This window comes from Burkholderia sp. AU4i, assembly GCF_000466765.1.
GTDB lineage: Bacteria > Pseudomonadota > Gammaproteobacteria > Burkholderiales > Burkholderiaceae > Burkholderia > Burkholderia cepacia.
The window spans coordinates 1-50,368 of the sequence record NZ_ASSI01000081.1 but is presented as its reverse complement, the minus strand read 5'-3'; the positions used below and the strand labels follow the sequence as shown (position 1 = coordinate 50,368).

The following is a 50,368-nucleotide window of genomic DNA, read 5'->3' as shown; positions in this document are numbered from 1 at the left end:
TAAGCCAGAAACCCCCGCCCGACAAGGCGGGGGTTTTTGCATTGGCGCGGCGGAAATGCGTGAGTGATCGGGATCGGTGGCATGGCCGGAACTTTCACATTACTCCTCCCAGGTGCCCCCAATCGCAATGCCCGGTTTTTCGAAATGACCGGTATCATTCGTGATTCCCCGATCTATTGATCGTATCTCCGATCAAAATCCCAGCTCCCTCCTCTCCGTGTACCGGCTAGCGACGTCGTGCACGTTCTGCCCTCCATCGTCGACAACGCATATCGGACGGGCCATACAAGCCTCCCCCGCAGATGACGCGTGGTGCAACCGAAACTACCCTGGCTTCCTCCAATCGCTTTTTGGTCAGATAACCCAGAATCCGAACGAAATGAACGCTTTATTCGGCGCGTCCACGTAAAATTTGCGAACCCCATCTATGCACTCAAAACGATGAACGCCGCGATTCAGGTAACCCGGGCCGTTTGCCCGCATGATTGTCCGGACACGTGTGCAATGCGCGTGACCGTCGAGAACGGCAAGGCGATCAAGGTCACGGGCGATCCCGATCATCCGCCGACACAAGGCGTGTTGTGCACGAAGGTCAGCCGATACGCCGAGCGTGTTCATCATCCCGATCGCCTCACCGTTCCGCTCAAGCGCATCGGCGCCAAAGGGGAAGGGCATTTCGTACCGATCAGTTGGGACGAGGCGTTCGACGAGATCGGCCGTCGTCTCGGTGAAATTGCGGCGCGCGCCCCGGAAGCGATCGTGCCGTACAGCTATGCGGGGACGATGGGGCTCGTGCAAGGGGAGGGCATCGCCCAGCGGTTCTTCCACAAACTGGGCGCCTCGCGGCTCGAGCGCGCGATCTGCGCGGCGGCCGGTGCTGCGGGGTTACGGTACACATATGGTGGCAGTCTCGGTATGCATCTCGAGCATTTCGAGGAAAGCGAACTGATTCTGATATGGGGGGCGAACCCGATCGCGTCGAGTCTGCACTTCTGGACGCGTGCGCAGGAAGCGAAGCGCCGAGGCGCCCGTCTTGTCGCCATCGATCCGTACCGTTCGCTGACAGCGGAGAAGTGTCATCAGCATATTGCGTTGAAACCGGGCACCGATGGCGCGTTCGCACTCGGCATGATGCACGTGCTGATTACCGAAGACCTGCTCGATCACGACTACATCGCCAGCCATACGCTCGGTTTCGACGCACTCAAGGAACGGGCGATGTCCTATCCGCCGGATCGTGTCGCGCAGATCTGCGGCATCGACGCGTCGGAGTTGATCGATCTTGCGCGTCGTTACGGCGCTACCCGGAAGGCATCGATCCGCCTGAACTACGGCATGCAGCGCGTCCGCGGCGGTGGCAACGCGGTACGCGCGATCGCAAGCCTGCCGGCGCTGACGGGTGCATGGCGCGATCGGGCCGGTGGGCTGTTGCTCTCGTCGTCGGAATCCGCGCCGGTGAACCAGGCTGCGCTGCTGCGCCCGGACTTGATGCCGGGCTGGCCGCACAAGCTTCCGCGCATCATCAACATGAACGCGATCGGCGACGCGCTGTTGCATTCGGGCGATGCCACCTTCGGACCGAAGGTCGAAGCGGTGATCGTGTACAACTCGAATCCGGTGGCGGTCGCGCCTGATTCCTCGAAAGTCGCGGCGGGGTTCGCACGCGACGACCTGTTCACGGTTGTTCTCGAGCATTTCAAGACAGATACCGTCGATTTCGCCGACATTGTGCTGCCGGCAACCACGCAACTCGAGCATCTGGACGTCCACAAATCGTACGGCCACACCTACGTGATGGCGAACCTGCCGTCGATTCCTCCGGTGGGGGACGCGCGGCCGAATACGGAGATCTTCCGCGGGATCGCGCGCAGCATGGGGCTGGACGAGCCCGCGCTCTATCACAGTGACGAAGAGGTCGCGCGTGCGGCCCTCCGCTGGGACGATCCGGCACTCGACAGCGACTGGGACACGCTGAAGCGCGACGGCTGGCTGAAACTCAAGCTGCCGGAGGCGCCGTTCGCGAACGGCGGTTTTCGTACACCATCCGGCAAGTGCGAGTTCTACAGCCCGCGGCTCGAGCAGATGGGTGTTGACCCAGTGCCCGACTACCTGCCGCCGTTCGAATCGGCCGAGGCGGCACCCGAGCTCGCGGCGCGCTATCCGCTCGCGATGATTTCGCCGCCGGCCCGCCACTTCCTGAACAGCACGTTCGTGAACGTCGACAGCCTGCGTCATACCGAAGGCGAGCCGCATCTCGACATTCACCCGTCGGATGCCGATGCACGGGGCATCGCGGAGGGCGATCTCGTTCGCATCTTCAACGACCGCGGATCGATGCAGGCGCTCGCGAGAATTACCGATCGTGCACGTGCAGGGCTCGTCGTCGGGCTGTCGATCTGGTGGAAGAAGCTGTCGCCGGACGGCAGGAACGCGAACGAAGTGACGAGCCAGGCGCTCACCGATCTCGGCAATTCGGCGACGTTTTACGATTGCCTTGTGGAAGTAGAACGCATTTGACCGAATATCACCGTATCATCCGACGAATCTCCACGGAAGTTCGAAGTGGACATCTAACCCTGTTGTATCGGGACGGGCGAGCCGTTACGATGCGTTTTAGCACGATCATTCGAAAATCCGTGAGGAGACGCGCAGTATGAACAAAATTTGGCTGAAATCGTACCCACCCGGCGTTCCAGCCGAAATTGACGCGTCTCCTTATCCCTCCGTTCCAGACCTGCTCGACGAAAGCTTTCGCCAGTACCGCGACCGCACGGCGTTCGTCTGCATGGGCAAGGGCATCACGTACGGCGAACTCGACAAGCTGTCGCGCCAGTTCGGCGCCTGGCTGCAATCGCGCGGTCTAGCACGCGGAGCACGCGTTGCGATCATGATGCCGAACGTGCTGCAGTATCCGGTGGCGATCGCCGCGGTACTGCGTGCGGGCTACACCGTCGTCAACGTCAATCCGCTCTACACGCCACGCGAGCTCGAACATCAGCTGAAGGACAGCGGTGCGGAGGCGATCGTCATCCTCGAGAATTTCGCGTCGACGCTGCAGGCTGTCATCGCGAATACGAGCGTCAAGCACGTCGTCGTCGCGTCGATGGGCGATCTGCTGGGCATCAAGGGATGGCTCGTCAACTACGTCGTGCGCAACGTGAAGAAGATGGTGCCGGCCTGGCAACTGCCGTCGTTCACGCGCTTCAAGGCCGCGCTGTCGGAAGGCGCGCGGCAGGCATTCAAGGCACAGAAGATCGGCCCCGATGACGTCGCGTTCCTGCAATACACGGGCGGGACGACAGGCGTGGCAAAGGGGGCGACGCTGCTGCACCGGAACATCGTGTCGAACGTGCTGCAGGCCGGCGCCTGGCACCATCCGGCTCATGAGAAGTTCCCGGAGGTGAAACAGTTCGTGACCGTTGTCGCGCTGCCGCTGTATCACGTGTTCGCGCTGACCGTCTGCGGTTTCCTGACGATGCGTACCGGGGGCATGGGCATCCTGATCCCGAACCCGCGCGACATCGCCGGCATGATCAAGGAACTGAAGGGTTACCAGATCTCGACGATCCCGGCGGTCAACACGCTGTATAACGCACTGCTGAACCACCCCGAATTCAATCAGCTCGACCTGTCGAAGCTCGTGATCGCCAACGGCGGCGGCATGGCGATCCAGGAAGGCGTCGCGAAACGCTGGTATGAAAAGACCCATACGGCGATCATCGAAGGCTACGGGCTGTCCGAAACGTCGCCGGTCGCGACCTGCAACCCGGTGACGGCGACCGAATACAGCGGGACGATCGGCCTGCCGCTGCCGTCGACCGAAGTGGCGATTCGCGACGATGCCGGCAACGACGTCGCGCTCGGCGAACCCGGCGAGATTTGTATCCGCGGGCCGCAGGTGATGGCCGGCTACTGGAACCGGCCGGACGAGACAGCGAAGGTCATGTTCGCGGACGGCTTCTTCAAGACGGGCGACGTCGGCGTGATGGATGCGCGCGGTTACGTGAAGATCGTCGACCGGAAGAAGGACATGATTCTCGTATCGGGCTTCAACGTGTACCCGAACGAAGTCGAGGACGTGGTGGCGTCGCATCCGGGCGTGTTCGAGGTGGCGGCGGTCGGCGTGCCCGACGAGCATTCCGGCGAAGCCGTGAAGCTGTTCGTCGTGAAGAAGGACCCGGCGCTCACCGACAAGGACATCCTCGCCTACTGCAAGGAGCGCCTCACCGGCTACAAGCGGCCGAAGCTGGTCGAGTTCCGTACGGAGCTGCCGAAAACGAACGTCGGCAAGATCCTGCGGCGCGAATTGCGCGACGGACGCGCGTAACGGCGCGGTCGATCAAAGGAAAAGGCCCGGCACATGCCAGGCCTTTTTGTTTGCAGTGCGGCCCCGAGGAGGTTTGTCTCCTTACGACGCTGTCTCCGGAATGGGCTTGCGGCGGCGGCCGCGCGTTTCGATGGCCGCAAAGGCAGGCGGCATGGCCCCCACGACAAGCGCGCAACGCCCGGTGCGATTCGCCGCACTCCGGCTTTGCCGTTCTGCACCGCAAAAGAAAAAGGCGCCCGGAGGCGCCTTCAATATGCTGCGGCTTGTCAGGCAAGCTGATTAGAACTTGTGACGGATGCCGACGCGTGCCGCGACCTGGTTGCTGGTGCTCGACCCGGCCAGGCCGTTGATCGCTGCCGTTGCCTTCAGGACGTTGCCGTTCGAATCGAGCACGTTGCCCGATGCGTGCTGGTACACGCCGATCACGTAGACGTCGGTGCGCTTCGACAGGAAGTAGTCGACGCCCAGCGAGCCCTGGTGGTACTTGGCTGCCGAGTTGCCGTCGATCTTGCTGCCTTGCGTGTAGTCGTACGCCGCGCCGAGAATCAGCGCCGGGGTCAGCTGATACTTGAAGTTGATTTCGCCGTTGTTGAACGTCGCGGTCTGGTTCACGAACGGGCCTGCCGAGAAGCCCTTGAACTTCGTGTTCGAGTACGTCGCGCCGATCGTTGCTGCGCCGAACGTGTATGCGCCGCCTGCACCGATGACCTGGTACGTGTTCGCGTTGTTCGCGTACGCGCCGTAGATCGGCGACGAGACCGACGAAGACGCGGAACCGTTGTTGAACATGCCACCGAACTGGTTCGGCGTACGTGCGTTCAAGTAACCGACGCCCAAGACCAGCGGGCCGTTGTTGTAGCCTGCGCCGAGCGACCAGACCTGGTTCTTCGAGAACTGGCCTGCCTGACCGCCGAAGCTGTACAGGCCGCCGAACGAGAAGCCGCCGTAGGTCTGGCTCGTGAACTTGACCGCGTTGTTCACGCGATAGGCGTTGTTGAAGTTGTCGAGGTCGCCCGGGTGAGCGGCGATGTAGCCGCCCCACTGGTCGCCTGCCTCGAGCGGGCCGACGAAGTCGACGACGGAGTCGTATTGACGACCCAGCGTGACCGTACCGTACTGGCTCGACAGGCCGACGTAAGCCTGACGACCGAACATCAGGCCGCCCTGACCGAGCTTGCCGCTGTTCACGTCGAAACCGTTTTCGAGGGTGAAGATTGCCTTCAGGCCGCCACCGAGGTCTTCGGTGCCGCGCAGGCCGAAGCGGCTGCCTTGCATCACGCCGCTGGCCATGCTGTACAGGTGCTTGCCGCCCGCATTGTTGTTGAAGAGCAGGCCTTCATCGATGATGCCGTAAAGCGTCACGCTGCTTTGCGCATGGGCAGCGCCAGCGAACGCGCCCAGCGCGACGAGCGCGAGAAGCGACTTTTTCATTAACGGATCTCCAAAAATCACTGAATTTTTCTGGCGGGGCGGATAGTTATGTTCTGTCGACGGGCCCCATCAACTTCGCAAGAAGTCGCACGTAATGTAGCAAAACCGGTTTTTGCCACAAAGCGAAATGCCGCAGCTCAAGGCCGCCATGTTTCCTTTATGCAACAATGGTTAAAATCACGGGTTAACCGCAATTTCCGCTGAATAATCAAGTCGGTTACGCAGCGGACTCGTGCCCTTGCCGCTCGCGGCGGCACATGCAGCCAGGAGAAACAGGATGGTGTTTGATGAACTGATCAGCGAATTCGATCGCGGCCTGCGGTCGCTGACGGGCATTAGCCGGATGAGCCGGCCGGTGCCCGCGCCGGCCGAGGCGCCCGCCGTCGAATTGACGCCCGCGGAGCGTACGCATGCCGCCGGGCTGATGCGCGTGAACCACGTCGGCGAGGTCTGCGCTCAGGCGCTGTACCAGGCGCAGAAGCTCACCGCGCGCACGGCATCCGCGAAGGCGATGTTCGAGGAAGCCGCGCGCGAGGAGGAGGATCACCTCGCGTGGACCGCACACCGCCTGAAAGAGCTCGACTCGCGCCCGAGCCTGTTGAACCCGCTCTGGTATGCGGGTTCGCTCGCGATCGGCGTGGCGGCTGGCGCGCTCGGCGACAAGGTCAGTCTCGGCTTCATGGCCGAGACCGAACGGCAGGTCGAGAGCCATCTCGAAGGCCATATGTCCGAGTTGCCGGCGTCCGATACCGCGTCGCGCGCGATCGTCGACCAGATGCGTATCGACGAGGTGAAGCACGGCAAGGCCGCCGCCGACGCAGGCGGGATCGAACTGCCGCTGCCCGCGCGAATGCTGATGCGCGCCGCGTCGAAAGTCATGACGAGCACTGCGTACTATCTGTGAGATTCGCATCGGGGCGATGCGTGACGTCGCCCCGGTTCCCCGCCGCTGATACCGCCCGTTTATTCCTCGTTTTCCCGCCCCCGAAAGCCCCTTCCGCACACCCGTCTGGCCCGTCTTTCTCACGTATCACCTTCACAAGTTGCACTAGCTCATTCATTTATAACGGTTTTTGGAATGAGGGGGCGCATGAGCATGTGCGCGTAAGTCCTTGTTCTAACTAACAAAATTCGTCAAAAAAGCGGGCCGCTCCCTTGACCGTGCCACACCCTTCCTCTAAAGTGGGAGACAGTGTGAGAAAGTGTATTTTTGTGTGATTTGGCGGGCTATTCCGGCTAAATTCTCAGCATTGAGCGGGTGCTTCGGTGCCCTGAACGGGAGAGCGGAAAGTGTTCCAAGGGGCGTCGGCGCTGACGCTCGATGCGAAAGGGCGGATGTCGGTGCCGGCTCGCTATCGCGAAGCGCTGCAAGGACAGGCAGAAGGACGGGTGACTGTGACCAAGCACCCGGACGGCTGCCTGTTGCTGTTTCCGCGCCCCGAATGGGAAGTATTCCGCGCCAAGATCGCCGCGCTGCCGATGGACGCGCACTGGTGGCGGCGCATTTTTCTCGGCAATGCGATGGACGTCGATCTCGACAGCGCCGGCCGGATTCTTGTATCGCCCGAGCTGCGCATGGCAGCTGGACTGGAAAAGGAAGTCATGTTGTTGGGAATGGGTAGTCACTTCGAGCTGTGGGATTCGCAGACCTACAACGCGAAGGAGCAGGCGGCGATGGCGCAGGGCATGCCCGACGCGCTGAAGAATTTCACGTTCTGATTGCGGTGACGGAGACGCCCGCGATGGGAAACGAATTGCGGCATCGGACGGTGCTGTTGGACGAAGCGGTCGAGTCGCTCGTGACGCGGCCGGACGGCGTTTATGTCGACGGCACGTTCGGGCGCGGCGGTCATAGCCGCGCGGTGCTCGCGCGGCTGGCGACGGCCGGGCGGCTGATTGCGTTCGACAAGGACCCGCGAGCGATCGAGACGGCGCAGGGCATCGAGGATGCGCGCTTCTCGATCGTGCATGACAGCTTTGCATCGATGCGCGACGCGCTTGCGGCGCGCGGCATCGAGAAGGTGTCGGGTGTGTTGCTGGACCTGGGCGTGTCCTCGCCGCAGGTGGACGATCCGGCGCGTGGCTTCAGCTTCCGCGCCGATGGCCCGCTGGACATGCGGATGGATCCGACGCGCGGCGAGTCGGCGGCGGAATGGCTCGCACGGGCTTCGGTGCAGGAATTGACGGAGGTGATACGGGATTATGGGGAAGAACGGTTTGCTTTTCAGATTGCAAAGGCGCTTGTTGCTCGCCGGGCAGAGTCCGACCGTCTTGGGCCTCTCGACACCACGGGCGAGCTTGCCCAAATCGTGGGTCACGTCGTCAAAACCCGTGAGAAGGGCAAGGATCCGGCAACCCGCACCTTTCAGGCTATACGGATTCACGTCAATCAAGAGCTTGCGGACCTGCAAGTCGTACTAGACGCGGCACTGTCGTTGCTGGAGCAAGGGGGGCGGCTGGTGGTCATCAGCTTTCATTCACTCGAGGACCGGATCGTCAAGCGATTCATGCAGGCGCACGCGAGTGCGCCTGCGGTCGATCGTCGCCTGCCGATCCGCGCCGTCGATCTCCCGAGCCCGCCGCTCAAGATCATCAGCCGCCAGTTTCCGAGCGAAGCGGAAGTCGCCGCGAACCCGCGCGCCCGCTCGGCCGTGATGCGCATTGCGGAGCGCGTCACGCCATGAGCCGCTTCAATATCTTCCTGCTGATCATCGTGATGGGCTGCGCGCTGTCGGTCGTCAATTCGACGAACCAGCAGCGCCAGATCTTCATCCAGCTGCAGCGCGCGCAGTCGCAGGAGCGTCAGCTCCAGCAGGACTATGCGCAGCTTCAATATCAGCAGAGCGCGCTGTCGAAGACGTCGCGCATCGAGCAGCTTGCGAACGATTCGCTGAAGATGCAGCCGATCTCGACCGGCCGCACGCAATACCTGACGCTGCCGCCGGGTGCGGCGAAGGCGATCGACGCGCCGATCCCGGCTTCGGCGGACACGGCCGGCAAGGGCAAGGGAGGCGCGCGATGAAGCCGTCCCAGAAGCGCCAGAACGTGAAGTTCTCGTCGAGCCCGGTGCTGGGCGTGCATCTGCCGATGTGGCGCTCGAAGCTGGTCGTGTTCCTGCTGTTCATGGCGTTCGTCGCGCTGGCCGCGCGCGCGTTCTGGATCCAGGGGCCCGGCAACGCGTTCTACCAGAAGCAGGGCGAAAGCCGCTACCAGCGCACGCTCGAGCTGCCGGCGACGCGCGGCAAGATTCTCGACCGTAACGGGCTCGTGCTCGCGACGAGCCTGCCCGTGCGCGCGATCTGGGCGATTCCCGACGCGGTGCCGGACGATCTCGATGCCGACAAGGTCAACCAGCTCGGCAAGCTCCTCGGCATGACGTCGAAGGAACTGCGCGTGAAGCTGTCGGAAGACAAGGGTTTCGTCTACGTTAAGCGCCAGGTGCCGATCGACGTCGCGGACAAGGTCGCCGCGCTCGACATTCCCGGTATCTATCAGCGCAACGAATACAAGCGCTTCTATCCGGAAGGCGAGATCACCGCTCACCTGATCGGCTTCACGAACGTCGAGGACGAAGGGCAGGAGGGCGTCGAGCTCGGCGACCAGAAGATGCTGTCCGGTACGTCGGGCGTGCGTCGCGTGATCAAGGACCGGCTGGGGCACATCGTCGAGGACGTCGCCGAGCAGATCCCGCCGCACAACGGCACCGACGTGGACCTGTCGATCGACAGCAAGATCCAGTACATCGCGTACGCGAACCTGAAGGCCGCCGTCGAGAAGTTCAAGGCAAAGGCCGGCGCGGCCATGGTCGTCGACGTGCGCACCGGCGAGGTGCTCGCGCTCGTCAACTACCCGACGTACAACCCGAACGATCGCTCACGCATGACGGGCGAGCAGTTGCGCAACCGGATCATGACCGACGTGTTCGAGCCGGGCTCGATCATGAAGCCGTTTACGGTGTCGCTCGCGCTCGACCTGCACCGCGTGACGCCGAACACGCTCGTCGAGACGGGCAACGGGCATTTCGTGCTCGACGGCGCACCGATCACCGACGACGCGGGTTTCGGCACGCTGACGGTCGGCGGCGTGATCCAGAAGTCGAGCAACATCGGCGCGACGAAGATCGCGATGACGATGCGGCCCGAGGAAATGTGGAATATGTATACGAGCATCGGCCTCGGCCAGGCGCCGAAGGTCGGGTTCCCGGGCGCGGTGGCCGGCCGCCTGCGTCCGTGGAAGAGCTGGCGTCGCATCGAGCAGGCGACGATGTCGTACGGCTACGGCCTGTCGGTGTCGCTGTTCCAGCTTGCGCGCGCATACACGGCGATCGCGCATGACGGCGAGCTGATGCCCGTGACCATTTTCAAGACCGACCCCAATCAGCCGGTCGTGGGCACGCAGGTATTCAACCCGACCACCGCGCGCGAAGTGCGCGCGATGCTGGAAACGGTGGTGGCGCCGGGCGGCACGTCGCCCGATGCGGCCGTGCCGGGTTATCGCGTCGGCGGCAAGAGCGGCACCGCGTACAAGCATGAGGGGCACGGCTACACGCGCAAGTACCGCGCATCGTTCGTCGGGATGGCGCCGATGCCGAATCCGCGCATTGTCGTCGCGGTGTCGGTCGACGAGCCGACCGCCGGAAGCCACTTCGGCGGCCAGGTGTCCGGCCCCGTCTTCTCGGCGATCGCCGGTGACACGATGCGTGCGCTGAACGTGCCGCCGAACATGCCGATCAAGCAGCTTGTCGTGTCTGACGATTCGCCGGCAGCACCTTCCGCACCGGGGCCGCAAAAGCTGGCCGCGGGTGGCGGCGCGAAGCATATGATCGTGTCCAGCACGACGCGTAATTCACCAGGAGTTGTTCGATGAGCGCCGCTCGCAGTTCCCATCCGGCGCATCAGCAGATCGCAGCCGCGCTTGCGTGGCTGCATCAGCATGTGGCCCCCGCAGCGCAACTGCATGCCGACACGCGCAGCCTCAAGGCCGGCGACGTGTTTTTTGCCTATGCGGTCGACGGGGCCGACAACCGCGCTTTCATTGTCGATGCCGTCGCGCGCGGCGCGGCCGCCGTACTGTATCAGCCGGAAGGGCTGGCCGCGGCGCCGGCGGTGCCCGTTGCGCTGGCCGTGCCGGCGCTCGACCAGCTCGCCGGCGAGATCGCCAGCGGCTGGTACGGCAATCCGAGCGACAGCCTGCTTGCGGTGGGCGTGACCGGCACGAACGGCAAAACTTCGTGTACGCAATGGATCGCCGCCGCGCTGACGGCGCTGCACCAGCCGTGCGCGGTGATCGGCACGCTCGGCACCGGGATGCCCGGCCAGCTCGTGCCGACGGGGTTCACGACGCCCGATGCGCCGCAACTGCAGCGCAGTCTCGCGCAGTTGCGCGACGCGGGCGCGAAGGCCGTGGCGATGGAAGTGTCGTCGCACGCGCTGCACCAGGGGCGCGTGAATGGTACGGGTTTCGACATCGCGGTGTTTACGAACCTCACGCAGGATCACCTCGACTATCACGGCACGTTCGATGCGTACGAGGCCGCGAAGGCGAAGCTGTTCGCGTGGCGCGGCCTGCGCGCGGCAGTCGTCAACCGCGACGATGCAGCCGGTCGGCGCCTGCTCGAGAAGCTCGCCGGCCGCGTGCGCACGATCGCGTACGGGATCGGCGACGCACCGGCGCCTGACGCCGATCGCGAACTGGTCGCGCTCGACGTGCGCGCCACCGCGACCGGCACGGCGTTCCACCTGCGTTCGTCGTGGGGTGAGGCGGACGTCGAGGTCGGCACGCTCGGCACGTTCAACGTCAGCAACCTGCTCGCGGTGCTCGGCTCGCTGCTCGCGGCCGACCTGCCGTTCGACGCGGCGCTCGCCGAGATCGCGCGGCTCGAGTCCGTCAACGGACGGATGCAGCGGCTCGGCGGCCGGCTGCAGAACGACGAACCGCTCGTCGTGATCGACTATGCACACACGCCCGACGCGCTCGAAAAGACGCTCGACGCGCTGCGCCCGATCGCCACGGCGCGCGGCGGCCGGCTCGTCTGCATGTTCGGCTGCGGCGGCGATCGCGATGCGACGAAGCGCCCGCTGATGGGCGCGATCGCGGAGCGGCTCGCCGATGAAACCGTCGTCACGAGCGACAACCCGCGCAGCGAGGATCCGCAGCGCATCATCGACCAGATCGTCGCGGGCATGACCGCGGCCGATCACGCACGTCGTATCGAGGATCGCGCGAGCGCGATCCTGCAGGCCGTGCGCGGCGCCGCACGCGAGGATGTCGTCGTGCTGGCCGGCAAGGGCCACGAGGCCACGCAGGAAATCATGGGCAAGAAGCGTACGTTCTCCGACCAGGATCACGCGCGGCTCGCGCTGGCAGCGCGCGCGACACACGGCAAGGGAGGCGCCGAATGACGATGCTCAGTCTCGGCGAAGCCGCTCGCCTGATTCCCGGTGCAACCGTCCATGGCGATGCGGGCGTCACGTTCGACCGCGTGTCGACGGACAGCCGCACCGTCGGCCCCGGCGACCTGTTCGTCGCACTGAAAGGCGAGCGCTTCGACGCGCACGACTTCCTTGGCGATGTCGCTGCGCGCGGTGCGGCTGCTGCGCTCGTCGCGCACGTGCCGGCGGGCGTCACGATGCCGGCGATCGAAGGCGGCGAAACACGTGTCGCGCTCGGCGCACTGGCACATGGCTGGCGCAAACGATTCGCGCTGCCGCTCGTCGCGGTGACGGGCAGCAACGGCAAGACGACCGTCAAGGAAATGATCGCGTCGATCTTCGCGGCGGCGGTCGGCGCCGACGCGCGGCTCGCGACGGCCGGCAACCTGAACAACGACGTCGGCCTGCCGCTGACGCTGCTGCGCCTGTCGTCCACACATCGTCTCGCGGTGATCGAGATCGGGATGAACCATCCGGGCGAGACCGAAGTCCTCGCGCGTCTCACGGCGCCGACGGTCGCGCTCGTCAACAACGCGCAGCGCGAGCACCAGGAGTTCATGGCGACGGTCGAAGCGGTCGCGCTCGAACATGCGGCCGTGATTCACGCGCTCCCGCCGGACGGCGTTGCGGTGTTCCCGGCCGACGACGCGTATGCGGGCATCTGGCGCGTCGCGGCCACCGGCAACCGGATCCTCGATTTCGCGCTGCACGACGCCGAACGGCAGAACGACGCGCAGGTCACGGGCCGTCTTCACGGCGGCGAACTCGTGATCGATACGCCCGCGGGCGCCGTCACGGTGCGGCTGCGCGCGCTCGGCGAGCACAACGCGCGCAACGCGCTGGCCGCCACGGCCGCGGCGCTGGGTGCCGGCGTCGCGCTGTCGGCGATCAAGCAGGGTCTCGAATCGTTCGAGCCGGTCAAGGGCCGGCTGCAGGTGAAGCAGGCAATCGCGGGCAGTCTCGCGGGTGCGACGGTCGTCGACGATACGTACAACGCGAATCCCGATTCGATGCGTGCCGCGATCGACGTGCTCGCCACGCAACCGGCGCCGCGCGTGCTGGTGATCGGCGACATGGGCGAGGTCGGTGACGAAGGGCCGGCTTTTCATCGCGAGGTCGGTGCATACGCGCGCGAGCGCGGGATCAACGCGCTGTTCGCGCTCGGCGACGCATCGCGTGATGCGTGCACGGCGTACGGCGACACGGCACGCCACTTCGACGACGTCGGCGCGCTTGTGGCGGCGCTGCTCGCGGCCGGTTACGGCGCGCAGGCGACGCTGCTCGTGAAGGGCTCGCGGTACATGAAGATGGAGCGCGTGGTCGACGCGCTGACGAACCAACCCGCGGCGGGCACGGCGCCCGCGGCACACTGAGTAGAAGGAAGGAAGCATGCTGCTGGCGCTGGCGCAATGGCTGCAAGGAGACGCAAGCTTTTTGCGCTTGTTCACGTACCTCACGTTCCGGGCGGTGATGGCCACCATCACCGCGCTGGGGATCGGGCTCGTGTGCGGACCGTGGGTGATCCGCAAGCTGACGCAAATGAAGGTCGGTCAGGCCGTGCGCAAGGACGGCCCGCAGACACACCTCGTCAAGTCCGGCACGCCGACGATGGGCGGCGTGCTGATCCTGATCGGCATCGCGGTCGCGACGCTGCTGTGGGGCGACCTGACGAACCGTTTCATCTGGATCGTGATGCTCGTCACGTTCGGTTTCGGCGTGATCGGCTGGGTCGACGATTACCGCAAGGTCGTCCACAAGGACCCGCGCGGGATGTCGTCGCGCGAGAAGTATTTCTGGCAATCGGTGATCGGGCTGTTCGCGGCCGTCTACCTCGCCTTCAGCGTGTCCGAGGCGAACAACGTGCGCGTGTTCGACCTGTTCATGGCGTGGGTGAGGAGCGGCCTGTCGATGGGGCTGCCGGCACGCGCCGACCTGATGCTGCCGTTCCTGAAGTCGATCAGTTATCCGCTCGGCGTGTGGGGCTTCATCGTGCTGACGTACTTCGTGATCGTCGGCGCGAGCAACGCGGTGAACCTGACCGACGGCCTCGACGGCCTCGTGATCATGCCGGTCGTGCTGGTCGGCGCGTCGCTGGGTGTGTTCGCGTACGTGATGGGCAGCGCGGTCTATTCAAAATACCTGTTGTTCCCGCATATCCCGGGCGCGGGCGAACTGCTGATCTTCTGTTCCGCGATGGGCGGGGCAGGGCTCGCGTTCCTCTGGTACAACACGCACCCCGCGCAGGTGTTCATGGGCGACGTCGGCGCGCTGGCGCTCGGCGGCGCGCTCGGGACGGTCGCGGTGATCGTGCGCCAGGAAATCGTGCTGTTCATCATGGGCGGCATCTTCGTCGCGGAAACGCTGTCGGTGATGCTGCAGGTGTCGTGGTTCAAGTACACGAAAAAGCGCTACGGCGAAGGGCGGCGCCTGCTGAAGATGGCGCCGCTGCATCACCATTTCGAATTGTCCGGCTGGAAGGAAACGCAGGTGGTCGTGCGTTTCTGGATCATCACGCTGATGCTGTGCCTGTTCGGTCTGACCACCCTCAAGCTGCGGTAAAGGAAAGGTAACAAGGATGTCTGGCGAGATGTTTGGAGATCGGCAACGGCCGATGGTGCTCGTACTGGGGCTCGGGGAATCGGGTCTCGCGATCGCGCGATGGTGCGCGAGGCACGGGTGCCGGCTGCGCATTGCCGATACCCGCGAGGCGCCGCCGAACCTTGCCGCGCTGCAGGCCGAAGGCATCGATGCGGAATTCGTCGGCGGGGCGTTCACGCCTGCGCTGCTCGACGGCGGCATCGAGCTCGTCGGGCTGAGCCCCGGGCTGTCGCCGCTCGAACCGGCGCTCGCGGCGCTGGTCGCGGCCGCGAACGAGCGCGGCGTCGCGGTGTGGGGCGAGCTGGAATTCTTTGCGCAGGCGCTGCGTGCGCTCGGCACGAGCGGCTATCAGCCGAAGGTGCTCGCGATCACGGGCACCAACGGCAAGACCACGACGACGAGCCTCACGGGCCTGCTGTGCCAGCGCTCGGGCAAGAAGGTCGCTGTCGCGGGCAACATCAGCCCGGCGATGCTCGACCGGCTCGCCGGCGCGATCGACGAAACCGCGCTGCCGGACGTATGGGTGCTCGAACTGTCGAGTTTCCAGCTCGAGACCGCGCGCACGTTCGCGCCCGATGCGGCCGCGATCCTGAACATCACGCAGGACCACCTCGACTGGCACGGCAGCTTCGAAGCGTACGCGCAGGCAAAGGGCCGGATCTTCGGCGCGACGACGACGCGCGTGCTGAACCGCGACGATGCGGCCGTGATGAAGTTCGCGCCGGCAGCCGGCGCGGCCGACGCGCCGCGTACGGTCACGTTCGGCCTGAACGAACCGGTGCAGGACGGCGACTACGGGCTGTCGCGCGACAACGGCATCGCGTGGCTGGTGGAAGCCGTCGATCGCGATGCACCGGACGAAGCGGCGACGACGAGCCGCCGGCGCAAGCGCGATGCCGCGCACACGCCCGACATCGCGCAGAAGCGCCTGATGCCGGCCGACGCACTGCGTATCCGCGGGCTGCACAACGCGGCGAACGCGCTGGCCGCGTTCGCGCTCGCACGCGCGATCGACCTGCCGGCCGCGCCGCTGCTGCACGCGCTGCGCGAGTACCGCGGCGAAGCGCATCGCGTCGAAGTGATCGCGACGATCGACGACGTGGACTACGTCGACGACAGCAAGGGCACGAACGTCGGCGCGACGGTTGCCGCGCTCGACGGGCTCGCCCAGAAGATCGTGCTGATCGCGGGCGGGGACGGCAAGGGCCAGGACTTCGCGCCGCTGGTCGCGCCGGTCGCGCGCTGGTGCCGCGCGGTGATGCTGATCGGCCGTGACGCGCCGGCGATCCGCGACACGCTCGCCGAAACGGGCGTGCCGCTTGCCGACCACGCGACGCTCGAAGGCGCGGTGCACGCGGCGGCCGACCTCGCCGAGCCGGGCGATGCGGTGTTGCTGTCGCCGGCATGCGCGAGCCTCGACATGTTCAGGAACTACGCCCATCGCGCGGATGTGTTCCGCGCGGCGGTCGACGAAATCGCCATCGACAAAGGAGCGACGCCATGAGCTGGTCCGATCGCCTCGTCTCCCGTTTCAACGATAGGCGCGACACCGGCGGCAATGCCGCGGGCGGCCGCGTCGCGTCGGCCACGCGCGCCGCGACCGGCGGCCTCGCGAGCGTCGTCAACGGCGTGCGCCCGAGCCGTTCGCGGATGCTCGACTTCGACTACTCGCTGCTGTGGGTCGCGATCGCGCTGCTCGGGCTCGGTGTCGTGATGGTGTATTCGGCGTCGATCGCGATGCCCGATTCGCCGAAATATGCGGCGTATCACGATTACGCGTTCCTGATGCGCCACTGCGTGTCGCTCGTCGTCGCGTTCATCGCGGCGGTGATCGCGTTCCGGGTGCCCGTGTCGACGTGGGACAAATACGCGCCGCATCTCTTCCTGATCGCGCTGGTCGGCCTCGTGATCGTGCTGATCCCGCACGTCGGCAAGGGCGTGAACGGCGCGCGCCGCTGGATTCCGCTCGGCATCACGAACATGCAGCCGTCGGAAATCATGAAGCTCGCGGTGACGATCTACGCGGCGAACTACACGGTGCGCAAGCAGGAATACATGCAGAGCTTCGCGAAGGGCTTCCTGCCGATGGCGTTCGCGGTCGGCCTGGTCGGTGCGCTGCTGCTGCTCGAGCCGGACATGGGTGCATTCATGGTCGTCGCGGCGATCGCGATGGGCGTGCTGTTCCTCGGCGGCGTGAACGGCAAGCTGTTCGGCGGCCTCGTCGCGACGGCGGTCGGCACCTTCACGATGCTCGTGTGGCTGTCGCCGTGGCGTCGCGAGCGGATCTTCGCGTACCTCGATCCGTGGGACGAGCGCTACGCGCAGGGCAAGGCATACCAGCTCACGCACTCGCTGATCGCGTTCGGACGCGGCGAGTGGTTCGGTGTCGGCCTCGGCGGCAGCGTCGAGAAGCTGAACTACCTGCCGGAAGCGCATACCGACTTCATCCTCGCGGTGATCGGCGAGGAACTCGGTTTCGTCGGCGTGCTGGTCGTGATCCTGCTGTTCTACTGGATCGTGCGCCGCGCGTTCGAGATCGGCCGTCAGGCGCTCGCGCTCGATCGCACGTTCGCGGGCCTGATGGCGAAGGGCATCGGCATCTGGTTCGGCGCGCAGACCTTCATCAACATGGGCGTGAACCTCGGGCTGCTGCCGACCAAGGGCCTGACGCTGCCGCTCGTGAGCTACGGCGGCTCCGGCATTCTGCTGAACTGCGTGGCGCTCGCGGTGCTGCTGCGGGTGGACTACGAGAACCGGGTGCTGATGCGCGGAGGGAAGGTATGACCGCGTCGCAACGCACGCTGATGGTGATGGCAGGCGGCACCGGGGGCCATGTGTTCCCGGGGCTCGCGGTCGCGCACCGGATGGAGGCGGCGGGCTGGCGCGTCGTGTGGCTCGGCAATCCGGCCGGGATGGAAGCGACGCTCGTGCCGAAGCACGGCATTCCGATGGAATACGTGCGGTTCGGCGGGCTGCGCGGCAAGGGCCTGAAGACCAAGCTGACGCTGCCGTTCAACCTGCTGCGCGCATGCGGGCAGAGCCTCGCCGCGCTGCGCCGCGTGCGGCCCGACGTCGTGCTCGGGATGGGCGGCTACATCACGTTCCCGGCGGGTGTGATGACGGCGCTGTCGGGGCGTCCGCTCGTGCTGCATGAACAGAATTCGATCGCGGGCCTGACGAACAAGGTGCTCGCGAAATTCGCGAAACGCGTGCTCGTCGCGTTCCCCGGCGCGCTGCCGCACGCGGAATGGACCGGTAACCCGATTCGCGCGGAACTTGCCGGCACCGAAGCGCCCAAAGCACGCTACGCATCGCGCAGCGGCCCGCTGAACGTGCTGGTCGTCGGCGGCAGCCTTGGTGCGGCCGCGCTGAACGAAGTCGTGCCGCGCGCGCTGGCGATGCTGACGCCGGGTGAACGCCCGCGCATCGTGCATCAGGCCGGCGCGAAGCACATCGACGCGCTGAAGGCGAATTACGAAGCGGCCGGTTTCGCGGCCGGCGAAGACGTGCGGCTCGTGCCGTTCATCGACGACATGGCGGCCGCGTATGCGGCGGCGGATCTCGTGATCTGCCGGTCGGGCGCGATGACGGTGTCGGAGATCGCGGCGGTGGGCGTGGCGGCGCTGTTCGTGCCGTTCCCGTACGCAGTCGACGATCACCAGACGAGCAACGCCGCGTTCCTCGCCGATGCAGGCGCGGCCGTGCTGGTGCAACAACGCGACCTGTCGGCGGAACTGCTCGCCGACTGGCTGCGCGGCCAGTCGCGGGCATCGCTCGCGGACATGGCGGAACGTTCGCGCTCGCTGGCGAAGCCCGAAGCCACCGACGAAGTCGCGCGCGTGTGCGCGAAGGCGGCCGGCGCGAACCTGGAAATATTGCAATGAAACACATCGTCAAACACATTCATTTCGTCGGGATCGGCGGCGCGGGCATGAGCGGCATCGCCGAAGTGCTCGTCAACCTCGGCTACGAGGTCAGCGGCTCGGATCTCTCGCGCAACGCGGTGACCGATCGTCTCCAGGCGCTCGGCGCACGGATCGCGATCGGCCACGACGCGGCGAACATCGAGGGCGCGAACGCGGTCGTCGTATCGACGGCCGTGCGCTCGGACAACCCGGAAGTGCTGGCCGCGCGCGCGAAGCGCGTGCCGATCGTGCAGCGCGCGGTGATGCTGGCGGAATTGATGCGCCTGAAGCAGGGCATCGCGATCGCCGGCACGCACGGCAAGACCACCACGACGAGCCTCGTCGCGAGCGTGCTCGCCGCGGGCGGCCTCGACCCGACTTTCGTGATCGGCGGCCGGCTGATCAGCGCCGGCGCGAACGCGCGGCTCGGCACGGGCGACTTCATCGTCGCCGAGGCCGACGAGTCGGACGCGTCGTTCCTGAACCTGTATCCGGTGATCGAAGTCATCACGAACATCGATGCCGACCACATGGACACCTACGGCCACGATTTCGCGCGGCTCAAGCAGGCGTTCATCGAATTCACGCAGCGCCTGCCGTTCTACGGCAGCGCGGTCGTGTGCGTCGACGATCCGAACGTGCGGCAGATCATCCCGTTCATCTCGAAGCCGGTCGTGCGCTACGGGCTGTCGCCGGACGCGCAGGTGCGCGCGGAAGACATCGACGCGCGCGATGGCCGGATGCACTTCACGGTGATCCGCGAAGGTCGCGCGCCGCTTGCGGTCGTACTGAACATGCCGGGCCTGCACAACGTGCAGAACGCGCTCGCGGCGATCGCGATCGCAACCGACCTCGGCGTGACGGATGACGCGATCCAGCAGGCGCTGGCCGAATTCAACGGCGTCGGCCGGCGTTTCCAGCGCTACGGCGAGGTGCCGACCGCGGACGGCGGCCAGTACACGCTGATCGACGACTACGGCCATCACCCGGTCGAGATGGCCGCGACGATCGCGGCCGCGCGCGGCGCGTTCCCGGGGCGTCGCCTCGTGCTGGCGTTCCAGCCGCACCGCTACACGCGCACGCGCGATTGCTTCGACGATTTCGTCAACGTGCTGTCGACGGTCGATGCGCTGGTGCTGACGGAAGTCTACGCGGCCGGCGAGGCCGCGATCTCGACCGCCAACGGCGAAGCGCTGTCGCGCGCGTTGCGCGGGGCAGGAAAGGTTGACCCGGTGTTCGTCGCGACGGTCGACGACGTGCCGGACGCATTGGCGAAGGTCGCGCAGAACGGCGACGTGGTGATCACGATGGGCGCGGGTTCGATCGGCGGCGTGCCGGCGAAGGTCGCGCAGCACACTCAACAGAAGGCATGACATGAGCGGGATTGATCCGAAACGTTTCGGCAAGGTGGCGGTGTTGTTCGGCGGCGAGTCCTCGGAGCGCGAGGTTTCGCTCACGTCCGGCCAGCTCGTGCTGCAGGGCCTGCGCGACGCAGGCATCGACGCGCACCTGTTCGACCCGGCCGAGCGCCCGCTGGCGGCGCTGAAGGACGAAGGGTTCGTGCGTGCGTTCAACGCGCTGCACGGCGGTTACGGCGAGAACGGCCAGATCCAGGGCGCGCTCGATTTCTACGGGATCCGTTACACGGGCAGCGGTGTGCTCGGGTCGGCGCTCGGCCTCGACAAGTTCCGCACGAAGCTCGTCTGGCAGCAGACGGGCGTGCCGACGCCGCCGTTCGAGACGGTGCTGCGCGGCGACGACCTCGCGGCGCGCGCGACGGACATCGTCGCGAAGCTCGGCCTGCCGCTGTTCGTGAAGCCGGCGAGCGAGGGCTCGAGCGTCGCGGTGCTGAAGGTGAAGACGGCCGATGCGCTGCCGGCTGCGCTCGAGGAAGCCGCGAAGCACGACCCGATCGTGATCGTCGAGAAGAGTATCGAAGGCGGCGGCGAATACACCGCATGCATCGCCGGCGATCTCGACCTGCCGGTGATCAAGATCGTGCCGGCCGGCGAGTTCTACGACTATCACGCGAAGTACATCGCCAACGACACGCAATACCTGATCCCGTGCGGGCTGCCCGCCGACAAGGAAGCGGAGCTCAAGCGCGTCGCGCGCCGTGCGTTCGACGTGCTCGGCTGCACCGACTGGGGCCGCGCGGATTTCATGCTCGACGCCGATGGGAATGCGTACTTCCTGGAAGTGAACACCGCGCCGGGCATGACCGACCACTCGCTGCCGCCGAAGGCCGCGCGCGCGGTCGGCATCAGCTATTCGGAGCTGGTCGTGAAGGTGCTGTCGCTCACGCTCAACGACTGACGCAGGAACGGAACGACGTATGTGGAACAACGTTCGCCAACTCAACCTTGCCGCCAGCGCGCTGTACGCGCTGCTGCTGCTCGTGTTGGCGGCGGCCGGTTGCTACTGGCTGATCCAGCGCCCGACGTTCGCGTTGCGGGAAATCCGGATCGACGGCGACACCGAGCACATCAATTCGCCGACGGTGCGCGCGGGCGTGGTCGGCCGGCTGAAGGGCAATTTCTTCACGGTCGATCTCGACGCCGCGCGCGCCGCGTTCGAGCAGATGCCCTGGGTGCGCCATGCGAGCGTGCGCCGGGTGTGGCCGAATGCGCTGGCTGTCACGCTCGAGGAGTACAAACCGCTCGGGACCTGGGGCAGCGACCAGCTCGTGAGCGTCGACGGCGAGCTGTTCACCGCGAACCAGGGCGAGCTGGATCAGGAACTGCCGGCGTTCGACGGCCCGGAGGGCAGTGCGAAGGAAGTCGTCACGCGGTACCGCGACTTCGGGAAATGGTTTGCGCCGCTGAAGGCGGCGCCGGAAGAAGTGACGCTGTCGGCGCGGTACGCGTGGACGGTGAAGCTGTCGAACGGCATGCAGGTCGAGCTGGGCAAGGAACGCAACAGCGAGTCGCTGCATGACCGGAGCCAGCGTCTGGTCGCCGCCTGGCCGGCGGTCACGGAGCGCTGGGGCAACGACATCGAGTACGCGGACCTGCGTTATCCGAACGGATTCGCGATTCGCGCGGCAGGCATGCGGTTCCTGACCGATACCGACAAGCGCAAGAAGTAACGAGAGATCACACGCAAGAGCACTTTATGAGCAAAGACTACAAGGATCTGCTGGTTTCCCTCGACATCGGCACGTCGAAGGTGGTGGCCATCGTCGCCGAGCTGAAGGGCGAAGGTCACTACGAGGTGATCGGTCTCGGCCAGAGCGAGTCGAAGGGTCTGAAGAAAGGTGTGGTGGTCAACATCGAGGCCACCGTGCAGTCGATCCAGCGCGCGCTCGAGGAAGCCGAGCTGATGGCCGACTGCAAGATCACCAACGTGTTCACGGGGATCGCCGGCAGCCACATCCGCAGCTTCAACTCGAGCGGGATGGTCGCGATCAAGGACAAGGAAGTCACGCAGACCGACGTCGCGCGCGTGATCGAGACCGCGAAGGCGATCAACATCCCGACCGACCAGCAGGTGCTGCACATCCTCACGCAGGAATTCATCATCGACGGCCAGGAGGACGTGCGCGAGCCGATCGGGATGAGCGGCATCCGCCTCGAGGTGAAGGTGCACATCGTGACGGGCGCGGTGAGCGCCGCGCAGAACATCGTCAAGTGCGTGCGCCGCTGCGGGCTGGAAGTGAACGACCTGATCCTGCAGCCGCTCGCGTCGTCGCTGGCGGTGCTGACGGAAGACGAGAAGGATCTCGGCGTGGTGCTGGTCGACATCGGCGGCGGCACGACGGACATCGCGATCTTCGCCGAAGGCGCGATCCGCCACACCGCGGTGATTCCGATCGCCGGCGACCAGATCACGAGCGACATCGCGATGGCGCTGCGCACGCCGACGCCGGATGCGGAAGACATCAAGGTCGGCTACGGGATCGCGAAGCAGGCGCTCGCCGATCCGGACGAAATGGTGGAAGTGCCGGGCCTCGGCGAACGCGGCCCGCGCACGCTGTCGCGCCAGGCGCTCGCGGCCGTGATCGAGCCGCGCGTCGAGGAACTGTTCTCGCTCGTGCAGCAGGTCGTGCGCGAATCCGGTTACGAAGAACTCCTGAGCTCCGGCGTGGTCATTACCGGCGGTGCGTCGATGATGCCCGGCATGGTCGAGCTCGGCGAAGATATTTTCCTGAAACCGGTGCGCATCGGCGCGCCGGAGTATGCAGGCGGCCTCTCCGACGTCGTGCGCAATCCGCGCTACTCGACGGCGATGGGGCTGCTCGTCGAAGGGAGTGCCCAGCGCATGCGCGGCCGCAAGGTCGCCGTGCAGTCCGGCAACGCGGGGCAGGTGTTCTCGCGGATGAAGGAATGGTTCCTGAGCAACTTCTGACAAACCGAATCTCGAAATTCGCGCTGGTGCCGGCGGCTGGCGCGCGACAGGGGGTTGCCCGATCTCCTGCCGAATAACGGCCGATTAGCAGTTTTTCTCTTGACGGAGGCAACATGGAATTCGAAATGCTGGAAACCGAGACCAACGGCACCATCATCAAGGTGGTCGGCGTTGGCGGCGCTGGCGGCAATGCCGTCCAGCACATGATCAACCGCGGCGTGCAGGGCGTCGATTTCATCGTGATGAACACGGACGCGCAGGCGCTGTCGCGTTCGCGCGCATCGTCGGTGATCCAGCTCGGCAACACTGGCCTCGGCGCCGGTGCGAAGCCGGAAATGGGCCGTGCGGCAGCGGAAGAAGCGCGTGAGCGCATCGCCGACGCACTGCGCGGCGCGCACATGGTGTTCATCACGGCCGGCATGGGCGGCGGCACGGGCACGGGCGCGGCACCGGTGGTCGCGCAGATCGCGAAGGAGATGGGCATCCTGACGGTCGGTGTCGTCAGCAAGCCGTTCGAGTTCGAAGGCGGCAAGCGCATGCGCGTCGCTGAAGCAGGTTCGCAGCAACTGGAGGATCACGTCGACTCGCTGATCGTCGTGCTGAACGACAAGCTGTTCGACGTGATGGGCGACGACGCCGAGATGGACAAGTGCTTCCAGTGCGCGGACGACGTGTTGAACAACGCGGTTGCAGGCATCGCTGAAATCATCAACGTCGATGGCCTCGTGAACGTCGACTTCGAAGACGTGAAGACGGTGATGGGCGAGCAGGGCAAGGCGATGATGGGCACGGCGACTGTCGCCGGCGTCGATCGCGCGCGCCTCGCGGCGGAACAGGCCGTGGCGAGCCCGCTGCTCGAAGGCGTCGATCTGTCGGGCGCGCGCGGCGTGCTGGTCAACATCACGTCGAGCCGTTCGCTGCGCCTGTCGGAAACGCGCGAAGTGATGAACACGATCAAGAGCTACGCGGCGGAAGATGCGACGGTGATCTTCGGTGCGGTGTACGACGACGCGATGGGCGATGCGTTGCGCGTGACGGTCGTGGCAACGGGTCTGGGCCGTGCGGCGAAGAAGCAGCAGTCGGCACCGATGACGCTGCTGCGCACCGGTACGGACAACCAGCCGGTCAGCGCGGTGTCGCACGGCTATGCACCGGCGCATCATGTCAGCACGGCCGACTACGGCGCACTCGATACGCCGGCGGTGTGGCGCAATTCGCGTGAAACCGCGGCATCGCACGTGCAGGCGCTGCAGGAGAAGGGTGTCGACACGTACGACATCCCGGCTTTCCTGCGCAAGCAGGCTGACTGACGCAAACACAGGCGAAGCCGCGGCGAAACTGCCGCGGTATCGCCGGCGTGACGGATGCTACGGACCACGACAGGCCGCGTCGGCTGCGACGCCGGGCCGGGAAACGTGCCCTCTCCGCACAAGCGGGGCGGGATGGGCCGTGCTGTCCGCGACACGCTGAAAAACCGTATCGCTATGAGGGACCAGCCATGATTCAAGTGGGCGACGCGCTGCCCGACGCGCAACTGTTCGAGTACATCGACGACGCGCGCGAAGGGTGCACGCTGGGGCCGAACGCCTGCAGCGTGCGCGATCAGGTTGCGGGAAAGCGGGTGGTGATCTTCGGATTGCCGGGCGCTTTCACGCCGACCTGTTCGGCGCAGCATGTGCCGGGCTACGTCGAACACGCCGAGCAACTGCGCGCGGCGGGTATCGACGAGATCTGGTGCGTGTCCGTCAACGACGCATTCGTGATGGGCGCATGGGGACGTGATCTGCACACCGCGGGCAAGGTGCGCATGATGGCGGACGGCAGCGCGGCTTTCACTCATGCGCTGGGGCTGACACAGGATTTGTCCGCGCGTGGCATGGGGATTCGTTCCCTGCGCTACACGATGGTGATTGACGGCGGTGTGGTCAAGACGCTGGCCGTCGAGGCGCCGGGCAAATTCGAAGTGAGCGATGCGGCGAGTGTTCTCGCGACGTTGACGTCCTGATCGCGCGGTGCGCCGTTGCCTGCCGGCAACGCTGCTCACCGGCCTCAGGGCAGTTGTAACACGGGCTGATGACCGGAAACGCCTCCGTTCCGGGCATCGGCCCGTCCCGTATCGGCAGGGGTAAACAGCCGAAACAGATTGATACGCAGTTTCAAACTGCGTTGAATAGGGAATTACGCTATAATCCCTCCTATCGAATATAACTCCTGATTGATATCTTCAATCACGACGAAGAACATCATGCTGAAGCAGCGCACCATCAAATCCATCGTGAAGACCGTGGGTATCGGTGTCCACTCGGGCCGCAAGATCGAGCTGACGCTCCGTCCTGCCGCACCGGGCACGGGCATCGTGTTCTCCCGCGTCGACCTTCCCACGCCCGTCGACATTCCCGCCGCGGCGACGTCGATCGGCGATACGCGGCTCGCGTCGGTGCTGCAGAAGGATGGCGTGCGTGTGTCGACCGTCGAGCACCTGATGTCGGCATGCGCCGGCCTCGGCATCGACAACCTCTATGTCGACGTGACGGCCGAGGAAATCCCGATCATGGACGGCAGCGCGGCGACCTTCGTGTTCCTGATCCAGTCCGCAGGGATCGAGGAACAGAACGCGCCGAAGCGCTTCGTCAAGGTGAAGAAGACGGTCGAAATCCGTGACGGCGACAAGTTCGCGCGTCTCGATCCGTACTTCGGCTTCAAGCTGAAATTCTCGATCGACTTCCGTCACCCGGCCGTCGACAAGACCGGCCAGGAGCTCGAGGTCGATTTCGCGAATACGTCGTATGTGCGCGAGATCGCGCGCGCACGCACGTTCGGTTTCGCGCACGAGGCCGAGATGCTGCGCGAGATGGGCCTCGCCCGCGGCGGCAGCATGGAAAATGCGATCGTGCTCGACGAGTACCGCATCCTGAACAACGACGGGCTGCGCTACGACGACGAGTTCGTGAAGCACAAGATGCTCGACGCGATCGGCGACCTGTACGTGATCGGCCATCCGCTGCTGGCGTCGTACACGGCGTACAAGTCGGGCCATGGGCTGAACAACGCGCTGCTGCGCGAGCTGCTCGCGAACGAAGATGCGTACGAGATCGTCACGTTCGACGATCCGCAAGCCGCGCCGAAGGGTTTCGCGTTCGACGCGCAGACGGCCTTCGCCTGAACAGCGTTCGGCGCAAGCAACAAAAAAGCAGCCTTCGGGCTGCTTTTTTGTTGGCCGGACGATGCCGGCGGCGCAGGCCGTCAGCGCGGCTTTGCGCCGTGCCGGGCCGCCATTCGCGCAAGCGCTGCCTGCAGCGGCGACGGTTCGAGATGATCGGCCAGATCCCGCAACGCGGCCGCGCCGACCGACGTCATCCGCGCCTGCTTCACGTGCGGCGGCTCCGGCGCATCCTTCGGGCGCACGCGCACGCGCAGCGTCGAGACCGGCCAGCCGCGCTTTTGCAGATCGCCGAGCAGCCGCGGCTCGACCTGCCGCAGCCGCGCGGCCAGCGCATTGTGCGCGGCAAAGAGGGTCAGGGTGCCGTCCTTCACGAAGCCGGGTTCGACGTGGTTCGCCAGGTAATCGGGCAGGAGCGCGGCAAGATCGCGCTGCAGCGACGCGATCTGCTCGACGCCGGCGCGCAGTGCCGCGAACGCGTCGGTGCGGCCGAGCACTTCGGACACGGGTTGCGGGCGATAGGCGGCGAGCGGGCCGAAACGCTTGGAAAATCGGTTCATCGAGACATTCTTCGGGCGCGCACGCGCGCGGACGTTGACGCCGATTGTACCCGCGCGGGCCCGTGCACGGGCGGCTTTCGCCCCGTGGGCCCGGCCGTCGGCGCGCAGTGCCCGTCCGGCCGAGACACGGGCGCGCGCTTCCCCGCGTGCTAAAATTCGATGTTTGAGTCCACTAATTCGCTAAGCCGCCGAGGCTCGGGCGTCGGGGCGCGCAACACGCGCCGGGCGCCGGTGCTGCGACGCAGGATCCGATCCGATGACAACCGGTTTTCTCCAGAAAATTTTTGGCAGCCGCAACCAGCGGCTCGTCAAGCAATACCAAAAGACCGTCGCGACGATCAATGCGCTCGAAACGCAGATCGAGAAGCTGACGGACGACCAGTTGCGCGGCAAGACGGACGAATTCCGCCAGCGGGTCGCGGCCGGCGAGTCGCTCGACAAGCTGCTGCCCGAGGCCTTCGCGGTCTGCCGCGAGGCGAGCCGCCGCGTGCTGAAGATGCGGCACTTCGACGTGCAGATGATCGGCGGCATGGTGCTCCACTACGGCAAGATCGCGGAAATGCGCACCGGCGAGGGCAAGACGCTCGTCGCGACGCTGCCCGTGTACCTGAACGCGCTGGCCGGCCGCGGCGTGCACGTCGTGACCGTCAACGATTACCTCGCGCAGCGCGACGCCGAATGGATGGCGCGCCTCTACAACTTCCTCGGTCTGTCGGTCGGCATCAACCTGTCCGGCATGGAGCACGACCAGAAGCAGCAGGCTTATGCGGCGGACATCACGTACGGCACGAACAACGAGTTCGGCTTCGACTACCTGCGCGACAACATGGTCTACGAGACCGACGCGCGTGTGCAGCGGGCACTGAACTTCGCGGTCGTCGACGAAGTGGACTCGATCCTGATCGACGAAGCGCGCACGCCGCTGATCATTTCGGGCCAGGCCGAGGATCACACCGAGCTGTACGTGCGGATGAACGCACTGCCGCCGCTGCTCGAGCGCCAGATCGGCGAAGAGAAGGCCGACGGCACGGGTGTCGAGAAGCCGGGCGACTACACGCTCGACGAGAAGGCCCGCCAGGTGTTCCTGACGGAATCGGGCCACGAGAAGGCCGAGCGCCTGCTCGCCGAATGGGGCCTGATCGGCGAGGGCGAGAGCCTGTACGCGCCGCAGAACATCACGCTGATGCACCACGTGTACGCGGCGCTGCGCGCACACACGCTGTTCCACAAGGATCAGCACTACGTCGTGCAGAACGGCGAAGTGGTCATCGTCGACGAATTCACGGGCCGCCTGATGGCCGGCCGCCGCTGGTCCGACGGCCTGCACCAGGCGGTCGAGGCGAAGGAACACGTGAAGATCCAGAGCGAGAACCAGACGCTCGCGTCGATCACGTTCCAGAACTACTTCCGGATGTACGCGAAGCTGGCCGGCATGACCGGTACCGCGGACACCGAAGCGTACGAATTCAACGAGATCTACGGCCTCGAGACGGTCGTGATCCCGACCAACCGCCCGCCGAAGCGGATCGACAAGCAGGACCAGATCTACAAGACGGCCAAGGAGCGCTACGACGCGGTGATCCGCGACATCCGCGACTGCTACGAGCGCGGCCAGCCGGTGCTGGTCGGCACGACGTCGATCGAGAACTCGGAACTGCTGTCGCACCTGCTGAAGCAGGCCGGGCTGCCGCATGAGGTGCTGAACGCGAAGCAGCACGAGCGCGAAGCGGCGATCGTCGCGGAAGCCGGCCGTCCGAAGCGCGTCACGATCGCGACCAACATGGCCGGCCGCGGTACCGACATCGTGCTCGGCGGCAATGCCGAGAAGCAGGCCGCGTTCATCGAGGCCGACGACGCGATCCCGGCCGACGAAAAGGCGCGCCGCATCCAGCAGTTGCACGACGAGTGGGAAACGCTGCACGAGCAGGTGAAGGCCGCTGGCGGCCTGCACATCATCGGCACCGAGCGCCACGAATCGCGCCGGATCGACAACCAGCTGCGCGGCCGTGCGGGCCGCCAGGGCGATCCGGGCTCGTCGCGCTTCTACCTGTCGCTCGACGATCCGCTGCTGCGCATCTTCGCGGGCGACCGCGTGCGTTCGATCATGGATCGCCTGAAGATGCCGGAAGGCGAGGCGATCGAGGCCGGCATCGTCACGCGCTCGATCGAGTCCGCGCAGCGCAAGGTCGAAGCGCGCAACTTCGACATCCGCAAGCAGCTGCTCGAATACGACGACGTGTCGAACGACCAGCGCAAGGTCATCTACCAGCAGCGCAACGAGCTGCTCGAAGCGCACGACATCACCGAGACGATCTCCGCGATGCGTCACGGCGTGATCGCCGAAGTCGTCCGCCAGTTCGTGCCGGAAGGCAGCATCGAGGAGCAGTGGGACGTGCCCGAGCTCGAGGAAGCGCTGCGCAACGACTGGCAGCTCGACCTCGCGATCCAGGAAATGGTGAACGAGTCGTCGTCGATTACGGCCGAGGAGATTCTCGACGCCGTGATGACGGCCGCCGACGAGCAGTACGAGGCGAAGGTCGCGATGGTCGGCCGCGAATCGTTCAGCGCATTCGAGCGCTCGGTGATGCTGCAGACGGTCGACCGCCTGTGGCGCGAGCACCTCGCGGCGCTCGACCATCTGCGCCAGGGCATCCACCTGCGCGGCTATGCGCAGAAGAACCCGAAGCAGGAATACAAGCGCGAAGCGTTCGAGCTGTTCGCCGCGATGCTCGAGGCGATCAAGCAGGAAGTCACGCGCGTCGTGATGAACGTGCAGATCCAGTCGCCGGAACAGCTCGAGGAAGCGGCCGAGCAGATCGAGGAGCGCGCAGGTCATCTCGAGAACGTCGAGTACCAGCACGCCGATTACGCGGAAGCCGGTGCGCCGGTGGCGAGCGTCACGACTGCCGCGGCGGCCACGGCAACGGCCGACATGGTCGGCAGCGCGATGACGCACAGCGGCCCCGGCGGCGAAATGCCGAAGGTCGGCCGCAACGACCCGTGCCCGTGCGGCAGCGGCAAGAAGTACAAGCAATGTCACGGGAAGCTGTCATGATCGGCGGCGGCGCGCGTCACGCGTGCCGCGTCGTTCGCAGCTTCGAGTCAGTGATGTGAGTTGTGGCGGCCCGCGTGGGGCCGCCGGTTCTTCCAATCGATGCCGGCACGTGCCGGCATTTTCCATCCGGCAGGTGTGCCCCATGGCTGTCAATTTTCCGTCGATCGATCCCGCCCAACTGCATCCCGTCGCCGGCGTCACGCTCGGCTGGGCGGAAGCGAACATCCGCAAGCCGAATCGCAAGGACGTGCTGGTCATCTCCGTCGACGAAGGCGCGACGGTCGCGGGCGTATTCACCGAAAACCGTTTCTGCGCGGCGCCGGTCACCGTCTGCCGCGAGCATCTGGCGAAGGTACGGGCGGGCGGCGCAGGCATCCGCGCGCTGGTCGTGAATACGGGCAATGCAAATGCGGGCACCGGCGAGCCGGGCCTCGTGAACGCACGCGAGACCTGCACGGAACTCGCGCGTCTCGCGGGCATCGAGCCGGCGCAGGTGCTGCCGTTCTCGACCGGCGTGATCCTCGAGCCGCTGCCGATCGACCGCCTGAAGGCCGGGCTGCCGGCCGCGCTCGCGAACCGCAAGGCCGCGAACTGGTTTGATGCCGCGCAGGCGATCATGACGACCGATACGCTGCCGAAGGCCACGTCCCGCCAGGTGACGATCGACGGTCACACGGTCACGCTGACGGGCATCAGCAAGGGCGCCGGCATGATCAAGCCGAACATGGCGACGATGCTGGGCTTCCTCGCGTTCGACGCGAACGTCGCGCAGCCGGTGCTCGACACGCTCGTGAAGGAAGTGGCCGACCGCTCGTTCAACTGCATCACGATCGACGGCGACACGTCGACGAACGACTCGTTCATCCTGATCGCGTCGGGCAAGAGCACGCTGCCGGCGATCACGTCGACGGATTCGCCGGCCTATGCGGCACTGCGCGATGCGGTGACGGAAGTCGCGCAGGTGCTGTCGCAGCTGATCGTGCGCGATGGCGAAGGTGCGACGAAATTCATGACGGTGCAGGTCGAAGGCGGCAAGAGCGTCGCGGAATGCCGCCAGATCGCTTACGCAATCGGCCATTCGCCGCTCGTGAAGACCGCCTTCTACGCATCCGACCCCAACCTCGGCCGGATTCTCGCGGCGATCGGCTATGCGGGCGTCGCCGATCTCGACGTCGGCAAGATCGACCTCTATCTCGACGATGTGCTCGTCGCGAAGGCGGGCGGCCGCAACCCGGCTTACCAGGAAGAAGACGGCCAGCGCGTGATGAAGCAGAGCGAAATCACGATCCGCGTGCTGCTTGGCCGCGGCGACGCACAGGCCACCATCTGGACGTGCGACCTGTCGCACGACTACGTGAGCATCAACGCGGATTACCGCTCCTGATCGGGAGTGCCTGAACGACATGGACAAGCTTGAACAGTTTCTGACGCGCGCGGAAGCGCTGCTCGGTCGTCTCGAGGGGATGTTGCCGCCCGCGCAGGCAGCGGTCGACTGGAATGCCGCACACGCATTCCGCTGGCGCAAGCGCCAGGGGCGCGGTTATCTGCAGCCGGTGCCGGCCGTGTCGTCGATCACGCTCGACGACCTCCACAATATCGATCGCCAGAAAGGGTTGATCGACCAGAACACGCGGCAGTTCGTGCAGCAGAAGCCGGCGAACAACGTGCTGCTGACCGGCGCGCGCGGTACCGGCAAGTCGTCGCTGATCAAGGCGTGCCTGAACGCGTATGCGAAGGACGGGCTGCGTCTGATCGAAGTCGACAAGGACGACCTGCACGATCTCGGCGACATCGTCGACCTGATCTCGCAGCGTCCCGAACGTTTCATCGTGTTCTGCGACGACCTGTCGTTCGAGGAAGGCGAGTCGGGCTACAAGGCGCTGAAGGTCGCGCTCGACGGCTCGATCGCCGCGCAGTCGGACAACGTGCTGATCTACGCGACGTCGAACCGCCGCCATCTGCTGCCCGAGTACATGAGCGACAACGAGACGTACAAGCATCTCCCGGATGGCGAGATTCACCCCGGCGAAGTCGTCGAGGAGAAGATCTCGCTGTCGGAGCGCTTCGGTCTGTGGGTCAGCTTCTATCCGTTCAAGCAGGACGACTATCTCGACATCGTCGGGCACTGGCTGCGTCATTTTGGTTGCCCGGATGCGGAGATCGAGTCCGCGCGCGGCGATGCGCTCGTGTGGGCGCTCGAGCGCGGCTCGCGGTCGGGGCGCGTCGCGTGGCAGTTTGCGCGTGACTGGTCGGGTCGCAAGGAGCAAGCATGAGCGCGGATCAGGCGCAGGGCGCCGTGCGGGCGCCGGACGGCCGCAAGGTGACGGAAGTCGCGGTCGGCGTGATGGTGCAGCCGGACGGCCGGTATCTGCTCGCGCAGCGGCTGAAGGGCAAGCCGTATGAAGGTTACTGGGAGTTCCCGGGCGGCAAGCTGGAGGCCGGCGAAAGCGTCGAGGACGCGCTGGCGCGCGAGCTGCACGAGGAACTCGGCATCGAAGTCACTGCCAGCCACCGCTGGCACACGCTCGAGCACGATTATCCGCATGCGTACGTGCGGCTCTATTTCTGCAAGGTGACGGGCTGGACGGGCGAGCCGCACAGCAAGGAAGGGCAGGCGTTCGTGTGGCAGCAACTGCCGGTCGAAGTCGCGCCGCTGTTGCCGGCGGCGCTGCCGGTGCTCGAACTGCTCGAGAAGGAAGCGGCGTCCCAATGACGCCGTGGCGGCCCACCTGAAACGCGGGCCAGATCGGCGGGCGGCACGGCGGACGGCGGCGCTGCGCGCCGCTCAGCTGTCGCGGCGGTTGTCCGTGCCGTCTTCTTCCGATGACGGACCCTCGTCGGAGGAACCGCCGATCCGATACTTTTCCGCGGCCCATGCGCCGAGGTCGAGCTGCTTGCAGCGGGCCGAACAGAAGGGACGGAACTTGTTTTCAGGCGTCCAGCGCACTTCCGCGCCGCACGAAGGACATTTCACGACGGTAGTCATACGAAAGCGTTGAACCGGCACGCGGCCGTTACAGATTGCACAGTGTCAGATGGAACGGCACGTCGATGTCCACCGCGCGCGGCCGCACGTCGCCGTCCTGCATGGTGAACCGTACCCACAGCATGTATTTGTTGGCGCTTGCCTCGGGGATGACGCGCAATTCCGGCGCCACGCGCACCTGCATCAACTGATAGGTGCGGCCGGACAACATCTGCTGGTAGCTGCCCTGCATCGCCATGACCTTCGACGCCTGGCCCGATTCGCGCGCGAGCCGCAGCACGATCGCAGCGGCATCGCGCAGCGGCAGCATCGGCAGGATCCATTTCGCGATGTCCTGGCGCCGCTGCTCGGCGGGCCATTGCTGCCATGCGTAGTACGACGGCAGGTCGAACTTGCACGTGCCGCCCGGAATCACCGCACGGCTGCGGATGCTGGCGAGCCACTCGTTGTCGACGAGGTGCTGACCGGTCTTGCCCTGCATCTGCGCGAGATTCGCGAGCGTCTGCTCGATTTCGCCGAGCACGGCTTCGAGCGCGTTCTGCTCGATGCCCGGATTGCCGCGAAAGGGGGCGAGCGTCTGGCGTTGACGTTCGAGCTCCTTCATCAGATCCGATTTCAGGTCCGCGCGGCCCGTTACCTCGGCAATTTCGAACAGCGTCGTCAGCGCGACGTGGTGTTCACGCGGGTCCTCCTGAGCCAAAAAGAACGCGAAGCGCTCGAAGAGATCTTCGAGGCGCAACAGCGTGCGAATTCGCTCGTTGAACGGATACTCGTAAAGAATCAAGCGCGCTCGCCTCTTGGGTAGGGATGGAAACAATGCAGGACATTCTAATGCCCACGCTCTACCCTAGCAACGCGCCAATTTCGTACACCATCACGATCGCGCGCGAGGCTCAGTGCGCAGCGAGCGCGAACCCGAGATAGCGTTGGTGCAGTGCATCGACCTGCGCGGCAAGCGCATCGGGCGTCGTCGCGTCGTTGACGATAACGTCGTCGGCCGCCGCGAGGCGGGCCTCGCGCGACGCCTGCCGCGCGATGATCGCCTCGACCTGCTCGCGCGTGAAGCCGTTGCGCTGCATCACGCGTGCGATCTGCGTTTCGACCGGACAGTCGACGACGAGCACGCGATCGCAGCGCGCCTTCCAGTTGCCGGATTCGACGAGCAGCGGCACGACGAATATCACGTATGGGCCTTGCGCTTCGCGCGCCTCACGATCGGTCTCCGCCCGGATCAGCGGGTGCGTGATCGCTTCGAGGCGCCGGCGCGCGTCGTCGTCGCTGAAGATCAGTGCGCGCATCTGCGCGCGGTCGAGCGAGCCGTCGGCAGCAACGAAGCCGCGGCCGAATGCCTGTTCGATCGCGGGCATCGCGAGGCCGCCCGGCGCGGTGATGCGATGGGCGATCAGATCGGTATCGACCAGCGATGCGCCTCGGGCGGCGAACAGGTCGGCGACGGTCGTCTTGCCGCTGCCGATGCCGCCGGTGAGTCCAATTGCGAACATGTCAGCCTCCGAGCGCCGAATAGAAAGGGGTGCCGAAAAACAGCGTCGCGACACCGCCTGCCGCGAGGAACGGGCCGAACGGAATCGGCTCCTCGAAGCGCATGCGACCGCGCCAGGTCGCGACGAGCCCGACGACCGCGCCCGTCACCGCGGCGAACAGCACGACCTGCGGCAGTGCGGCCCAGCCCATCCATGCGCCGAGCGCGGCGAGCAGTTTCAGGTCGCCGAAACCGATGCCCTCGATGCCGCGCAGCCATTTGAACAGCCAGTAGACCGACCACAGGAACAGGTAGCCGGCCATGGCCCCGATCACGGCCGAGCGCAGCGATGTGAACGTGCCGCCGAGGTTCAGCACGAGCCCGGCCCAGAGGAGCGGCAGCGTCATCGAGTCGGGCAGGTAGCCTGTGCGGATATCGATCGCGCTCATCGCGAGCAGCGCGGCGCACAGCGCGAACGCGGCGAGCGCGGCGACGGTCGGGCCGAATGCCGCGAGCGAGCCGGCGGCGAGCAGCGCGCATGCGAGTTCGACGAGCGGATAACGGATGCCGATCGCGTGGCCGCAGCGTCGGCAGCGCCCGCGCAGGATCAGGTAGCTGACGAGCGGGATGTTTTCCCATGCGCGCAGCACGTGGCCGCACTGCGGGCAAGCGCTGCGCGGGCGCCACAGATCGTAGCGCGGCGGGTAGCCGTCTTCGTGCGTGGCACGCGTGTTGCCGGTCGCTTCGTCGATCTCGGCCTGCCATGCGCGCTGCATCATCACGGGCAGCCGGTGCACGACCACGTTCAGGAAGCTGCCGACGCACAGGCCGATGACGACCGCGAACGCGTACTGCAGCGCGGGCGGCAGCATCGCCAGCGCGAGCAGCGTGCTCTCGGGCGAATCGGTAACGGCGGACAAGGGCGCTGGCGTCATGAGGCTCAAGGTTCGGACTTAAAAGGCGACAGAATCGGTTGCGATGCTACACCACGTTGCCGAGCTGAAGGATGGGCAGGTACATCGCGATCACGAGGCCGCCGACGAGTGCGCCCAGTACGATCACGATCAGCGGTTCGCCGAGCGCGGCGAGCGTATCGAGATGCGCGTCGAGCTGGCGCTCGCACAGCGCGGCGATGTCGGCGAGCATCGTGTCGAGCGCACCGGTCTCCTCGGCGACGGCGATCGGCTGCACGACGTCGTCCGGAAAGCAGCCGGCCGACTGCATCGCGTCCGCGAGACGCGCGCCGCGCAGCACGTGGGCGGCAATGTGGGCGGTAGCGCGCTCGAACACGGGATGGCCGGCCGTGCGTTCGAGCGTGGTGAAGGCGTCTGCGAGCGGCACGCCGGCGCCAAGCAGCGTCGCCAGCGATCGGCACCAGCGCGCGGCCGCGAACCGGCTCATCGCGCTCCCCGCGAGCGGGACCTGCAGCAGGCGCCGCGCGACGGCGTGGCGCAGTGGCGCCGACAGCCGTAGTGCGCGATGGGCGGCCAGCGCGGCTGCCGCCGTACCGGCAACCAGCACACCGCCCCACGCCGACAGTGCCGAGGACAACGCGAGCAGCGCACGGGTCGGTGCCGGCAGTGCGGCGCCGAAACCGTCGAAGATCTGGCGGAACGTCGGTACGACCCACACCATCAACGCGGCCGAGATCGCGAGCCCGAACAGGATGACGGCCGCCGGATAGGCAAGCGCGGCCCGCAGCTTGCGCCATTGCGCGTCGGCGCGCTCGCGGTGCTCCGCGACCCGGGTCAGCACGACCCCGAGCGAGCCTGACGCTTCGCCGACCTCGATCAACTGGCGATACAGTGTGCCGAACTGCGCCGGATAGCGTGCGAGTGCATCGGCGAAGCGATGGCCGGCGACGATCTCGCGTGCGAGACCGGCGGCGATGCGCGGCAGGCCGTCGCGTGGCCGCGTGCGCGCGAGCATCTCGAGCGACGGCGCGAGCGGCAACCCGGCCTGCAGGAGGCTCGCGAGCTGGCGCGTGAAGCGCGTGACGTCCCGCGTGCCGGCCGTTGGCGGCCGGGCCGGCCCGCGGATGTCGAGCGACAGGACTGCGATGCCGTCGCGTGCGAGCGCGGCGCGTGCATTCGCGGCGTCGAACGCGATGATGATCCCGCGGCGTGGCGTGCCGTCGCGATGGCGGCCGCGCCATGCGAAGCGGCTTTCGCGCGGCGTTGTGCGCATGCTCATGCCGCAGGTGTCGCGGCGATGGCTTCCGCGATGCTCGTCGTGCCGTCCCGGACGCGCGCGAACGCCGCGTCGCGCAAACTGCGCACGCCTTCGGCCGCCGCGCATTGCGCGAGTTCGCCGACGCTTGCCCGGGCGACGATGCGTTCCGCCAGCCGGGGCGATACCGGCATCGTCTGATGCAGGCCGATGCGGCCGCGATAGCCGATGCCGTGACAGGCCGAACAGCCTCGCGCGACGAACGGCCGCCATCCCGCGGCGAGAGCAGCCGGGTCGCAGCCGGCGTCGTGCAATACGGGCACCGGTGCGTCCGAGTGCATGCGGCAGGTAGTGCACAGCCGCCGCACGAGGCGCTGCGCGGTGACGAGGTGCAGCGCGGCCGCGAGGTTGTATGGAGCGACCCCGATGTCGAGCAGCCGCGCGACGGCGGCTGGCGCGTCGTTCGTGTGCAGCGTCGACAGCACAAGATGGCCGGTCTGCGCGGCCTTGATCGCGACGTCGGCCGTCTCCGCATCGCGAATCTCGCCGACCATGATGATGTCCGGATCCTGCCGCAGCAGCGCGCGCAGTGCCGTCGCGAACGTGAGCCCCGCCTTTTCGGCGACGCCGACCTGGCTGATGCCGTCGAGCTGGATCTCGGCGGGATCCTCCACCGTGCAGACGTTGTGCGCGTCGCGATCGAGCATCTGCAGCGCGCAGTAGAGCGACAGCGTCTTGCCGCTGCCGGTCGGGCCCGTGACGAGCACGAGGCCATGCGGTGCGCGTATCGCGGCTTCCATCGCGGCCGCCTGTTGCGCGTCGAAGCCGAGACGGGCGAGCGTGAGGTCGGTCGGCAGGGTTTCGAGGCGCCGCAGCACGAGTTTTTCACCGAACAACGTCGGCAGCGAACTGACGCGGTAGTCGCCGCGCGTACCGCCGTCGATCGCGATGCGCAGCCTGCCGTCCTGCGGGAGCCGTCGCTCGGCGATGTCCATGCGTGCGAGCACCTTGATCCGCGTGACGAGCGCGTCGCGCAGATGAAGAGGTGGCCGCGCATGTTCGTGCAGCACGCCGTCGATGCGCAGGCGGATGCGCCAGCCGGCTTCGAACGGTTCGACGTGGATGTCGGATGCGTCGCGCACGCGTGCCGCGTGAAGCGTGTCCGTCAGCAGCCGCACGGCCGGCGCGTCGTCGAGCTGGGCCGCGTCGAGCGCGCGCGGTGCGGTGACGGGCGTTGCATCGGAATGAGCGGGCGGCGGCTGCGTGCGCAGCGGCGCCCCGGGAGGAGTGAAATGCATGTGAGCCGGCACGCTGGCCGCCAGTTGACCGTGACCAGCAGATGGTCGCGCGTCGCGGGCGGCGCCGGCAGTCGGCCGTTCGGCTAACGCGCGGCGGCGCGTGCGGTGCGCGAGCCGCGCGGCTTGAAGAGCTTGACGGTGCGCACGGCCTGATCGTCGCTGCGCATCACCTCGAGCATCACGTCGCCGATTTTCAGGCACACGTCGTCTTCCGGAATTTCCTCGAGGATTTCGAGGACCAGTCCGTTCAGCGTCTTCGGCCCGTCGGTCGGCAGCTTCAGGTGCAGCCAGCGATTCAGTTCGCGCAGCGGCATGCTCGCCGAGACGATGCATTCGCCGTTCTCGTCCCAGCCGCCCGCGCGTTCGCTGCGCGGCATCGATGTCGTGAATTCGCCGATCAGCTCCTCGATGATGTCTTCGGGCGTGACGAGGCCTTCGAGTTCGCCGTACTCGTTGACGACGAGCGCGGTCCGCTGCCGCGTTTCCTGGAAAAACTGGAGCTGCTGGACCACCGGCGTGCCCGACGGCACGTAGTACGGCTCGGCGAGCAGCGTGCGCAGCGTCTCGCGGTCGAACTCCTGGTTGTGCAGCGCGGTCAGCGTCTTGCGGACGTGCAGCACGCCGAGCACCTTGTCGATGTCGCCTTCGTAGACGACAAGCCGGTTGTGATAGCAGGTTTCGAGCTGGTGCAGGACGTCGTCGAGCGGCGCGTAGAAGTTGAGCGACTCGATCTGGCGGCGCGGCACCATCACGTCGTCGACCGTGATGTTCTCGAGGTCGAACAGGTTGAGCAGGATGCTGCGGTGCTTGGTCGGCATGAAACTGCTCGACTCGAGCACGATGGCCCGCAGCTCGTCGGCCGACATCCGCTGGTCGCGGCCCTTCTTCGTGTTGATGCGCAGCACCCACAGCACGCCGTTCGCGAGCGCGTTGACGAACCAGACGACCGGCTTGAACACGCGCATCAGCGGCGCGATCACGAGGCTCGCGGGCAGTGCGATGCGTTCGGGGAACGTCGCGCCGACGATCTTCGGCGCGATTTCGGCGAACACGATGATCAGGAACGCGACGATGCCGGTCGCGATCGACAGCGCGAGGTTGTTGCGGCCGAACGTATGGAGCGCGAGCGACGTCGTCAGGACCGGGATGATCGTGTTGAACAGGTTGTTGCCGATCAGGATCACGCTGAGCAGCAGGTCAGTGCGCGTCAGCAACCCCTGCGTGGTTTTCGCGCCGAGCGCACCCTGGCCGGCGAGATGCTTCAGCCGATGGCGATTGAGCGCCATCATCGCGGTCTCGGAAATGGAAAAGAAGCTGGAACAGAGGAGAAGCAGGAAGACGGCGCCGATTTGCGCCCATAAGGGAATTTGGTCCACGCGTTGGAAGGAGCAGTGAAGGACAGGGATGGGGGAAATATAGCAGAGGCCGGCGACCGTGATGTGTCGTGCGCGACACGAGGGGGCCGCGGCGGCCGGACGAAAAAAAACCGTGCACATGGTGCACGGTTTTTTCAAAATCTGGTCGGGGTGAGAGGATTCGAACCTCCGGCCTCTACGTCCCGAACGTAGCGCTCTACCAGGCTAAGCTACACCCCGATTTCTACTCTTCCGATTTCGCCGTCTTCTTCAAGACCGCTGCGTCGTCAAGCAAGAACATAACTATAACGACGTTTCTTCAAGAAGGGAAGCCCTTGGAGAAAAAATTTTTCGAGACAGGTGATTTTCCCGTGTCGAACATGTGTCGCAGCCGTGGCGGCGACACATGACATGCAATCAGGACTGCCGCGACGTCGAGTAAGAGCACAGCGCGAGCAGGCTCTCCTTGTAGATTGAATCGGGGAATGCGGCGATCGCGGCCGCTGCCGCCTGCGCTTCCTGGCGCGCACATTCGAGCGTGTGATCCAGTGCGCCCGAGCGCGTGATCGCTTCGAAAATCGTGTCGAAGCGATCGGTGCCGCCCTGTTCGATCGCCTCGCGTGCCAGCGCTGCCTGCTCGGGCGTGCCGCGCTCGATCAGATAGATGAGCGGCAGTGTCGGCTTGCCTTCGCGGAGGTCGTCGCCGGCATTCTTGCCCATTGCCTCGACGGTGCCCGCGTAGTCGAGCCAGTCGTCCATGATCTGGAATGCGGTGCCGATCCGGCGGCCGTATTCGGCGGCGGCGGCCTCGGTCGGCGCATCGGCGCCCGCGAGCACCGCGCCCAGGCGTGCCGATGCCTCGAACAGCTTGGCCGTCTTGTAGCGGATCACCTGCATGTAGCGCGCTTCGTCGACGTCCGCGTCGTGCATGTTGAGGAGCTGCAGCACCTCGCCTTCGGAAATGATCGTCGTCGCTTCGGACAGGATCTCCATCACGCGCATCTTGCCGACGCCGACCATCATCTCGAACGAGCGCGAATAGAGGTAGTCGCCTACCAGCACGCTCGCCGCGTTGCCGAACAGCGCATTGGCGGTCTGGCGGCCGCGGCGCAGCTCGGATTCGTCGACGACGTCGTCGTGCAGCAGCGTGGCCGTGTGGATGAACTCGACGACGGCGGCCAGCACGTGCCGCTGGTGCGACGTCTCGCCGAGTGCACCGGCGACGAGCAGCAGCAACGCCGGGCGCAGCCGCTTGCCGCCCGCGCCGATGATGTACTCGGCGATCTGGTTGATCAACAGCACGTCGGACGCGAGGCTTTGCCGGATAACGCGATTCACCTGCTCCATGTCGCTGGTGATCGGAGCGAGCAGGTGGGCGGCGCTGAGGGTGGGGGAGGCGGTGGACGACGACATGATGATGGAATTGGGTGATGCCGCGGATTATAAGTCGAATCCGAGATATCCCGGTCTGTCACACGTGCCGCAGCCGCGAATTTGGCCGTTCGGCCGAGGCCCGCGCGTGGCAATCGTCGATCGGTTTTGACTTCGGTGCTAACCCCATGTATAATCACGTGTTTTCCGCGCGTGGTGTGCGGAAAAATTGGATCCAGAGTGAGGTTCTCAATGTACGCGGTCATAAAAACCGGCGGCAAGCAGTACAAGGTTGCCGTTGGCGAAAAACTCAAAGTAGAACAGATACCGGCTGACATTGACGCTGAAATCACGCTCGACCAGGTTCTCGCAGTGGGCGAAGGCGAATCGATTAAGTTCGGTACGCCGCTGGTCAGTGGGGCTTCCGTCAAGGCCACCGTTGTGTCGCACGGTCGTCATGCCAAGGTCACCATCTTCAAGATGCGTCGCCGGAAGCACTACCAAAAGCACGGCGGCCACCGCCAGAACTACACTGAGCTGCGCATCGACGCGATCAACGCGTAAGCGCCTCGGTAAAGGAGCAATCAGATGGCACACAAAAAGGCAGGCGGCTCTTCCCGGAACGGCCGCGACTCCGAGTCGAAACGTCTCGGCGTGAAAGTGTACGGCGGCCAGGCAATCAATGCCGGCGGCATCATCGTGCGTCAGCGCGGTACGCGCATGCACGCAGGCGAGAACGTCGGCATGGGCAAGGATCACACCCTGTTCGCGCTGGTCGACGGTCACGTCAAGTTCGCGACGAAGGGCGCGGACAAGAAGCATCTGGTCATCGTCGTCCCGGCGGCTGCCTAAGTTCAGGCACCCACGGGCTTCGTAGCCGAAAGGCCCCGCAGTCTTCGCGGGGCCTTTTTTTATTTGGCCGCCGGGCGCGTGCGCGTTCCGGCGACCGTTGCGCAACCGGCGTACGATCGGCCGAACGGCAGATTGTTCAAGCGTGCCGGCGCGCGGCACAATAGCGGAAATACTGGGCGGAGTGACGAATGAAGTTCATTGACGAAGCACGAATCGAAGTCATCGCCGGCGACGGAGGCGATGGCAGTGCGTCGATGCGCCGCGAGAAATTCGTCCCGTTCGGCGGGCCGGACGGCGGCGACGGCGGTCGGGGCGGTAGCGTGTACGCGATCGCCGACCGCAACATCAACACGCTGATCGACTACCGTTACGCGAAGAAGCATCTGGCGCGCAACGGCGAAAACGGGCGAGGCTCGGATTGTTACGGCAAGGGTGGCGACGACGTCACGCTGCGCATGCCGGTCGGCACGATCATCAGCGACATGGATACCGGCGAGCTGATCGCCGACCTGACCGAGCACGACCAGCAGGTGATGCTTGCGCAGGGCGGTGCCGGCGGGCTCGGCAACCTGCATTTCAAGTCGAGCACGAACCGCGCGCCGCGCCAGAAGACGGACGGCAAGCCCGGCGAACGTCGCATGCTGAAGCTCGAGCTGAAGGTGCTCGCCGATGTCGGCCTGCTCGGCATGCCGAACGCAGGCAAGTCGACGTTCATCTCGTCGGTGTCGAATGCGCGGCCGAAGATCGCCGACTACCCGTTCACGACGCTTGCGCCGAATCTCGGCGTGGTGCGGGTCGGCCCGAGCAAGAGCTTCGTGATCGCCGACATCCCGGGGCTGATCGAGGGTGCCGCCGAAGGCGCGGGCCTCGGCCATCAGTTCCTGCGCCACCTGCAGCGCACCGGCGTGCTGCTGCATCTGGTCGATCTCGCGCCGTTCGACGAAAGCGTCGATCCGGTTGCCGAAGCGACGGCGATCGTCGGCGAGCTGCGCAAATACGACGAGGCGCTCTACGAGAAGCCGCGCTGGCTCGTGCTCAACAAGCTCGACATGGTGCCGGAAGACGAGCGCAAGGCGCGCGTCGCGGATTTCCTCGAGCGCTTCGAGTGGGACGGCCCGGTGTTCGAGATTTCGGCACTGACGGGCCAGGGCTGTGAAGCACTGTGCTACGCGATCTACGACTACCTCTCCGAACATTCGGACGCGCATCGCGCGGCGGAGGCGGAAGATCTCGCGGCGGACGTGCGTTTCCGCGACGCGCCGCCTGCGAAGGGCGAGGCCGCGCCGGGCGACGACGCCTGAGTGGTTCCGGAGCGCGCCGGGCGTGCCGCCCGGCGTCGGCGCTCGATCGCGCCCGGCCGGGCAGGCATCAGATACAGGAGACAGTGCAGGATGCGTTCGATCATCGCGGATTCGAAGCGATTGGTGGTGAAGGTGGGCTCCAGCCTCGTGACCAACGACGGCAAGGGGCTCGATCATGCTGCAATCGGCCGCTGGGCGGCCCAGATCGCCGCGTTGCGCGCCCAGGGTAAGGAAGTCGTGCTCGTCAGCTCGGGCGCGATTGCCGAAGGGATGCAGCGGCTCGGCTGGAGCAAGCGGCCGCGGGAAATCGACGAGTTGCAGGCGGCGGCCGCGGTCGGCCAGATGGGGCTTGCGCAGGTCTACGAGAGCCGCTTCACCGAGCACGACATCCGCACCGCGCAGATCCTGCTGACGCATGCCGATCTGGCGGATCGCGAGCGCTACCTGAATGCGCGATCGACGCTGCTGACGCTGTTGCGGCTCGGCGTCGTGCCGATCATCAACGAGAACGACACGGTCGTCACCGATGAAATCAAGTTCGGCGACAACGACACGCTCGGCGCGCTCGTTGCAAACCTGATCGAAGGCGATGCGCTGATCATCCTGACCGACCAGTCGGGGCTGTTTACGGCCGATCCGCGCAAGGATCCGAGCGCGACACTCGTCGCGGAAGCGAATGCGGGCGCGCCGGAACTCGAGGCGATGGCGGGCGGTGCGGGCTCGAGCCTTGGCCGCGGCGGGATGCTGACGAAGATTCTCGCGGCGAAGCGCGCGGCGCACAGCGGTGCAAATACGGTAATCGCGAGCGGCAGGGAGTCCGACGTGCTCGTGCGTCTGGCGGCCGGCGAGGCGATCGGCACGCAACTGATCGCACGTACCGCACGGATGGCGGCGCGCAAGCAGTGGATGGCCGACCACCTGCAGGTGCGCGGCCATGTCGTGATCGATGCGGGCGCGGTCGAGAAACTGACGGCCGGCGGCAAGAGCCTGCTGCCGATCGGCGTGATCGACGTACAGGGTGCGTTCGCGCGCGGCGAAGTCATCGCGTGTGTCGGCCCCGACGGGCGCGAAGTGGCGCGCGGGCTCACGAACTACAGCAGCGCGGAGACGAAACTGATTCACCGCAAGCCGAGCGGCGAGATCGAATCCGTGCTCGGCTACATGCTGGAGCCCGAACTGATCCATCGCGACAATCTGGTGCTGGTGTGATCATTCGCGTTGCCGGTTCAGGCCGTCAAATGAAAAAGCCCGCGTGATGCGGGCTTTTTCATGCAGCGGACGGCAGAAAGTGCGGCGGCGGGCGCCGCGCGCCATCAGCGCAACTGACTCATCGCGGTACGGTGAAACCGGATGTTCTCCAGGATCTGCCGGGTCGAGCCTTGCGGCATCTTGTTCGCGCAGAAGTAATCCTGATACAGCGCCGAGTGGTAGGCATTCAGCTCGCCGTTCTCGATGCGCTGCCAATCGTTCTCGACCGTGCGATCCCAGCCGTCGTGGTCCGAATTCAGGCCGGCATACTGGCGCCATTCATAGGTGTCGCAGCGGATGCCCTCGTAGTTCACGTTGCGCGCGCCGGCCGGGCTCGTGACGACGACCGCGTAGCGCACGACGCCGTCGGTGCCGACCGCGAGCGACTTCGCATCGACGAAGAACTTGAGCGGCGTGTTCTGCGATACGTTGAACGGCAGCAGGTCGCTCGCCTGCGGCAGCGGCGGCAGCGAGTCGACCGTGTTTTCCTTCCAGGTTCCCTGGCGGTCCAGCAGATACACGAACTCGCTGTCATCCTTGTTGCTCGGTGTCTTCGAATTCGCGCAACCTGCCAGCGTGGCCACCGCGGCAATCGATGCGAGCGCGAGAGCAATCGCTTTCAATATGCATTCCTCGTAAAAAAAGGGCGCGACACCAAGGTCGCGCCCGGTCATGCAGTTCGATTCGTCATTTGCCGACGATCACGTGGGGCGGCATCTCGTCGAGCGTGCTCGCTTCCACTTCGATCTCCGAACAGACTACCGATGCGTCGACAATCGTCAGCGTCTGCTGGGCCGGTGCGCCAATGACGCGCGGATAGCGCGACAGACGCGGCCCACGCGGCTTCTCGGCTCGCTGCGCCGGGCGGCGCAGGAAGCGCGACAGTTCCGTCAGCGCCAACTGATAGACATCCCGCTTGAACTCGATCACCGCATCGAGCGGCACCCAGTACTCGTTCCAGCGCCACGCATCGAACTCCGGGTGGTCGGTCGCGCGCAAGCAAATGTCGCAATCGCGTCCGACCATCCGCAGCAGGAACCAGATCTGCTTCTGGCCGCGGTAATGACCGCGTACTTCGCGTTTGATGAACTTGTCAGGCACCTCATAACGCAACCAGTCGCGAGTGCGGCCGATTATCTTGACGTGTTCCGGATGCAGGCCCGTTTCCTCGTGCAGCTCCCGGTACATCGCCTGCATGGGGGTCTCGCCGTACTTGATCCCACCTTGAGGAAACTGCCAGGAATGCTCGCGGAGCCGCTTGCCCCAAAACACCTCGTTGCGCGCGTTCAAGAGGATGATGCCGACGTTCGGGCGAAAGCCTTCACGATCCAGCATACAACCACCTTCGAATCCTTTAAAATTGCTTTGATTATAAACAGATAACGGGCGCTGCGCACCGTAGCGGAGCGAATCCGCGCGGGGTACACCGGCTGAATTGTCCCTGATTAGTCTGCTACGTCGTCTGCGCCATCGTCGTCCATTGCTGTTCGCCGCGCGCAGCTTTTTCACCTTGAAACTTTTTCGGGCGCCCCGCCTGGGGGCGCCGTTTTTGGAACCGTCCGCATGAAAGCTTCCCGTTTCTTTATCGGCACCCTGAAAGAAGCACCCGCCGACGCAGAGATCGTCAGCCACAAGCTGATGGTGCGCGCCGGCATGATCCGTCGCGTCGCCGGCGGCATCTATAACTACCTGCCGGTCGGCCTGCGTTCGATTCGCAAGGTCGAGGCGATCGTGCGCGAGGAAATGAACCGGGCGGGCGCCATCGAGCTGCTGATGCCGGCCGTGCAGCCGGCCGAGCTGTGGCAGGAATCGGGCCGCTGGGAACAGTACGGCCCCGAGCTGCTGCGCTTCAAGGACCGCAAGGACAACGACTTCGTGATCGGGCCGACGCACGAGGAAGTCATCACCGACATCGCGCGCAACCAGATCAAGAGTTACCGGCAGATGCCGGTGAACTTCTACCAGATCCAGACGAAGTTCCGCGACGAGATCCGTCCGCGCTTCGGCGTGATGCGCGGCCGCGAATTCATCATGAAAGACGCGTACTCGTTCGACAAGGATGCGGCCGGCCTGAACGAGTCGTATCGCAAGATGTACGACGCGTACGTGCGCATCTTCACGCGTCTCGGCCTCGAGTTCCGCGCGGTCGCGGCCGACAGCGGCTCGATCGGCGGCAACTTCTCGCACGAATTCCACGTGATCGCCGACACCGGTGAGGACGCGATCGCGTACTGCCCGACGTCCGAGTTCGCGGCGAACGTCGAGGCGGCCGAAGCGCTGCCGCTGATCGCCGAACGCGCGGCGCCGGCCGAAGCGATGGAAAAGGTCGCGACGCCGGGCAAGGCGAAGTGCGAAGCCGTCGCCGAACTGCTGGCCATCCCGCTCGAGCGCACGATCAAGTCGATCGTGCTCGCGACCGACAACGAAGGCGCCGAGCCGACCATCTGGCTCGTGATGCTGCGCGGCGACCACGACCTGAACGAGATCAAGGTGTCGAAGCTGCCGGGCCTGAAGAACCACCGCTTCGCGACCGAGCAGGAAATCGTCGAGTGGTTCGGCACGCCGCCGGGCTACCTCGGCCCGGTCGGCACGAAGAAACCGGTGAAGGTGATCGCCGATCGCACGGTCGCGAACATGAGCGACTTCGTCGTCGGTGCGAACGAGGTCGACTATCACATCGCCGGCGTGAACTGGGGCCGCGACCTGCCCGAGCCGGACGTCGCCGACGTGCGCAACGTGAAGAAGGGCGACCCGTCGCCGGACGGCAAGGGCGTGATCGACATCTGCCGCGGCATCGAGGTCGGCCATGTGTTCCAGCTCGGCACCAAGTATTCGGAAGCGATGGGCGCGACGTTCCTCGACGAGTCGGGCAAGCCGCAGCCGATGCTGATGGGCTGCTACGGCGTCGGCGTCACGCGTATCCTCGGCGCGGCGATCGAGCAGAACTTCGACGACCGCGGCATCATCTGGCCCGAATCGATCGCGCCGTTCGAAGTCGTGCTGTGCCCGATGGGCTATGACCGCAGCGACATGGTGCGCGAGACCGCCGACAAGCTGTACGCGGAACTCGCCGCGGCCGGCATCGACGTGATCCTCGACGATCGCGGCGAGCGCCCGGGCGTGATGTTCGCCGACTGGGAGCTGATCGGCGTGCCGCATCGGCTCGTGATCGGCGAGCGCGGCCTGAAGGAAGGCAAGATCGAGTATCAGGGCCGCCGCGACGCCGAAGCGACGCTGCTGCCGGCCGACGCGGCTGCGGCGACGGTCGTGGAGAAGATCCGCGCCGCGCTCGCGCGCTAAGCGCACCGACCGGGGAACGCGGTGGAATACACCTTCCTGTCGGCCACCGTGCTCCTGGTGCTGATCACCGATCCGCTCGGCAACATCCCGCTGTTCATTTCGGCCATGCGGGATGTGCCGCGCGAGCGGCGCGTGAAGCTGATCCTGCGTGAAGTGGGGATCGCGTTCGTGATCCTGCTGTTCTTCATGCTGGTCGGCGACCGCTTCCTGCGGATGATGAGCCTCACCGACCTGTCGTTGCGGCTCGGCGGCGGGATCGTGCTGTTCCTGATTGCGCTGCGGATGATCTTCCCGCATCCGGACGGCGCACTCGGCAACGATCCGCGCGCGGGCGGCGAGCCGTTCATCGTGCCGCTCGCGATTCCGGCGCTCGCCGGGCCGTCGGCGCTCGCGACGGTGATGCTGCTGACGTCGCAGGGGCCCGGCAAGATGCTCGAGTGGGTCGGCGCGCTGACGGTCACGATGATCGTCTGCGCGGTGACGCTCGTGCTGGCCGAGCGGATCCAGCAATGGATCGGCGAACGGACCGTCGCGGCGTTCGAGCGGTTGATGGGCCTCGTGCTCGTCGCGATTTCGGTCGAGATGATGCTGGGCGGCATCCGCGCATTTGTGCACCAGCTGTAGGCGGCGCGGCGCGTGCCCACAAAAAAGCGGCGCTCCGGGAAACCGGAGCGCCGCTTTCTTATAGTGCGGAGCGGGGCGCTCAGACGTTCGTGGTCAGCGCGCGGATCGTCGGCAGGTTGCGCCAGTAGCCCTTCGCATCCATCCCACAGCCGAACACGTAGCGATCCGGCACCGCGAAGCCGCAGAAGTCGGGGTGCAGCGGCTTTGCCTTCGCGAGCGTCTTCTCGCACAGCACGGCCGACATGAAGCGCTTCGCGCCCATGTCGAGGATGCGGTCGCGGATCGCGGCCATCGTCTCGCCTTCGTCGAGGATGTCGTCGAGCACGAGCACGATCCGGTCTTTCACCGATTCGCGCGGCGCGACGCGCCAGTGCATTTCCGGGCTGCCCTGCGTCGTGTTGCGGTAGCGGGTCAGGTGGATGTAGTCGAATTCGAGCGGGAAATCGAGATGCGGCAGCAGCATCCCGGTAAACACCGCGGCGCCGCCCATCACCGAGAGAACGAGCGGGAACGCATCGCCGATCTCGGCGCGGATCGCGTCGGCCATCCGGGAGATCGACGCATTGACGGCGTCGGCCGAGACGATCTCTTCGGAGTGGTTGAAAATGTGGAGGGCTTCTTCGCGGTTCATGTGTTCTGGCGGGCAGTCGGTATACAAATAAGAATGAAGCAGAACGGCCGGCGCGCGCTACAGCAAAAACCCGCGCGCCGGCCGATCGGCGGAATCAGCGCATGCCGGGCATCATGCCCTTCAGGCCGCGCATCATCTTCTGCATGTTGCCGCCCTTCAGCTTCTTCATCATCGTACGCATCTGGTCGTACTGGTTCAGCATCCGGTTGACTTCCTGCACCGGCACGCCCGCGCCGGCTGCAATGCGGCGCTTGCGCGTCGCCTTGATGATCTCGGGTTTCGCGCGCTCGGCGGGCGTCATCGAGCTGATGATGCCTTCCATCCGGCGGATCGACTTCTCGGCCTGGCCCATGTCGGCGCCGGCCGCCGCCTGCTGGAACTGCGCCGGAAGCTTATCCATCAGCGACGACAGGCCGCCCATGTTCTTCATCTGCGAGATCTGCGCGCGGAAATCGTTCAGGTCGAAGTCGCCGCCTTTCTTGACCTTGTCGGCGAGCTTCTGCGCGGCCTGCACGTCGACGCCGCGCTGCGCCTCCTCGACGAGGGCGAGGATGTCGCCCATGCCGAGGATCCGGTTTGCCATCCGGTCGGGGTGGAACACCTCGAGACCGTCGAGCTTCTCGGCCACGCCGACGAACTTGATCGGCTTGCCCGTGACGTGACGCACCGACAGCGCGGCGCCGCCGCGCGAATCGCCGTCGAGCTTGGTCAGCACGACACCGGTGAGCGGCAGCGTGTCGTTGAACGCCTTCGCGGTGTTGACCGCGTCCTGGCCGAGCATCGCGTCGACGACGAACAGCGTTTCGGCCGGCTTCAGCGTGCCGTGCAGCGCGGCGATTTCCTGCATCATCGCCTCGTCGATACCGAGGCGGCCGGCCGTATCGACGATCAGCACGTCATGGTAGTGGCGCTTCGCCCAGTCGACGGCCGCGACTGCGATGTCGACGGGCTTCTGATCCGGCGTGGACGGGAAGAAGTCGGCGCCGACCTGTTCGCTCACCGTTTTCAGCTGCATGATTGCGGCCGGGCGATACACGTCGCACGACACGGTCAGCACCTTCTTCTTGTACTTCTCGCGCAGCAGCTTCGCGAGCTTGCCGGCGGTCGTGGTCTTGCCCGCGCCCTGCAGGCCGGCCATCAGGATCACCGCGGGCGGCGTGACCGCGAGGTTCAGCTCGGCGGCCTTGCCTTCGTAGTCGCCGCCGATCACGGCGGTCAGTTCCTTCTGGACCACGCCGACGAGCGCCTGACCCGGCGACAGGCTGCTGATCACTTCTTCGCCGAGCGCCTTTTCCTTGACCTTGGCGATGAATTCGCGGACGACCGGCAGCGAAACGTCGGCCTCCAGCAGCGCGAGACGCACCTCGCGGAGCATCTCCTGCGTGTTCGCCTCGGTAAGCCGGGCCTCGCCGCGCAGCGTCTTGACGACGCGCGCCATCCGTTGAGTGAGATTGTCGAGCATGGGGAGCGATGGACAGTGGGGCCCGAAGGCGCGGCGGAACCGAACAAAGGGAGCCGTCGCGGGAAGGGGGCCTAGTGTAAACTTCGAACATGGATATTGTACTGTATGCCCTCACCGCATTCCTGTACGGCGGCCTTGCCGTCGCAGGCTGGCGCACGCACCGCCAGGGCGCGACGCCGCTCGTCGCGAGCGTGCCGGCCGTGCCGGTCCCCGCGTCCGCCGCGTCCGGGATGAGCGGGGCCGGCCGCGCGCTGCTGTTCGCCGCGCTCGTCGCGCACGGCGTGCTGCTCCATACGACCATCTTCCCGCACGACGCGATGGTGTTCGGCTTCGCGTTCGCGCTGTCCGCGATGTTCTGGCTCGGCGCCGGCATCTACTGGATCGAGAGCTTCTTCTTCCCGCTCGACAGCCTGCGGCTGCTCGTGCTGCCGCTCGCGTGCGGTGCGTCGCTGCTGCCGCTCGTGTTCGGCGGCGTGC

General features: G+C 65.8%; 44 protein-coding genes, 1 tRNA gene and 1 pseudogene. 31 read left to right on the top strand and 15 right to left on the bottom strand.

Going from position 1 to position 50,368, the window contains the following annotated elements:
- Positions 1-441: 441 nt before the first annotated feature.
- Together L810_RS19185 and L810_RS19180 are read left to right on the top strand one after the other, a co-directional pair.
- Positions 442-2,517, top strand: a complete 2,076-nt coding sequence (locus tag L810_RS19185; RefSeq protein ID WP_042975358.1) for a molybdopterin-containing oxidoreductase family protein — start codon at positions 442-444, stop codon at positions 2,515-2,517.
- A gap of 136 nt (positions 2,518-2,653) precedes the next feature.
- Complete coding sequence (locus tag L810_RS19180; RefSeq protein ID WP_021159923.1) at positions 2,654-4,327, top strand: long-chain fatty acid--CoA ligase; 1,674 nt, start codon at positions 2,654-2,656, stop codon at positions 4,325-4,327.
- A 279-nt stretch (positions 4,328-4,606) separates the two neighbouring features.
- Here the strand turns inward: L810_RS19180 and L810_RS19175 are convergent, their stop codons facing one another.
- A complete protein-coding gene (locus tag L810_RS19175) occupies positions 4,607-5,758 on the bottom strand; it encodes a porin (protein ID WP_021159922.1) in 1,152 nt (383 codons plus the stop codon).
- 277 nt (positions 5,759-6,035) lie between these two features.
- On the opposite strand from L810_RS19175, the gene coq7 reads away from it, so the two are divergent.
- From coq7 to lpxC, 18 genes are all read left to right on the top strand, one after another.
- Positions 6,036-6,662, top strand: a complete 627-nt coding sequence (gene coq7, locus L810_RS19170; protein WP_021159921.1) for a 2-polyprenyl-3-methyl-6-methoxy-1,4-benzoquinone monooxygenase — start codon at positions 6,036-6,038, stop codon at positions 6,660-6,662.
- 386 nt (positions 6,663-7,048) lie between these two features.
- Positions 7,049-7,477 (top strand): division/cell wall cluster transcriptional repressor MraZ, encoded by a 429-nt coding sequence (gene mraZ, locus L810_RS19165; RefSeq protein WP_006487094.1) that lies wholly within the window; start codon positions 7,049-7,051, stop codon positions 7,475-7,477.
- A gap of 23 nt (positions 7,478-7,500) precedes the next feature.
- Entirely contained in the window at positions 7,501-8,442 is a 942-nt protein-coding gene (gene rsmH, locus L810_RS19160; RefSeq protein WP_021159920.1) for a 16S rRNA (cytosine(1402)-N(4))-methyltransferase RsmH, read from the top strand.
- Complete coding sequence (gene ftsL / locus L810_RS19155; RefSeq protein ID WP_021159919.1) at positions 8,439-8,780, top strand: cell division protein FtsL; 342 nt, start codon at positions 8,439-8,441, stop codon at positions 8,778-8,780. Before rsmH ends, ftsL begins: the two co-directional genes overlap by 4 nt.
- Positions 8,777-10,624, top strand: coding sequence for a peptidoglycan D,D-transpeptidase FtsI family protein (locus L810_RS19150; RefSeq protein WP_021159918.1), 1,848 nt, complete (start codon positions 8,777-8,779; stop codon positions 10,622-10,624). The genes ftsL and L810_RS19150 overlap by 4 nt, the downstream gene beginning before the upstream one ends.
- Entirely contained in the window at positions 10,621-12,159 is a 1,539-nt protein-coding gene (locus tag L810_RS19145) for a UDP-N-acetylmuramoyl-L-alanyl-D-glutamate--2,6-diaminopimelate ligase (protein WP_042975357.1), read from the top strand. Before L810_RS19150 ends, L810_RS19145 begins: the two co-directional genes overlap by 4 nt.
- A complete protein-coding gene (locus L810_RS19140) occupies positions 12,156-13,562 on the top strand; it encodes a UDP-N-acetylmuramoyl-tripeptide--D-alanyl-D-alanine ligase (RefSeq protein ID WP_042975356.1) in 1,407 nt (468 codons plus the stop codon). Before L810_RS19145 ends, L810_RS19140 begins: the two co-directional genes overlap by 4 nt.
- A 16-nt stretch (positions 13,563-13,578) precedes the next feature.
- The gene (gene mraY / locus L810_RS19135) at positions 13,579-14,748 is read left to right on the top strand and encodes a phospho-N-acetylmuramoyl-pentapeptide-transferase (protein WP_006477019.1); all 1,170 of its coding nucleotides are present in this window, start codon (positions 13,579-13,581) and stop codon (positions 14,746-14,748) included.
- Between the two features lie 28 nt (positions 14,749-14,776).
- A complete protein-coding gene (gene murD / locus L810_RS19130) occupies positions 14,777-16,291 on the top strand; it encodes a UDP-N-acetylmuramoyl-L-alanine--D-glutamate ligase (protein ID WP_021159917.1) in 1,515 nt (504 codons plus the stop codon).
- A complete protein-coding gene (gene ftsW, locus L810_RS19125) occupies positions 16,288-17,571 on the top strand; it encodes a putative lipid II flippase FtsW (protein ID WP_021159916.1) in 1,284 nt (427 codons plus the stop codon). Before murD ends, ftsW begins: the two co-directional genes overlap by 4 nt.
- A complete protein-coding gene (gene murG, locus L810_RS19120) occupies positions 17,568-18,671 on the top strand; it encodes an undecaprenyldiphospho-muramoylpentapeptide beta-N-acetylglucosaminyltransferase (protein ID WP_021159915.1) in 1,104 nt (367 codons plus the stop codon). Before ftsW ends, murG begins: the two co-directional genes overlap by 4 nt.
- Positions 18,668-20,065, top strand: coding sequence for a UDP-N-acetylmuramate--L-alanine ligase (gene murC / locus L810_RS19115; RefSeq protein ID WP_021159914.1), 1,398 nt, complete (start codon positions 18,668-18,670; stop codon positions 20,063-20,065). The genes murG and murC overlap by 4 nt, the downstream gene beginning before the upstream one ends.
- Before the next feature lies 1 nt (position 20,066).
- On the top strand, positions 20,067-21,008 hold the full coding sequence (locus tag L810_RS19110; RefSeq protein ID WP_021159913.1) for a D-alanine--D-alanine ligase: 942 nt from the start codon (positions 20,067-20,069) through the stop codon (positions 21,006-21,008).
- A gap of 19 nt (positions 21,009-21,027) precedes the next feature.
- On the top strand, positions 21,028-21,780 hold the full coding sequence (locus tag L810_RS19105) for a cell division protein FtsQ/DivIB (RefSeq protein ID WP_021159912.1): 753 nt from the start codon (positions 21,028-21,030) through the stop codon (positions 21,778-21,780).
- A 26-nt stretch (positions 21,781-21,806) separates the two neighbouring features.
- On the top strand, positions 21,807-23,039 hold the full coding sequence (gene ftsA, locus L810_RS19100; RefSeq protein WP_006487138.1) for a cell division protein FtsA: 1,233 nt from the start codon (positions 21,807-21,809) through the stop codon (positions 23,037-23,039).
- Positions 23,040-23,152: 113 nt separating this feature from the next.
- A complete protein-coding gene (gene ftsZ, locus L810_RS19095) occupies positions 23,153-24,349 on the top strand; it encodes a cell division protein FtsZ (protein ID WP_021159911.1) in 1,197 nt (398 codons plus the stop codon).
- Between the two features lie 188 nt (positions 24,350-24,537).
- The gene (locus L810_RS19090) at positions 24,538-25,044 is read left to right on the top strand and encodes a peroxiredoxin (RefSeq protein ID WP_021159910.1); all 507 of its coding nucleotides are present in this window, start codon (positions 24,538-24,540) and stop codon (positions 25,042-25,044) included.
- Positions 25,045-25,284: 240 nt separating this feature from the next.
- On the top strand, positions 25,285-26,202 hold the full coding sequence (gene lpxC / locus L810_RS19085) for a UDP-3-O-acyl-N-acetylglucosamine deacetylase (RefSeq protein WP_027788449.1): 918 nt from the start codon (positions 25,285-25,287) through the stop codon (positions 26,200-26,202).
- An 80-nt stretch (positions 26,203-26,282) separates the two neighbouring features.
- Here lpxC and L810_RS19080 read toward each other — a convergent pair whose 3' ends face one another.
- Positions 26,283-26,759: a DUF721 domain-containing protein gene (locus L810_RS19080; RefSeq protein WP_021159908.1), complete on the bottom strand. Its 477-nt coding sequence runs from the start codon at positions 26,757-26,759 to the stop codon at positions 26,283-26,285.
- Positions 26,760-27,015: 256 nt separating this feature from the next.
- Here L810_RS19080 and secA point away from each other — a divergent pair, with 256 nt between their 5' ends.
- The 4 genes from secA (at position 27,016) to L810_RS19060 (ending at position 32,527) form a co-directional block, all read left to right on the top strand.
- Positions 27,016-29,814, top strand: coding sequence for a preprotein translocase subunit SecA (gene secA, locus L810_RS19075; protein WP_021159907.1), 2,799 nt, complete (start codon positions 27,016-27,018; stop codon positions 29,812-29,814).
- Positions 29,815-29,956: 142 nt separating this feature from the next.
- Positions 29,957-31,198 (top strand): bifunctional glutamate N-acetyltransferase/amino-acid acetyltransferase ArgJ, encoded by a 1,242-nt coding sequence (argJ, locus tag L810_RS19070; RefSeq protein WP_021159905.1) that lies wholly within the window; start codon positions 29,957-29,959, stop codon positions 31,196-31,198.
- Between the two features lie 19 nt (positions 31,199-31,217).
- Complete coding sequence (locus L810_RS19065) at positions 31,218-32,087, top strand: ATP-binding protein (protein WP_021159904.1); 870 nt, start codon at positions 31,218-31,220, stop codon at positions 32,085-32,087.
- Positions 32,084-32,527: an NUDIX domain-containing protein gene (locus L810_RS19060; protein ID WP_021159903.1), complete on the top strand. Its 444-nt coding sequence runs from the start codon at positions 32,084-32,086 to the stop codon at positions 32,525-32,527. Before L810_RS19065 ends, L810_RS19060 begins: the two co-directional genes overlap by 4 nt.
- Positions 32,528-32,599: 72 nt before the next feature.
- Here the strand turns inward: L810_RS19060 and L810_RS19055 are convergent, their stop codons facing one another.
- The 9 genes from L810_RS19055 to L810_RS19015 all read right to left on the bottom strand — a co-directional run bounded on the left by L810_RS19055 (position 32,600) and on the right by L810_RS19015 (position 40,515).
- Positions 32,600-32,800, bottom strand: a complete 201-nt coding sequence (locus tag L810_RS19055) for a DNA gyrase inhibitor YacG (protein ID WP_021159902.1) — start codon at positions 32,798-32,800, stop codon at positions 32,600-32,602.
- Between the two features lie 28 nt (positions 32,801-32,828).
- Entirely contained in the window at positions 32,829-33,584 is a 756-nt protein-coding gene (gene zapD, locus L810_RS19050; RefSeq protein ID WP_021159901.1) for a cell division protein ZapD, read from the bottom strand.
- A gap of 109 nt (positions 33,585-33,693) precedes the next feature.
- Positions 33,694-34,302 carry a dephospho-CoA kinase gene (gene coaE, locus L810_RS19045; protein WP_021159900.1) on the bottom strand — a complete coding sequence of 203 codons (609 nt, stop codon included), beginning with the start codon at positions 34,300-34,302 and terminating at the stop codon, positions 33,694-33,696.
- A gap of 1 nt (position 34,303) precedes the next feature.
- Entirely contained in the window at positions 34,304-35,215 is a 912-nt protein-coding gene (locus L810_RS19040; RefSeq protein WP_021159899.1) for a prepilin peptidase, read from the bottom strand.
- Positions 35,216-35,261: 46 nt separating this feature from the next.
- Complete coding sequence (locus L810_RS19035; protein WP_021159898.1) at positions 35,262-36,473, bottom strand: type II secretion system F family protein; 1,212 nt, start codon at positions 36,471-36,473, stop codon at positions 35,262-35,264.
- Entirely contained in the window at positions 36,470-37,747 is a 1,278-nt protein-coding gene (locus tag L810_RS19030; RefSeq protein ID WP_021159897.1) for a GspE/PulE family protein, read from the bottom strand. Before L810_RS19030 ends, L810_RS19035 begins: the two co-directional genes overlap by 4 nt.
- 83 nt (positions 37,748-37,830) lie before the next feature.
- On the bottom strand, positions 37,831-39,123 hold the full coding sequence (locus L810_RS19025; RefSeq protein WP_021159896.1) for an HlyC/CorC family transporter: 1,293 nt from the start codon (positions 39,121-39,123) through the stop codon (positions 37,831-37,833).
- Positions 39,124-39,265: 142 nt separating this feature from the next.
- A tRNA-Pro gene (locus tag L810_RS19020) sits at positions 39,266-39,342 on the bottom strand.
- 177 nt (positions 39,343-39,519) lie between these two features.
- On the bottom strand, positions 39,520-40,515 hold the full coding sequence (locus tag L810_RS19015) for a polyprenyl synthetase family protein (protein ID WP_042975355.1): 996 nt from the start codon (positions 40,513-40,515) through the stop codon (positions 39,520-39,522).
- 210 nt (positions 40,516-40,725) lie between these two features.
- On the opposite strand from L810_RS19015, the gene rplU reads away from it, so the two are divergent.
- From rplU to proB, 4 genes are all read left to right on the top strand, one after another.
- Positions 40,726-41,037, top strand: coding sequence for a 50S ribosomal protein L21 (rplU, locus tag L810_RS19010; protein ID WP_006025184.1), 312 nt, complete (start codon positions 40,726-40,728; stop codon positions 41,035-41,037).
- 24 nt (positions 41,038-41,061) lie between these two features.
- On the top strand, positions 41,062-41,325 hold the full coding sequence (gene rpmA, locus L810_RS19005) for a 50S ribosomal protein L27 (RefSeq protein ID WP_006476999.1): 264 nt from the start codon (positions 41,062-41,064) through the stop codon (positions 41,323-41,325).
- Positions 41,326-41,513: 188 nt separating this feature from the next.
- Positions 41,514-42,626 (top strand): GTPase ObgE, encoded by a 1,113-nt coding sequence (obgE, locus tag L810_RS19000; RefSeq protein ID WP_042975354.1) that lies wholly within the window; start codon positions 41,514-41,516, stop codon positions 42,624-42,626.
- 90 nt (positions 42,627-42,716) lie between these two features.
- Positions 42,717-43,835: a glutamate 5-kinase gene (gene proB / locus L810_RS18995; protein WP_042975353.1), complete on the top strand. Its 1,119-nt coding sequence runs from the start codon at positions 42,717-42,719 to the stop codon at positions 43,833-43,835.
- A gap of 104 nt (positions 43,836-43,939) precedes the next feature.
- Here proB and L810_RS18990 read toward each other — a convergent pair whose 3' ends face one another.
- Together L810_RS18990 and L810_RS18985 are read right to left on the bottom strand one after the other, a co-directional pair.
- The gene (locus L810_RS18990; RefSeq protein WP_021159894.1) at positions 43,940-44,548 is read right to left on the bottom strand and encodes a CNP1-like family protein; all 609 of its coding nucleotides are present in this window, start codon (positions 44,546-44,548) and stop codon (positions 43,940-43,942) included.
- 13 nt (positions 44,549-44,561) lie between these two features.
- Entirely contained in the window at positions 44,562-45,209 is a 648-nt protein-coding gene (locus L810_RS18985) for an RNA pyrophosphohydrolase (RefSeq protein WP_042975352.1), read from the bottom strand.
- 228 nt (positions 45,210-45,437) lie between these two features.
- Here L810_RS18985 and L810_RS18980 point away from each other — a divergent pair, with 228 nt between their 5' ends.
- On the top strand, positions 45,438-47,174 hold the full coding sequence (locus L810_RS18980) for a proline--tRNA ligase (protein WP_021159892.1): 1,737 nt from the start codon (positions 45,438-45,440) through the stop codon (positions 47,172-47,174).
- A gap of 21 nt (positions 47,175-47,195) precedes the next feature.
- A complete protein-coding gene (locus tag L810_RS18975) occupies positions 47,196-47,798 on the top strand; it encodes a MarC family protein (protein ID WP_009688453.1) in 603 nt (200 codons plus the stop codon).
- A gap of 79 nt (positions 47,799-47,877) precedes the next feature.
- On the opposite strand, the gene L810_RS18970 is transcribed toward L810_RS18975, so the two are convergent.
- Both L810_RS18970 and ffh read right to left on the bottom strand, forming a co-directional pair.
- Entirely contained in the window at positions 47,878-48,429 is a 552-nt protein-coding gene (locus tag L810_RS18970; protein ID WP_021159891.1) for a hypoxanthine-guanine phosphoribosyltransferase, read from the bottom strand.
- Positions 48,430-48,523: 94 nt separating this feature from the next.
- Complete coding sequence (ffh, locus tag L810_RS18965; protein WP_021159890.1) at positions 48,524-49,891, bottom strand: signal recognition particle protein; 1,368 nt, start codon at positions 49,889-49,891, stop codon at positions 48,524-48,526.
- An 89-nt stretch (positions 49,892-49,980) separates the two neighbouring features.
- On the opposite strand from ffh, the pseudogene L810_RS18960 reads away from it, so the two are divergent.
- Positions 49,981-50,368, top strand: a pseudogene (locus tag L810_RS18960) (inner membrane protein YpjD); the annotation flags it as partial.

Bases quoted from the DNA above. Each gene is read 5' to 3' on its own strand.
- coaE (WP_021159900.1), bottom strand. From the start codon at position 34,302: ATGTTCGCAATTGGACTCACCGGCGGCATCGGCAGCGGCAAGACGACC.
- ftsL (WP_021159919.1), top strand. From the start codon at position 8,439: ATGAGCCGCTTCAATATCTTCCTGCTGATCATCGTGATGGGCTGCGCG.
- L810_RS19180 (WP_021159923.1), top strand. From the start codon at position 2,654: ATGAACAAAATTTGGCTGAAATCGTACCCACCCGGCGTTCCAGCCGAA.
- proB (WP_042975353.1), top strand. From the start codon at position 42,717: ATGCGTTCGATCATCGCGGATTCGAAGCGATTGGTGGTGAAGGTGGGC.
- L810_RS19015 (WP_042975355.1), bottom strand. From the start codon at position 40,515: ATGTCGTCGTCCACCGCCTCCCCCACCCTCAGCGCCGCCCACCTGCTC.
- murG (WP_021159915.1), top strand. From the start codon at position 17,568: ATGACCGCGTCGCAACGCACGCTGATGGTGATGGCAGGCGGCACCGGG.
- L810_RS19055 (WP_021159902.1), bottom strand. From the start codon at position 32,800: ATGACTACCGTCGTGAAATGTCCTTCGTGCGGCGCGGAAGTGCGCTGG.
- secA (WP_021159907.1), top strand. From the start codon at position 27,016: ATGACAACCGGTTTTCTCCAGAAAATTTTTGGCAGCCGCAACCAGCGG.
- L810_RS18985 (WP_042975352.1), bottom strand. From the start codon at position 45,209: ATGCTGGATCGTGAAGGCTTTCGCCCGAACGTCGGCATCATCCTCTTG.
- L810_RS19150 (WP_021159918.1), top strand. From the start codon at position 8,777: ATGAAGCCGTCCCAGAAGCGCCAGAACGTGAAGTTCTCGTCGAGCCCG.
- L810_RS18990 (WP_021159894.1), bottom strand. From the start codon at position 44,548: ATGACCGGGCGCGACCTTGGTGTCGCGCCCTTTTTTTACGAGGAATGC.
- L810_RS19040 (WP_021159899.1), bottom strand. From the start codon at position 35,215: ATGACGCCAGCGCCCTTGTCCGCCGTTACCGATTCGCCCGAGAGCACG.
- rpmA (WP_006476999.1), top strand. From the start codon at position 41,062: ATGGCACACAAAAAGGCAGGCGGCTCTTCCCGGAACGGCCGCGACTCC.
- L810_RS19175 (WP_021159922.1), bottom strand. From the start codon at position 5,758: ATGAAAAAGTCGCTTCTCGCGCTCGTCGCGCTGGGCGCGTTCGCTGGC.
- rsmH (WP_021159920.1), top strand. From the start codon at position 7,501: ATGGGAAACGAATTGCGGCATCGGACGGTGCTGTTGGACGAAGCGGTC.
- mraY (WP_006477019.1), top strand. From the start codon at position 13,579: ATGCTGCTGGCGCTGGCGCAATGGCTGCAAGGAGACGCAAGCTTTTTG.
- coq7 (WP_021159921.1), top strand. From the start codon at position 6,036: ATGGTGTTTGATGAACTGATCAGCGAATTCGATCGCGGCCTGCGGTCG.
- L810_RS19110 (WP_021159913.1), top strand. From the start codon at position 20,067: ATGAGCGGGATTGATCCGAAACGTTTCGGCAAGGTGGCGGTGTTGTTC.
- L810_RS19090 (WP_021159910.1), top strand. From the start codon at position 24,538: ATGATTCAAGTGGGCGACGCGCTGCCCGACGCGCAACTGTTCGAGTAC.
- L810_RS19035 (WP_021159898.1), bottom strand. From the start codon at position 36,473: ATGAGCATGCGCACAACGCCGCGCGAAAGCCGCTTCGCATGGCGCGGC.
- L810_RS19065 (WP_021159904.1), top strand. From the start codon at position 31,218: ATGGACAAGCTTGAACAGTTTCTGACGCGCGCGGAAGCGCTGCTCGGT.
- L810_RS19140 (WP_042975356.1), top strand. From the start codon at position 12,156: ATGACGATGCTCAGTCTCGGCGAAGCCGCTCGCCTGATTCCCGGTGCA.
- ftsA (WP_006487138.1), top strand. From the start codon at position 21,807: ATGAGCAAAGACTACAAGGATCTGCTGGTTTCCCTCGACATCGGCACG.
- L810_RS18980 (WP_021159892.1), top strand. From the start codon at position 45,438: ATGAAAGCTTCCCGTTTCTTTATCGGCACCCTGAAAGAAGCACCCGCC.
- L810_RS19060 (WP_021159903.1), top strand. From the start codon at position 32,084: ATGAGCGCGGATCAGGCGCAGGGCGCCGTGCGGGCGCCGGACGGCCGC.
- ftsW (WP_021159916.1), top strand. From the start codon at position 16,288: ATGAGCTGGTCCGATCGCCTCGTCTCCCGTTTCAACGATAGGCGCGAC.
- L810_RS19145 (WP_042975357.1), top strand. From the start codon at position 10,621: ATGAGCGCCGCTCGCAGTTCCCATCCGGCGCATCAGCAGATCGCAGCC.
- L810_RS18970 (WP_021159891.1), bottom strand. From the start codon at position 48,429: ATGAACCGCGAAGAAGCCCTCCACATTTTCAACCACTCCGAAGAGATC.
- murD (WP_021159917.1), top strand. From the start codon at position 14,777: ATGTTTGGAGATCGGCAACGGCCGATGGTGCTCGTACTGGGGCTCGGG.
- ftsZ (WP_021159911.1), top strand. From the start codon at position 23,153: ATGGAATTCGAAATGCTGGAAACCGAGACCAACGGCACCATCATCAAG.
- ffh (WP_021159890.1), bottom strand. From the start codon at position 49,891: ATGCTCGACAATCTCACTCAACGGATGGCGCGCGTCGTCAAGACGCTG.
- L810_RS19080 (WP_021159908.1), bottom strand. From the start codon at position 26,759: ATGAACCGATTTTCCAAGCGTTTCGGCCCGCTCGCCGCCTATCGCCCG.
- rplU (WP_006025184.1), top strand. From the start codon at position 40,726: ATGTACGCGGTCATAAAAACCGGCGGCAAGCAGTACAAGGTTGCCGTT.
- L810_RS19030 (WP_021159897.1), bottom strand. From the start codon at position 37,747: ATGCATTTCACTCCTCCCGGGGCGCCGCTGCGCACGCAGCCGCCGCCC.
- obgE (WP_042975354.1), top strand. From the start codon at position 41,514: ATGAAGTTCATTGACGAAGCACGAATCGAAGTCATCGCCGGCGACGGA.
- L810_RS19185 (WP_042975358.1), top strand. From the start codon at position 442: ATGAACGCCGCGATTCAGGTAACCCGGGCCGTTTGCCCGCATGATTGT.
- L810_RS19105 (WP_021159912.1), top strand. From the start codon at position 21,028: ATGTGGAACAACGTTCGCCAACTCAACCTTGCCGCCAGCGCGCTGTAC.
- murC (WP_021159914.1), top strand. From the start codon at position 18,668: ATGAAACACATCGTCAAACACATTCATTTCGTCGGGATCGGCGGCGCG.
- lpxC (WP_027788449.1), top strand. From the start codon at position 25,285: ATGCTGAAGCAGCGCACCATCAAATCCATCGTGAAGACCGTGGGTATC.
- argJ (WP_021159905.1), top strand. From the start codon at position 29,957: ATGGCTGTCAATTTTCCGTCGATCGATCCCGCCCAACTGCATCCCGTC.